General features: G+C 68.0%; 57 protein-coding genes and 1 pseudogene (1 of these 58 cut by a window edge). 25 read left to right on the forward strand and 33 right to left on the reverse strand.

Annotation, left to right across the window (positions count from 1 at the left end; genetic code table 11):
- Positions 1-691, reverse strand: a 691-nt coding sequence (locus AWC02_RS04080) for a glutamine synthetase beta-grasp domain-containing protein (RefSeq protein WP_207567991.1), incomplete at its 3' end; no start/stop codon positions are given.
- Positions 692-953: 262 nt separating this feature from the next.
- Here AWC02_RS04080 and gltB point away from each other — a divergent pair.
- Positions 954-5,558, forward strand: coding sequence for a glutamate synthase large subunit (gene gltB, locus AWC02_RS04085; protein ID WP_085127481.1), 4,605 nt, complete (start codon positions 954-956; stop codon positions 5,556-5,558).
- Positions 5,551-7,002, forward strand: a complete 1,452-nt coding sequence (locus AWC02_RS04090) for a glutamate synthase subunit beta (RefSeq protein WP_085127483.1) — start codon at positions 5,551-5,553, stop codon at positions 7,000-7,002. Before gltB ends, AWC02_RS04090 begins: the two co-directional genes overlap by 8 nt.
- Before the next feature lie 15 nt (positions 7,003-7,017).
- Here AWC02_RS04090 and AWC02_RS04095 read toward each other — a convergent pair whose 3' ends face one another.
- Genes AWC02_RS04095 through AWC02_RS04115 form a run of 5 tightly spaced genes read right to left on the reverse strand, consistent with a single transcriptional unit; the run spans position 7,018 to position 11,297 of the window.
- Entirely contained in the window at positions 7,018-7,839 is an 822-nt protein-coding gene (locus tag AWC02_RS04095; protein ID WP_085127485.1) for an ABC transporter permease, read from the reverse strand.
- Positions 7,836-9,005: an ABC transporter substrate-binding protein gene (locus AWC02_RS04100; RefSeq protein ID WP_109560862.1), complete on the reverse strand. Its 1,170-nt coding sequence runs from the start codon at positions 9,003-9,005 to the stop codon at positions 7,836-7,838. The genes AWC02_RS04095 and AWC02_RS04100 overlap by 4 nt, the downstream gene beginning before the upstream one ends.
- Positions 9,002-9,745, reverse strand: a complete 744-nt coding sequence (locus tag AWC02_RS04105; RefSeq protein ID WP_085127490.1) for an ABC transporter ATP-binding protein — start codon at positions 9,743-9,745, stop codon at positions 9,002-9,004. Before AWC02_RS04105 ends, AWC02_RS04100 begins: the two co-directional genes overlap by 4 nt.
- Entirely contained in the window at positions 9,721-10,767 is a 1,047-nt protein-coding gene (locus AWC02_RS04110) for an acyl-CoA dehydrogenase family protein (protein WP_085127492.1), read from the reverse strand. The genes AWC02_RS04105 and AWC02_RS04110 overlap by 25 nt, the downstream gene beginning before the upstream one ends.
- On the reverse strand, positions 10,764-11,297 hold the full coding sequence (locus AWC02_RS04115) for a DUF4242 domain-containing protein (protein WP_085127494.1): 534 nt from the start codon (positions 11,295-11,297) through the stop codon (positions 10,764-10,766). The genes AWC02_RS04110 and AWC02_RS04115 overlap by 4 nt, the downstream gene beginning before the upstream one ends.
- Positions 11,298-11,382: 85 nt before the next feature.
- Between AWC02_RS04115 and AWC02_RS04120 the strand changes: the two genes are divergently transcribed.
- Entirely contained in the window at positions 11,383-11,973 is a 591-nt protein-coding gene (locus AWC02_RS04120) for a TetR/AcrR family transcriptional regulator (protein WP_109560863.1), read from the forward strand.
- A gap of 369 nt (positions 11,974-12,342) precedes the next feature.
- Here AWC02_RS04120 and AWC02_RS04125 read toward each other — a convergent pair whose 3' ends face one another.
- Entirely contained in the window at positions 12,343-13,200 is an 858-nt protein-coding gene (locus AWC02_RS04125; RefSeq protein ID WP_085127496.1) for an LLM class F420-dependent oxidoreductase, read from the reverse strand.
- Between the two features lie 114 nt (positions 13,201-13,314).
- On the opposite strand from AWC02_RS04125, the gene AWC02_RS04130 reads away from it, so the two are divergent.
- On the forward strand, positions 13,315-13,737 hold the full coding sequence (locus AWC02_RS04130) for a hypothetical protein (protein WP_085127498.1): 423 nt from the start codon (positions 13,315-13,317) through the stop codon (positions 13,735-13,737).
- Between the two features lie 11 nt (positions 13,738-13,748).
- Here the strand turns inward: AWC02_RS04130 and AWC02_RS04135 are convergent, their stop codons facing one another.
- On the reverse strand, positions 13,749-14,381 hold the full coding sequence (locus AWC02_RS04135) for a TetR/AcrR family transcriptional regulator (protein ID WP_085127500.1): 633 nt from the start codon (positions 14,379-14,381) through the stop codon (positions 13,749-13,751).
- Between the two features lie 76 nt (positions 14,382-14,457).
- Here AWC02_RS04135 and AWC02_RS04140 point away from each other — a divergent pair, with 76 nt between their 5' ends.
- The gene (locus tag AWC02_RS04140) at positions 14,458-15,927 is read left to right on the forward strand and encodes a flavin-containing monooxygenase (RefSeq protein ID WP_085127502.1); all 1,470 of its coding nucleotides are present in this window, start codon (positions 14,458-14,460) and stop codon (positions 15,925-15,927) included.
- A 4-nt stretch (positions 15,928-15,931) separates the two neighbouring features.
- On the opposite strand, the gene AWC02_RS04145 is transcribed toward AWC02_RS04140, so the two are convergent.
- The 11 genes from AWC02_RS04145 to AWC02_RS21820 form a co-directional block, all read right to left on the reverse strand.
- Positions 15,932-16,651 carry a YggS family pyridoxal phosphate-dependent enzyme gene (locus AWC02_RS04145; protein WP_085127504.1) on the reverse strand — a complete coding sequence of 240 codons (720 nt, stop codon included), beginning with the start codon at positions 16,649-16,651 and terminating at the stop codon, positions 15,932-15,934.
- Positions 16,652-16,667: 16 nt separating this feature from the next.
- Positions 16,668-17,141, reverse strand: coding sequence for a ribonuclease E activity regulator RraA (gene rraA / locus AWC02_RS04150; protein WP_085127506.1), 474 nt, complete (start codon positions 17,139-17,141; stop codon positions 16,668-16,670).
- 6 nt (positions 17,142-17,147) lie between these two features.
- Positions 17,148-17,633 carry a hypothetical protein gene (locus AWC02_RS04155; protein WP_085127508.1) on the reverse strand — a complete coding sequence of 162 codons (486 nt, stop codon included), beginning with the start codon at positions 17,631-17,633 and terminating at the stop codon, positions 17,148-17,150.
- Positions 17,634-17,722: 89 nt separating this feature from the next.
- On the reverse strand, positions 17,723-18,259 hold the full coding sequence (locus tag AWC02_RS04160; protein ID WP_085127510.1) for a copper resistance CopC family protein: 537 nt from the start codon (positions 18,257-18,259) through the stop codon (positions 17,723-17,725).
- Positions 18,256-18,930, reverse strand: a complete 675-nt coding sequence (locus AWC02_RS04165; protein ID WP_109560864.1) for a YcnI family copper-binding membrane protein — start codon at positions 18,928-18,930, stop codon at positions 18,256-18,258. Before AWC02_RS04165 ends, AWC02_RS04160 begins: the two co-directional genes overlap by 4 nt.
- Entirely contained in the window at positions 18,927-19,586 is a 660-nt protein-coding gene (locus AWC02_RS04170) for a DUF6474 family protein (RefSeq protein WP_085127512.1), read from the reverse strand. The genes AWC02_RS04165 and AWC02_RS04170 overlap by 4 nt, the downstream gene beginning before the upstream one ends.
- A gap of 64 nt (positions 19,587-19,650) precedes the next feature.
- Complete coding sequence (locus AWC02_RS04175) at positions 19,651-20,049, reverse strand: helix-turn-helix transcriptional regulator (protein ID WP_046317286.1); 399 nt, start codon at positions 20,047-20,049, stop codon at positions 19,651-19,653.
- Between the two features lie 338 nt (positions 20,050-20,387).
- A complete protein-coding gene (locus AWC02_RS04180) occupies positions 20,388-21,077 on the reverse strand; it encodes a TMEM165/GDT1 family protein (RefSeq protein WP_085127514.1) in 690 nt (229 codons plus the stop codon).
- Positions 21,078-21,179: 102 nt separating this feature from the next.
- Positions 21,180-21,710: a hypothetical protein gene (locus AWC02_RS04185; RefSeq protein ID WP_046317289.1), complete on the reverse strand. Its 531-nt coding sequence runs from the start codon at positions 21,708-21,710 to the stop codon at positions 21,180-21,182.
- A gap of 208 nt (positions 21,711-21,918) precedes the next feature.
- On the reverse strand, positions 21,919-22,530 hold the full coding sequence (locus tag AWC02_RS04190; RefSeq protein WP_085127516.1) for a superoxide dismutase: 612 nt from the start codon (positions 22,528-22,530) through the stop codon (positions 21,919-21,921).
- A gap of 198 nt (positions 22,531-22,728) precedes the next feature.
- Positions 22,729-22,887 (reverse strand): hypothetical protein, encoded by a 159-nt coding sequence (locus tag AWC02_RS21820; RefSeq protein WP_165757837.1) that lies wholly within the window; start codon positions 22,885-22,887, stop codon positions 22,729-22,731.
- Between the two features lie 397 nt (positions 22,888-23,284).
- Here AWC02_RS21820 and AWC02_RS04195 point away from each other — a divergent pair, with 397 nt between their 5' ends.
- Positions 23,285-24,361: a DUF4328 domain-containing protein gene (locus AWC02_RS04195; protein ID WP_085127518.1), complete on the forward strand. Its 1,077-nt coding sequence runs from the start codon at positions 23,285-23,287 to the stop codon at positions 24,359-24,361.
- Positions 24,362-24,365: 4 nt separating this feature from the next.
- Positions 24,366-25,178, forward strand: coding sequence for a glycerophosphodiester phosphodiesterase (locus tag AWC02_RS04200; RefSeq protein WP_085127520.1), 813 nt, complete (start codon positions 24,366-24,368; stop codon positions 25,176-25,178).
- A 16-nt stretch (positions 25,179-25,194) separates the two neighbouring features.
- Here AWC02_RS04200 and AWC02_RS04205 read toward each other — a convergent pair whose 3' ends face one another.
- The 4 genes from AWC02_RS04205 to AWC02_RS04220 all read right to left on the reverse strand — a co-directional run bounded on the left by AWC02_RS04205 (position 25,195) and on the right by AWC02_RS04220 (position 28,676).
- Positions 25,195-25,731 carry a ferritin gene (locus tag AWC02_RS04205; RefSeq protein WP_085127522.1) on the reverse strand — a complete coding sequence of 179 codons (537 nt, stop codon included), beginning with the start codon at positions 25,729-25,731 and terminating at the stop codon, positions 25,195-25,197.
- 116 nt (positions 25,732-25,847) lie between these two features.
- On the reverse strand, positions 25,848-27,041 hold the full coding sequence (locus tag AWC02_RS04210) for an LCP family protein (RefSeq protein ID WP_085127524.1): 1,194 nt from the start codon (positions 27,039-27,041) through the stop codon (positions 25,848-25,850).
- A 26-nt stretch (positions 27,042-27,067) separates the two neighbouring features.
- Positions 27,068-27,820, reverse strand: a complete 753-nt coding sequence (locus AWC02_RS04215; protein ID WP_085127526.1) for a CPBP family intramembrane glutamic endopeptidase — start codon at positions 27,818-27,820, stop codon at positions 27,068-27,070.
- 16 nt (positions 27,821-27,836) lie between these two features.
- Positions 27,837-28,676 carry a DUF2470 domain-containing protein gene (locus tag AWC02_RS04220; RefSeq protein WP_085127528.1) on the reverse strand — a complete coding sequence of 280 codons (840 nt, stop codon included), beginning with the start codon at positions 28,674-28,676 and terminating at the stop codon, positions 27,837-27,839.
- Between the two features lie 132 nt (positions 28,677-28,808).
- Between AWC02_RS04220 and pheA the strand changes: the two genes are divergently transcribed.
- Both pheA and AWC02_RS04230 read left to right on the forward strand, forming a co-directional pair.
- On the forward strand, positions 28,809-29,675 hold the full coding sequence (gene pheA / locus AWC02_RS04225; RefSeq protein ID WP_085127530.1) for a prephenate dehydratase: 867 nt from the start codon (positions 28,809-28,811) through the stop codon (positions 29,673-29,675).
- Positions 29,672-30,361, forward strand: coding sequence for a histidine phosphatase family protein (locus tag AWC02_RS04230; RefSeq protein ID WP_085127584.1), 690 nt, complete (start codon positions 29,672-29,674; stop codon positions 30,359-30,361). The genes pheA and AWC02_RS04230 overlap by 4 nt, the downstream gene beginning before the upstream one ends.
- Here AWC02_RS04230 and AWC02_RS04235 read toward each other — a convergent pair.
- The 3 genes and pseudogenes from AWC02_RS04235 to AWC02_RS04245 form a co-directional block, all read right to left on the reverse strand.
- The gene (locus tag AWC02_RS04235; RefSeq protein ID WP_085127532.1) at positions 30,358-30,546 is read right to left on the reverse strand and encodes a hypothetical protein; all 189 of its coding nucleotides are present in this window, start codon (positions 30,544-30,546) and stop codon (positions 30,358-30,360) included. The genes AWC02_RS04230 and AWC02_RS04235 overlap by 4 nt on opposite strands.
- 54 nt (positions 30,547-30,600) lie before the next feature.
- Positions 30,601-30,951 carry a metallopeptidase family protein gene (locus AWC02_RS04240; RefSeq protein ID WP_085127534.1) on the reverse strand — a complete coding sequence of 117 codons (351 nt, stop codon included), beginning with the start codon at positions 30,949-30,951 and terminating at the stop codon, positions 30,601-30,603.
- A gap of 17 nt (positions 30,952-30,968) precedes the next feature.
- Positions 30,969-32,066: pseudogene (locus tag AWC02_RS04245) on the reverse strand (septum formation family protein); the annotation flags it as partial.
- A 74-nt stretch (positions 32,067-32,140) separates the two neighbouring features.
- On the opposite strand from AWC02_RS04245, the gene serS reads away from it, so the two are divergent.
- The gene (gene serS / locus AWC02_RS04250; RefSeq protein WP_085127537.1) at positions 32,141-33,403 is read left to right on the forward strand and encodes a serine--tRNA ligase; all 1,263 of its coding nucleotides are present in this window, start codon (positions 32,141-32,143) and stop codon (positions 33,401-33,403) included.
- Here the strand turns inward: serS and AWC02_RS04255 are convergent.
- Positions 33,364-33,972, reverse strand: coding sequence for a TetR/AcrR family transcriptional regulator (locus tag AWC02_RS04255; RefSeq protein WP_085127585.1), 609 nt, complete (start codon positions 33,970-33,972; stop codon positions 33,364-33,366). The two genes, serS and AWC02_RS04255, sit on opposite strands and share 40 nt — an antisense overlap.
- A 149-nt stretch (positions 33,973-34,121) precedes the next feature.
- Between AWC02_RS04255 and AWC02_RS21825 the strand changes: the two genes are divergently transcribed.
- The 5 genes from AWC02_RS21825 to AWC02_RS04275 are packed head-to-tail and all read left to right on the forward strand — an operon-like array spanning position 34,122 to position 38,425.
- Complete coding sequence (locus tag AWC02_RS21825) at positions 34,122-34,292, forward strand: hypothetical protein (RefSeq protein WP_165757838.1); 171 nt, start codon at positions 34,122-34,124, stop codon at positions 34,290-34,292.
- A complete protein-coding gene (locus AWC02_RS04260) occupies positions 34,289-34,714 on the forward strand; it encodes an MmpS family transport accessory protein (protein WP_085127539.1) in 426 nt (141 codons plus the stop codon). The genes AWC02_RS21825 and AWC02_RS04260 overlap by 4 nt, the downstream gene beginning before the upstream one ends.
- Positions 34,711-37,659 (forward strand): MMPL/RND family transporter, encoded by a 2,949-nt coding sequence (locus AWC02_RS04265; protein WP_085127541.1) that lies wholly within the window; start codon positions 34,711-34,713, stop codon positions 37,657-37,659. Before AWC02_RS04260 ends, AWC02_RS04265 begins: the two co-directional genes overlap by 4 nt.
- Complete coding sequence (locus tag AWC02_RS04270; protein ID WP_085127543.1) at positions 37,659-37,988, forward strand: DUF732 domain-containing protein; 330 nt, start codon at positions 37,659-37,661, stop codon at positions 37,986-37,988. Before AWC02_RS04265 ends, AWC02_RS04270 begins: the two co-directional genes overlap by 1 nt.
- Complete coding sequence (locus tag AWC02_RS04275) at positions 37,985-38,425, forward strand: DUF5078 domain-containing protein (protein WP_085127545.1); 441 nt, start codon at positions 37,985-37,987, stop codon at positions 38,423-38,425. The genes AWC02_RS04270 and AWC02_RS04275 overlap by 4 nt, the downstream gene beginning before the upstream one ends.
- Before the next feature lie 4 nt (positions 38,426-38,429).
- On the opposite strand, the gene AWC02_RS04280 is transcribed toward AWC02_RS04275, so the two are convergent.
- Both AWC02_RS04280 and AWC02_RS04285 read right to left on the reverse strand, forming a co-directional pair.
- Entirely contained in the window at positions 38,430-38,990 is a 561-nt protein-coding gene (locus tag AWC02_RS04280; protein ID WP_085127547.1) for a TetR/AcrR family transcriptional regulator, read from the reverse strand.
- A gap of 56 nt (positions 38,991-39,046) precedes the next feature.
- Positions 39,047-39,520 carry a DUF2834 domain-containing protein gene (locus AWC02_RS04285; RefSeq protein WP_085127549.1) on the reverse strand — a complete coding sequence of 158 codons (474 nt, stop codon included), beginning with the start codon at positions 39,518-39,520 and terminating at the stop codon, positions 39,047-39,049.
- 85 nt (positions 39,521-39,605) lie between these two features.
- Here AWC02_RS04285 and AWC02_RS04290 point away from each other — a divergent pair, with 85 nt between their 5' ends.
- Complete coding sequence (locus tag AWC02_RS04290) at positions 39,606-40,238, forward strand: TetR/AcrR family transcriptional regulator (RefSeq protein ID WP_085127551.1); 633 nt, start codon at positions 39,606-39,608, stop codon at positions 40,236-40,238.
- A 65-nt stretch (positions 40,239-40,303) separates the two neighbouring features.
- Positions 40,304-41,866 (forward strand): phytoene desaturase family protein, encoded by a 1,563-nt coding sequence (locus AWC02_RS04295; RefSeq protein WP_085127553.1) that lies wholly within the window; start codon positions 40,304-40,306, stop codon positions 41,864-41,866.
- Between the two features lie 70 nt (positions 41,867-41,936).
- Here AWC02_RS04295 and AWC02_RS04300 read toward each other — a convergent pair whose 3' ends face one another.
- Together AWC02_RS04300 and AWC02_RS04305 are read right to left on the reverse strand one after the other, a co-directional pair.
- Positions 41,937-42,272 carry a hypothetical protein gene (locus AWC02_RS04300; protein ID WP_419179199.1) on the reverse strand — a complete coding sequence of 112 codons (336 nt, stop codon included), beginning with the start codon at positions 42,270-42,272 and terminating at the stop codon, positions 41,937-41,939.
- Positions 42,269-43,828 (reverse strand): MBL fold metallo-hydrolase, encoded by a 1,560-nt coding sequence (locus tag AWC02_RS04305; RefSeq protein WP_085127555.1) that lies wholly within the window; start codon positions 43,826-43,828, stop codon positions 42,269-42,271. Before AWC02_RS04305 ends, AWC02_RS04300 begins: the two co-directional genes overlap by 4 nt.
- Before the next feature lie 83 nt (positions 43,829-43,911).
- On the opposite strand from AWC02_RS04305, the gene AWC02_RS04310 reads away from it, so the two are divergent.
- Genes AWC02_RS04310 through AWC02_RS04320 form a run of 3 tightly spaced genes read left to right on the forward strand, consistent with a single transcriptional unit; the run spans position 43,912 to position 46,346 of the window.
- A complete protein-coding gene (locus tag AWC02_RS04310; RefSeq protein WP_085127557.1) occupies positions 43,912-44,697 on the forward strand; it encodes a lysophospholipid acyltransferase family protein in 786 nt (261 codons plus the stop codon).
- Between the two features lie 8 nt (positions 44,698-44,705).
- Entirely contained in the window at positions 44,706-45,482 is a 777-nt protein-coding gene (locus tag AWC02_RS04315; RefSeq protein WP_085127559.1) for a lysophospholipid acyltransferase family protein, read from the forward strand.
- Positions 45,483-45,515: 33 nt separating this feature from the next.
- Positions 45,516-46,346 (forward strand): Cof-type HAD-IIB family hydrolase, encoded by an 831-nt coding sequence (locus AWC02_RS04320; RefSeq protein WP_085127587.1) that lies wholly within the window; start codon positions 45,516-45,518, stop codon positions 46,344-46,346.
- A gap of 61 nt (positions 46,347-46,407) precedes the next feature.
- Here the strand turns inward: AWC02_RS04320 and AWC02_RS04325 are convergent, their stop codons facing one another.
- Entirely contained in the window at positions 46,408-48,141 is a 1,734-nt protein-coding gene (locus AWC02_RS04325) for an N-acetylmuramoyl-L-alanine amidase (protein ID WP_085127561.1), read from the reverse strand.
- Between the two features lie 165 nt (positions 48,142-48,306).
- Positions 48,307-49,152 carry a hypothetical protein gene (locus AWC02_RS04330; protein ID WP_085127563.1) on the reverse strand — a complete coding sequence of 282 codons (846 nt, stop codon included), beginning with the start codon at positions 49,150-49,152 and terminating at the stop codon, positions 48,307-48,309.
- A 278-nt stretch (positions 49,153-49,430) separates the two neighbouring features.
- Between AWC02_RS04330 and glf the strand changes: the two genes are divergently transcribed.
- The 5 genes in view from glf to aftB are tightly spaced (each overlapping or abutting the next) and all read left to right on the forward strand, a layout consistent with a single transcriptional unit that may run on beyond the window.
- Positions 49,431-50,627: a UDP-galactopyranose mutase gene (gene glf, locus AWC02_RS04335; protein ID WP_085127565.1), complete on the forward strand. Its 1,197-nt coding sequence runs from the start codon at positions 49,431-49,433 to the stop codon at positions 50,625-50,627.
- Entirely contained in the window at positions 50,624-52,519 is a 1,896-nt protein-coding gene (locus AWC02_RS04340) for a glycosyltransferase (protein WP_085127567.1), read from the forward strand. Before glf ends, AWC02_RS04340 begins: the two co-directional genes overlap by 4 nt.
- A complete protein-coding gene (locus AWC02_RS04345; protein ID WP_085127570.1) occupies positions 52,516-53,070 on the forward strand; it encodes a phosphatase PAP2 family protein in 555 nt (184 codons plus the stop codon). The genes AWC02_RS04340 and AWC02_RS04345 overlap by 4 nt, the downstream gene beginning before the upstream one ends.
- Positions 53,067-53,990, forward strand: coding sequence for a decaprenyl-phosphate phosphoribosyltransferase (locus AWC02_RS04350; RefSeq protein WP_085127572.1), 924 nt, complete (start codon positions 53,067-53,069; stop codon positions 53,988-53,990). The genes AWC02_RS04345 and AWC02_RS04350 overlap by 4 nt, the downstream gene beginning before the upstream one ends.
- Positions 53,968-55,957: the 5' portion of a terminal beta-(1->2)-arabinofuranosyltransferase gene (gene aftB / locus AWC02_RS04355; RefSeq protein WP_085127573.1), read on the forward strand. Its footprint extends 26 nt past the window's final position; 1,990 of the gene's 2,016 nt are visible here — the first part of the coding sequence; it begins with the start codon at positions 53,968-53,970; its stop codon lies beyond the right edge, outside the window. The genes AWC02_RS04350 and aftB overlap by 23 nt, the downstream gene beginning before the upstream one ends.

The following is a 55,957-nucleotide window of genomic DNA, read 5'->3' on the forward strand; positions in this document are numbered from 1 at the left end:
GGGTGTTGAACTTGTAGTTGATCTCGGTCTGCCCGCCGGTGCCGACCTCGTGGTGGCCGCGTTCGACGGTGAAGCCGGCGTTTGTGAGGTTGGTCGCCATGGCGTCGCGCAGGTCGACGTACTGGTCGGTGGGGGCGACGGGGAAGTAGCCGCCCTTGGGGCGGACCTTGTAGCCGAGGTTGGGGCTGCCGTCGGCTTCGGTGGTGCGGCCGGTGTTCCACCAGCCGGCGCCCGAGTCCACCTTGTAGAACGAGCCGTTGATCTGGGAGTCGAAGCTGACCGAGTCGAAGATGTAGAACTCGGCTTCGGCGCCGAAGTAGGCGGTGTCGGCGATGCCGGTGCTGGTGAGGTAGTTCTCCGCTTTGCGGGCGATGTTGCGGGGGTCACGCGAGTAGGGCTCGCGGGTGAACGGGTCGTGGACGAAGAAGTTCAGGTTCAGCGTCTTGGCGGCCCGGAAAGGGTCGATGCGGGCGGTCTCCGGGTCGGGCAGCAGCAGCATGTCCGACTCGTGGATGGACTGGAATCCGCGGATCGATGACCCGTCGAAGGCCAGCCCGTCCTCGAAGACGCTCTCATCAAGGGCCGATGCGGGGATCGAAAAGTGCTGCATGACCCCGGGCAGGTCGCAGAATCGAATGTCAACGTACTCAACCGACTCATCGGCGACGAGCTTGAAAATATCGGCGGCCATGTGGGTCTCCTTCGGATGCAGGCAGCCAAACCATAAGCAGCACACATTTCCTGGACATCATCGAGTTATTGCGACGGCGTTACACACCCTTCACGACAGCATCACTGTCCAGCGAACTAGCACGTTTGCTGGGTAGGGGTATATCGTTGCGTTGCCTGTCGAGATTTTTCAGGCAGAACGCCGTTCAACGTCGCACGGATCAATCCCCTTGACCGCTTGTCCTACGGGCGAGCGGGTAAGGCCGTGCGAAGGGTCAGGTGAAATGGCACCCAGTCGGGTGGGGCTCTACAACCCCGCGTTCGAACATGACGCGTGTGGGGTTGCCATGGTGGTGGACATCCATGGCCGGCGCAGTCGTGACATCGTGGACAAGTCGATCACGGCGCTGCTCAACCTGGAGCATCGAGGTGCTGCCGGAGCCGAACCGAACAGTGGTGACGGGGCCGGGATCCTCATCCAGATTCCCGACCGGTTCTTTCGTGCGGTAACCGACTTCGAACTGCCGCCCGAGGGCAGCTACGCAACCGGGATCGCCTTCTTGCCGCAGTCGGCCAAGGAGTCCGCGGCAGCCTGTGTCGGCCTGGAGAAGATCGTCGAGGCCGAGGGCCTACAGGTGCTCGGCTGGCGCGAGGTTCCGGTCGACGACTCGTCGCTGGGCGCCCTGGCCCGTGACGCGATGCCGGGTTTCCGCCAGCTGTTCATCGGCGGAGCGTCCGGGATGGCTCTGGAGCGCCGCGCCTATGTGGTGCGCAAGCGCGCCGAACACGAGTTGGGCACCAAGGGCCCCGGGCAGGACGGTCCGGGAAGGGAATCCGTTTACTTCCCAAGCCTTTCCGGTCGCACGATCGTCTACAAGGGCATGTTGACCACGCCGCAGCTCAAGGCGTTCTATCTCGATCTGGCCGATGAGCGCATGGAAAGCGCCTTGGGCCTCGTGCATTCGCGGTTCTCCACCAACACCTTCCCGTCGTGGCCGCTGGCACATCCGTTCCGCCGTATCGCCCACAACGGCGAGATCAACACCGTGACCGGCAACGAGAACTGGATGCGGGCCCGGGAGGCGCTGATCCGCACCGATGTCTTCGGCGCCGACGGCGGCCAGCGCAGTGCCGACAAACTGTTCCCGATCTGCACCCCGGGGGCCTCCGACACAGCCCGCTTCGACGAGGTACTCGAGCTGCTGCACCTGGGCGGCCGCAGCCTGCCGCACGCGGTGCTGATGATGATCCCGGAGGCCTGGGAACGGCACGAAAGCATGGACGGCCCGACCCGGGCGTTCTACGAGTACCACGACTCGCTGATGGAGCCGTGGGACGGCCCCGCCTCGATGACCTTCACCGATGGAACCGTGGTGGGGGCGGTGTTGGACCGCAACGGCCTGCGGCCGTCCCGGATCTGGGTCACCGATGACGGGCTGGTCGTGATGGCCTCCGAGGCCGGGGTGCTCGATCTGGACCCCGCCACCGTCGTCGAGCGCCAGCGGTTGCAACCCGGCCGGATGTTCCTGGTGGACACCGCCGCCGGGCGGATCATCTCCGACCAGGAGATCAAGTCGACGCTGGCCGCCGAGCGGCCTTACCAGCAGTGGATCGACGAGTGCCTGATCGGCATCGACGAGCTTCCCGCCGGTGACGCGCCCCGGATGGAGCATCACCGGGTTCTGCTGCGCCAGCAGATGTTCGGTTACACCAACGAAGAGCTCAACCTGGTGCTCGCACCGATGGCACGCACCGGAGCGGAGCCGATCGGATCGATGGGCACCGACACCCCGGTGGCCGCGCTGTCGGCTCGTCCGCGCCTGCTGTTCGACTACTTCCAGCAGCTGTTCGCCCAGGTGACCAACCCGCCGTTGGATGCCATCCGCGAAGAGGTGATCACCAGCCTGCAAGGTGCGCTCGGGCCGGAGGGCGACCTGCTCAACACCGGCGAACCCACGTGGCGTCAGGTGGTGCTGTCCCAGCCGATCTTGAGCAACGCCGACCTGGCGAAGCTGTTGAAGCTGCAGCCGGACCAGCGAATCGGCTCTCGGGGGCCGCACGGCCTGTCCACCGCGGTCATCAGGTGCCTGTACCCGCCCGCCGCCGGCGGGGCCGGTCTGCGCACGGCGCTGCGGCAGGTGTGCGAGCGTGCGTCGGCGGCCATCGCCGAAGGCGCCAGCTTCCTGGTGATCTCCGACCGGGAGTCCGACGAGACCCTGGCTCCCATCCCGTCGCTGTTGGCCACCGCCGCGATACACCACCATCTGGTAGCCGAGCGCACCCGTACCAAGGTGGGCCTGGTCGTGGAGGCCGGTGACGCCCGCGAGGTGCATCACATGGCGGCGTTGATCGGGTTCGGCGCTGCCGCCATCAACCCGTACCTGGCGTTCGAGTCCGTCGAGGACATGCTCGACCGGGGCCTCATCGAGGGTCTGGACCGGGAAAAGGCACTGGCCAACTACGCCAAGGCGGCGGCCAAGGGCGTGCTGAAGGTGATGTCCAAGATGGGCATCTCCACGCGGGCCTCCTACACCGGCGCCCAGTTGTTCCAGCCGATCGGTATCTCCCAGGACGTGCTCGACGAGTACTTCACCGGCTTGTACTGCCCGATCGGCGGCATCACGCTCGACGACATCGCCGCCGATGTCGCGGTCCGGCACGAGTTGGCCTACCTCGACCGTCCGGAAGAACGGGCGCACCGGGAGCTGCCGGTGGGCGGCGAATACCAGTGGCGCCGCGAGGGTGAATACCACCTGTTCAACCCCGAGACGGTGTTCAAACTGCAGCACTCCACCCGCACCGGGCAGTACGAGGTGTTCAAGGAATACACCAAGCTGGTCGACGACCAGAGCGAGCGGCTGGCGACCCTGCGCGGCCTGCTGCGCTTCAAGGCCGGCCAGCGTCCGCCTGTTCCGATCGACGAGGTCGAGCCGGCCACCGAGATCGTCAAACGGTTCGCCACGGGCGCGATGAGCTACGGATCGATCTCAGCCGAGGCGCACGAGACACTGGCGATCGCAATGAACCGCATCGGCGGGCGGTCCAACTGTGGCGAGGGCGGCGAGCACTCCGACCGCTTCCTGCCCGACCCGGACGGTTCCTGGCGGCGCAGCGCGATCAAGCAGGTCGCCTCGGGCCGATTCGGCGTGACCAGCGACTACCTGGTCAACTGCACCGATCTTCAGATCAAGATCGCGCAAGGGGCCAAACCCGGTGAGGGCGGCCAGCTTCCGGGCAACAAGGTGTATCCGTGGGTTGCCGAGGTTCGGCATGCCACGCCTGGTGTCGGACTGATCTCGCCACCCCCGCACCACGACATCTACTCCATCGAAGATCTCAAGCAGCTGATCCACGACCTGAAGAACGCCAACCCCGAGGCGCGTATTCACGTGAAGCTGGTCGCCGAGAACGGTGTTGGCACGGTGGCGGCCGGGGTCTCCAAAGCCCACGCAGACGTGGTCTTGATCTCCGGGCACGACGGAGGTACCGGTGCGGCACCGCTCACCTCGCTCAAGCACGCCGGTGCGCCGTGGGAGCTCGGGCTGGCAGAAACCCAGCAGACATTGCTGCTCAACGGCCTTCGGGACCGCATCGTGGTCCAGGTGGACGGCCAGCTCAAGACCGGCCGCGACGTGGTGATCGCCGCGCTGCTGGGTGCCGAGGAATTCGGCTTCGCCACCGCACCTTTGGTGGTGTCGGGCTGCATCATGATGCGGGTCTGCCACCTGGACACCTGCCCCGTCGGGGTGGCAACCCAGAACCCGGAGCTGCGCCGGCGGTTCACCGGCCAGCCCGAGTTCGTCGAGAACTTCTTCTGGTTCATCGCCGAAGAGGTTCGCGAGTATCTGGCGGCGCTGGGATTCCGCAGCATCAACGAGGCCGTCGGCCAGGTGGAGGCGCTGGACACCACTTTGGCTCGGGCGCACTGGAAGGCCCACAAGCTGGACCTCGCACCGGTTCTGTACCAGCCGGACTCGGCGTTCATGAACCAGGACCTGTACTGCACTTCGGCTCAAGACCACGGACTGGACAAGGCCTTGGACCAGCAGCTGATCGCCATGAGCCGCGAGGCTCTCGATTCCGGCACCCGGGTCGAGTTCACCAGCGATATCTCCAACGTCAATCGGACGGTCGGCACCATGCTCGGCTACGAGGTGACGAAGGCCTACGGTGCCCAAGGTCTGCCCTCGGACACCATCAACATCACCTTCACCGGTTCGGCGGGCAACAGCTTCGGCGCGTTCCTTCCGCCTGGTATCACCCTGCGGGTCTTCGGTGACGCCAACGACTATGTCGGCAAGGGTCTGTCCGGCGGCCGGATCGTGGTCCGGCCCCCGCTGGACTCGCCCGAGGGCTACGCCGCGGAGGACAACATCATCGGCGGCAACGTGATTCTGTTCGGTGCCACCTCCGGTGAACTGTTCCTGCGCGGGGTGGTCGGCGAGCGGTTCGCGGTCCGCAACTCCGGTGCGGTGGCGGTGGTCGAGGGTGTCGGAGACCATGGCTGTGAGTACATGACCGGAGGCAAGGTTGTGGTGCTGGGCAAAACCGGCCGCAACTTCGCCGCCGGGATGTCCGGGGGAGTGGCCTATGTCTACGACCCGGACCGCGAACTGGGTGGCCGCCTGAACACCGAGATGGTGGACCTCGACACGTTCGACGATTTCGACGCCGAAGATGTGGAGTGGCTGCGTTCGGTGCTGAACGCGCATGCCACGGCTACCGACTCGGTCCCGGCGCAGACGATCCTGGCCGACTGGGCCAACCGTCGACGGGACTTCGTCAAAGTGATGCCGCGCGACTACCGGCGGGTGCTCGCCGCGGTCGCCGAGGCGAAAGCCAGCGGCACAGATCCAGAGGAGGCGATTATGGCGGCGGCTCATGGCTGACCCGAGAGGATTTCTGAACAACACCCAGCGCATCCTGCCGTTGCGCCGGCCTGTTTCCGAGCGGTTGCAGGACTGGAACGAGGTGTATCAGGACTTCGCCGAAGACACGGTGCGCCAGCAGGCTGGACGCTGCATGGATTGTGGTATTCCGTTCTGCCACAATGGATGCCCGCTGGGTAACTTGATCCCGGAGTGGAACGACCTGGTGCGCACGGGGCGATGGCGGGAGGCCTTCGACAGGCTGCACGCCACCAACAACTTCCCGGATTTCACGGGTCGCCTGTGTCCCGCGCCGTGTGAGCCGGCTTGTGTGCTGGGCATCAACCAGCCGCCGGTGACCATCAAGCAGGTCGAGTACGAGATCATCGAACGCGGCTTCCGGGAAGGCTGGGTGGAGCCGATTCGGCCATCGGTCCGTACCGGAAAGTCGGTTGCGGTGGTGGGCTCCGGGCCGGCGGGTCTGGCCGCGGCCCAGCAACTCACGCGCGGCGGCCACGATGTGACGGTTTTCGAGCGCGACGACCGCATCGGCGGTCTGCTGCGTTACGGCATCCCGGAATTCAAGATGGAGAAGCGCATCCTGGACCGGCGTCTGGAGCAGATGGCCGGCGAGGGAACGACATTCAAGACAGGTGTGAATGTCGGTGTGGACCTGACGGTCGAGCAGCTGCGTGCCGATTTCGACGCCGTGGTGCTGGCCGGCGGCGCCACCGCCTGGCGGGACCTGCCCATCCCGGGCCGGGAGCTCGACGGCGTCCATCAGGCGATGGAATACCTGCCTTGGGCCAACCGCGTTCAGGCCGGTGATCTGACCGAGCCGCCGATCACCGCCGAGGGCAAGAAGGTGATCATCATCGGCGGCGGCGACACCGGAGCCGACTGTCTGGGGACGGCGCACCGCCAGGGCGGGACCTGCGTGCACCAGTTCGAGATCATGCCTCGCCCGCCGGAGATCCGGGATCCCTCCACGCCGTGGCCGACCTACCCGCTGATCATGCGGACCACCTCGGCGCATGAGGAGGGCGGGGAGCGCGTGTTCTCGGTCAACACCGAGGCATTCCTCGGTCGCGACGGTCGCGTGACGGGTTTGCGGGCCCACGAGGTGCGGCGCCGAAACGGCGGGTTCGAGAAGGTGGAGGGCACCGACTTCGAACTCGAAGCCGACCTGGTGCTGCTCGCCATGGGCTTCGTCGGGCCGGAACGCTCTCCGCTGCTGGCCGATCTGGGAGTCGAGTTCACCGAACGCGGCAACGTGGCACGCAATGAGGAGTTCGCCACCGGGGTGCCCGGTGTGTACGTCGCCGGCGACATGGGCCGGGGCCAGTCGCTGATCGTCTGGGCCATCGCCGAAGGACGGGCTGCCGCGGCATCGGTGGACCGCTACCTGATGGGCCGGACGGCGTTGCCGGCCCCCATCACGGCCACCGCGGCGCCGATTCGCTGAATCGGCGCCGCGGCGTCAGCCGGCGGTGGCGCGCCGCGGTGCCAGAAGCAACCGGGCCGCCAGGTCGAGCAGGTAACCCAGAACGCCGATGACGGCGATCACCGCGACCACCGACGCGTAGTCGAGCTGATCACGGGCGTTGAGGATCTGGTAGCCCAGGCCGGACCGCACGCCGAGCATCTCGGCCGGCACCAGCACCACCCAGGCGATGCCCAGGGCCAGGCGCAGACCGTTCTGTACCTGCACGCGGACCCCCGGCAACACCACTGCGGTCAACTGCTCGAAGCGGCTGGCGTGCAGCGACTGCGCGACGTGCAGGTATCCCGGGTCGATGGCGTGTACGCCGGCGACTGTTCCCAACAGCACCGGCCAGACCGCCGCCGCGGCGATCAGGAAGATCACCGGCTGGCTGCCGATGCCGAACACCGCCACGGTGATCGGCGTCCACGACAGGGGAGAGATCATCCGCAGGAACGCCACCAGAGGGCCCGCCGCGCGCTCGGCGGTGCGGCTCAGCCCGATGAGCAGGCCCGCCGGGATACCGACGAGTGCCGCGATCAGCAGACCGATCACCAGCCGGTAGAGGCTCACGGCGGTGTCGGGCACCAGCACACCCCGGCCGAGCAGGTCGCCCAGCGCCGCCAGCACGTGCTGGGGCGCGGTCTGGCGCAGCAGTGACTGCGGGGGGCACAGCGCCGATGTCGCCGCCCACCACAGCGTGATCGCGACGCCCACGCTCGCGACCGGCGGCCAGAACCTAGGCCACCACCGCGATCGTCCGCCGGCGTCGGAGGCCGGCTCCGGGTGGTCGCTGCGCCGCACTGCGATGCTCGTCATGAGGTGGCCACCTGTTCTTCTCGATGCAGTGATTCGGGCAGTCCGAACGCCGACGGACCGCCGTGTCGCGTCAGTGCTTCCCGGACGAACTGGTCGTCGACGAGGTCGTCGTGCACCTGGGCCGGATCCAGTCGATCCAGGAAACGCCGATCGCCGTCGATGATCGTCTCGCCCATGGCTTCCACCAGGCGGTGGGTGAAGCTGGGGAAGGGGAACGGGGTGTAGCCCAGCCGCTGCGGTTGCCAGTCGGGGTGGATCAGCGGATACGGCGGAGTGGGGTAGGTCAGGGCCAGCTGCACCGCCGGCACGGGTTGCGGCAGGTAACGCCCGCCGCCCAGGGCCTTGGCCGCGCCCGGCCGGTCGGAGTTCAGCAGCAGCTGCGCGCCGACGACGGCATCGGTCACCTGCGCAACAGCATTGGGCCGCTGGGCGATTACGTCCTCACGGGTGATCAGCGCGCAGCAGGCGTGATCACGCCAGACGTCGCCGAGAAAGGTGTGGATGCGGCCGATCTTCTTGATCGAGGCGGCCGCGTTGAACGGATCTGCGACCACGTAGCCGCCGATCGAACGGTTGGCCAGTGCGGGCACCATGTCCGACGGGCTCATCACGATCAATTCGACGGTGCGTGCGGCCCGAGAAGCGCTGCGCCGCAACACCGGGCGAAGTCCGTGTGCGCGTAGCAGCTGCTGCACAACGATGTTGTGAATGGACCACCAGAACGGGATGGCCACCTGGGTGCCGGCCAGGTCGGTCAGGTCTTCGATGCCGGGCGCCACGGTCAGCGCCGAGCCGTTCGTGTGATTCCAGCCCAGTACCCGCACGCCGCCGCCCAGGGCGTAGCGCAGTTGCACGGCCATCGGCATCAGCAGGTGGACCACGTCCACCCTGCCGGTGACGAACGCCTCGGCCAGTGCTGCCCAGCTGCGGAACAACACCGGTTTGGCGGAACTGACCACCCCGGTCGGATACAACGCGGCGCTGTGCGCCAGCAGCAAGGGGGCCGCGTCGGTGATCGGCAGGTAACCGATGCGCAGCGGACCACCGGTGTCGGACGCGCGCGCGGCGGTGGCGCTGCGGGCCAGATCCCCGATCCCGAGGACGCCGCCGGCCGCTGCGGCCGAGGCGGCGCCGAGCAGCAGACGACGGCGTGTCAACGCTGTCACGACGGCACTCCACCGGCGACGGTGCTGCGGTCGGCGTCGTAGCGCGCCAGAATCTCCTGGCGCACAACGGCCAGTCGGTCGGGGGTGCCGGTGCCGACCGTCCATTCGTCGCGCAGCTGTCCATCGGCGCCCAGCAGTACGATTCGCTCGGCCAGCCGCAGCGCCTCATCGACATCGTGGGTGACCAGTACCACGGTCACGCGCAGCTCGGCGGCCAGCTGGCCCAGCCAGCCCTGCAGGTCGGTGCGGGTGGTCGGGTCCAGTGCACTGAACGGCTCGTCGAGCAGCAGCAGCCGCGGATTGGTGGCAACCGCGCGCAGGATGGCCACCCGCTGCGCCTGCCCACCGGAGAGCTGATCGGGATAGCGATCGGCCAGCTGGTCGACGCCGAAGCGCGCCATCAACTCCGCGGCGCGCGCCTGGTCGAATTCCGCCCGGTGCGCGGCGAAGCGCCGAGCGTAGGTGACGTTGTCGGCGACGCTCAGCCAGGGCATCAGGAGCGGTCGCTGGAATACGACACCCGTTCGTGGCCGGTTGCCGGCGGAATGCCAGGTGACGGTGCCGCCATCCAGCGTCTCGAGGCCGGCCAGTACCCGCAGCAGCGTCGACTTGCCGCTGCCACTGGCGCCCAGGACAGCGACGAACTCTCCGTCGCCGACCGAGAAGTCGATATTGCGCAGTACTGCGACGGAACCGAATCGCTTGCTGCCCTGGGTTACTCGAACCGACTCAGTTCCCACCGCAGTTGTCCTTCCGATGGCGATTGGATGGGGAGAAAAGCGGCTTCCCGAAAGCGCCGGTTGGCTGCGCTGCGGGTTGCATAGCCCGCGCCACCGGCCACGGTCGATTCCAGCCGGGTGGCGTTGACCGCGGTGGTCGCGGCGTCCAGCCGCAGCCGGATGATGTCGGCCAGGTCCGCGTCGGGCGATCTGCCGGCCAGCGTGTACAGCGTGGCACGCAGCTGGTGGAGCTGCTGGCCGAGCTCAGTGCGTTCGAGGGAGAACAGCTGTGCCAGTTTGCCTCGGCTCTGGTGCGCCCCGTCGAGTGCGGCGCCGGCCACTCCGACGCAGAATGCGCTCTGCAACAACAGAAAAGCTGGTCGAATAGTGCTGACGAAGCCCGCCATGTTCCAGGTCAGGATCTGCTCGGGCCGCACGGCAACGTCGTCGAGGTGCAGGGATGTGGAGGCCGTGGCACCCAAGGCCATCAAGGTGGGTGCCGGGTTGACCGTGATACCGGGAGTATCCGCATCGACGACCGCGACGAGGGTGGCTCCATCGGGCCGACGTGCCGGCAACACGATCACAGAATCGTCGAAGACGTTGGAGGCCCAGTGAATCGGTCCGGAGACTCGCAGGTCGTCGTCGGCACCGTCGGCGATCAGCGGCACCGGGCCCAGTCCGGCGACCTGTTTGAGTCCGGCGGCCATCGCCGTCACTCCCGGTCGGTCGCCGTTGCTCAACTGGACCAGGCGGCCCTCGCGCGCCGGAGCCGGCGCGTGGGCCAAGTAGGTGACCGCCATGGTGTGCGCCCATAACGAGAATCCGACTGCCAGACTCGCGGCCGCGGTGCGTTCGATGGTCGAAATCAACTCGGGCAGACCGTCGTCGCGCAGCGCCGCGGCGAAGAAGCCTGCCGAGCCGAACCGGGCCAAGTCGGCGCGGACGTCGAATTCTCCGGCATCGAGTCCCTCGGCACGGTCTGCCACGGTCGCGGTGAGATCGGCCAGCGCGGTGGGCACATGACGCACCGGTGTGCTCACCGTGGTCCGCCTTCGAGGCGGTGGAGCCGGTCGATGGGGGTGGTCACGGCCTCACGGGCGCGGCGGACGGCGGCCTCGTCGGGGGCGTCGTAGAAGCACAGGCACTTGTCCATGTCTTCGCGCACGTAGGTGCGCAGGAAGGTCACCTCCGGGACATCGGCGTACTTCGGTGCCTTCGCCTTCTTGCGGGCAAGGTAGGTGTCCATGTCCAGCTCGGCGGGCAGATCCCATTCGACGAGGTAACCGGCGGCGGGGCGGATGGCCTTGAGCTGCGCGAGGTCGGCGCCGACCAGCCGTACCGGATGGGGGCCACTGACCTCGGCCGCCGACAACGTCGCCGCGTCGACCGATGGGGCCTGGCAGGTGCCGAATTCGGTGATGGCGAAGATCCGTCCGGCCGCACCGGTCACCTGAACCTCGATCAGCTCACCGCCGTCCTGCTGGACGAGGGTGTCGAGTTCCTTGATCGCGCGGTCGGCATCGGCGCGGTCGTGGCGCAGCGGGGCGATCTCGTAGAGGTACAGAGTCATGGGGTGTCCTTTCGCCGTCGATGGCCACGACGGTGCCAGTGATAGACAGCCCTGTCTATTGAAGATGCTGGGTTAGTCTGCTGCCATGACGGGCATGACCGGATCCCGGCGCGGGGACGCCATCCACGCCGCTCGCGGCACGTCTGCGGCTCAGCGGCTTCTCGATACTGCAACGGAACTCTTTGCCGCACAAGATATTCGGGAAGTCGGCATCGACCGCATCCTGGCGGAGGCGGGGGTGGCGAAAGCCAGTCTCTACAACCTCTACGGCTCGAAGGACGCACTGGTGCTGGCGTATCTCAATGCTTTGGATCAGGCTGATCGCAAGCGATACGACCGCGCTGCGGCGCGGTTGCGCGATCCGGTCGAGCAGATCGTGCTGTTCTTCGATCTGGCTGCGGCAGCTGCCAGAAAGCGCCGCTATCGCGGATGCCTCTACGTCAACGCCGCGGGGGCCTACGCGGGCGTCGACCTCGAGCCGGTGGTGGCCCACCGCCGTTGGATGCGCGAGACGCTGACGGGGTTAATCACCGAAGCCGGGGTCGGGGAGCCGGAGCAGCGGGCCGGTGAGGTGCAGCTGCTCTATGACGGTGCGCTGGTCGGCTCCAAGGTCGAGCGATCGGTTGCGCCGATCATGCGGGCGCGCGAGCTGGCCCTGCAGCTCCTCGGCGACTAGATCCCATGAGTCACTTTTTCAACTTCTGCCCCAACGATCGGCGCGTCGCAAGATGTTTGCCGTGAGGCGGGTGTCTAATGGACAGCTATGTGATCCACGTTAACAAAGTGTTAACATGGTTCGCATTGAATCCAATCTGGTCCGATCCGGGGCGGGGGACAGCGCCGTGTACACAAACCCGATATACCGATACCGGATGGGCCGTATGGCCTGGTCACTGCTGCGGCATCCGCGGCGAAGCCGTGAGTTCCCGGCCAAGCACGAGCGCCTGATCACCGCCGACGAACTCGTCCGCTTCGTCACGTAGGCTGCGCCGCGAACCGGGGGTTCGAGTCGTCTGCGGTCGGCGCAGGGGTTTGCTGAGCGTGATCATTTCGCAACCGAAGCCAACAGTCCGGAGTCGCGGATCGCTTCGGCCAGCGGTTCCAGCACCGCAGGGTCATGGGGTGTCGGCAGGTAGATGATCGCCAGGTCGAGTCCCACCGCGCCCAGGGCGGCGGCCTCGTCGACCGCCCGGCGGTAGTCCAGGTCCGGCTGCAACCGGACGTGCGCCGACAGGAGGTGGTCCGGTTCGCGGCCGATGTCGGCACAGTGGGCGGCCAGCACCTCGCGCTTTCGGGCGAACTCGGCGGGCGTGCCACCGACGAAGTTCCAATGCTGCGCATAGCGCGCCGCGATCTTCAGGGTGCGCCGCTCGCCGTTGCCGCCGATGCAGATCGGTGGATGGGGACGTTGTGGGCCCTTGGGTTCATTGCGGGCGTCGGTGAGTTGGTAGTAGGTGCCGGAAAACGTGGTGGTCGGGGCGCTCAACAAGCCGATGAGAACCTGGCAGGCTTCCTCGAACCGGTCGAAGCGCTCGCCGATACTGCCCAACTCGATCCCGTAGGCGCCGGATTCCTCCTCATTCCAGCCCGCGCCGATACCGAGCTCGAGCCGGCCGGCGGAGATGATGTCGAGGGCGGCGGCCATGTTGGCCAGCACGGCGGGATGGCGGTAGTGCACACCGGTCACCAGGGTTCCCAGGCGCAGCCGTGTGGTCGCCTGCGCCAGGGCCGTCAGGGTGGTCCAGCCCTCCAGGCACGGACCGGTCGGGTCGGAGAAGATCGGGTAGAAGTGATCGAAGGTCCAACCGGACTCGTAGACGTCGATATCGTCCGCGGCTCGCCAGACGGCCAGCATGTCGGCCCAGGTGGTGTGCTGGGGCGAGGTCTTGAACGCAAAGCGCATCTCGCCGAGCCTAGCGGTGTCGCTGGTCTTGGGGGACCGGGCGCGGCCAGCACACGGCGATTCTTCGCCTCGGCGCACAACCGCCGGACGGACAAGTAGGCTCAGCCGGTGGTTATGAGTCTGGACATCGACACCAAGGTGACCTTGTTGTCGGCCGGTCTGATCTTTCTCCTGGCGCTGGGGCTGGGGGTCTGGAAGTACCAGCAGATCGCCGCCTCGGAGGATGGTCAGGCGCACGTATACGTCGACATCGCGCACCGGGCGGCGCTGATGTATTCCTTTGCCGCCTTGTTGGTGGCGGTCTTCGTCGAACTGAGCGGTTGGCCGACCTGGGTCAACATGACCGCGGCGATGGTGATGGTGACCTTCTTTGTCGCCGCCATCGGCAGCTACATGTTGCACGGTGTATTGCGCGACACCACAAATCAATTCAGGTCGGGCAGCTGGCAGCTGCGCCTGGGGATGGTGTTGCTCATCGTTGGTGAGATAGGCGGATTCTCGATGCTGCTGGCCGGTTTCGGCGCGTCCCAGTTCTAAGCGGAGCTCACCTACGCCGGGCCGTAGATGCTGCTGACCCAGATGTGGGTCAGGGTGTCGACCACCTGGTCGTGCGGCACCGACGGATCCTCGGCCAGCAGCGCGGCCATCATGGTGCGTTCGTTCATCTGGTTCAGCGACGTGGCAAGGTCCACGGCGTCGATGGTCGCCGGTGCGGCACCGCGATCACGTTCGGCGGTGATCATCGCGGCGGTCTGCTGGATCCACTTCTGCATGAAGCCGTTCCACATTGCCCGGAACTCAGGGCTGGTTGCCAGCGCCTCGGTGCCGGCGCGGGCGATCGCCCGGTGCGAGCTGAACGCGAGGAAGAAGGCCTTGATGCCGTTGCGCCAGATTCGGCGCGGGTCGCTGGGCAGGCGTTGCACCGCCCCCTCGAACTCCGAGTCGGCGGCGGCGATGAGCGGCTCCAGCAGGGAGAGCAGCACGGCGTCCTTCGACTTGAAATAGAAGTAAAAGGTCGGCCGCGAGATGCCCGCGCCCCTGGCCAGGTCGTCGACGGAGATCTCGCCGAGCGGGCGCTGTTCCAGCAGCCGTTCGGCGGTGGCCAGGATCGCCTGTTCGCGATCGTCTCCGGACGGCCGGGTCCCACGACGTCCGTGACGGGTCGCATTGGGGCTGGCCATGGCGGTTACTTTACACCATGTCGAGTTTATCAACAGAGCGTTGACTCACTCGACACACCGTTGATAACCTGGCGCCATGACTGAACACCTCGATGTTGTGATCGTCGGCGCGGGGATCTCCGGTATCAGCGCTGCCTGGCACCTGCAGGATCGTTGCCCGAACAAGAGCTACGCCATCCTGGAGAGCCGGGACAACCTCGGCGGCACCTGGGATCTGTTCAAGTACCCGGGCATTCGCTCGGATTCGGACATGTTCACCCTGGGCTTCCGGTTCAAGCCCTGGCGCTCGGCGCACAGCATCGCCGACGGCGCCTCCATCTGGAACTACATCAACGAGGCCGCCGCCGAGAACGGCATCGACAAGCACATCCGTTACCGGCACCGGGTGACGGCCGCCGACTGGTCTGACGCCGACAACCAGTGGACGGTCACCGTGGACAACAACGGCAAGCAGGAGCAGATCACCGCATCGTTCGTGTTCGCCTGCAGCGGCTACTACAACTACGAACAGGGTTACTCGCCGGAGTTCCCCGGCGCCGACGACTTCGCCGGAACCATCGTGCACCCGCAGCACTGGCCGGAGGACCTGGACTACGCCGGCAAGAAGATCGTGGTGATCGGCAGCGGCGCCACCGCGGTGACCCTGATCCCCGCGCTCGCCAATTCCGGGGCGGGGCATGTGACCATGCTGCAGCGGTCGCCGACCTACGTCGGCGCGCTCCCGCTGGTCGACCCGATCGCGGAGAAGGCCAACCGCTACCTGCCGGAGAAGGCGGCGCACTTCGTCAACCGATGGAAGGCCATCGGCTTCAGTACCGTGCAGTACCAGCTGGCGCGGACCTTCCCGAAGTACATGCGCAAGACGCTGATGACCATGGCCAAGCACCGCCTGCCGAAGGGTTATGACGTGCAGAAGCACTTCGGCCCGCGGTACAACCCGTGGGACGAGCGGTTGTGCCTCGCCCCCAACGGCGACCTGTTCAAGACCATCCGCGACGGCAAGGCCGACGTCGTCACCGACACGATCGACACCTTCACCAAGACCGGGATCCGGCTGAACTCCGGGCAGGAGCTCGACGCCGACATCATCATCACCGCGACGGGTCTGAACATGCAGCTGCTGGGCGGTGCGACCCTGTCGCGCAACGGTCAGCCGATCGACCTGCCCAAGTCGATGACCTACAAGGGCCTGATGTTCTCCGGGGTTCCCAACGCGGCGGTCACCTTCGGTTACACCAATGCGTCGTGGACCCTCAAGGCCGACCTGGTCTCGGAGTTCGTCTGCCGGGTGCTCAACTACATGGACGAGCACGGCTTTGACCGGGTCGAGCCGCAGCATCCCGGCGACACCGTGGAGGAACGGCCCTTCATGGACTTCAACCCCGGATACTTCCGCCGGTCGATGGACAGCCTGCCCCGGTCCGGGTCGGTGGCACCGTGGCGGCTCAAGCAGAACTATCTGCTGGACCTGCAGCTGATCCGGTACGGCAAGGTCGACGAGAAGTCCCTGCGGTTCAGCAAGCATCGGGCCCCGGTGAACGCCTAGCCTGCTAGCCGTTCTCCGGCCAATAGAAGGAATCCGGGTGGGGTCGGGCGCCGAACAGGGCGGTCCCGATCCGCACCTCGGTGGCGCCCTCGGCGATCGCGAGGGGAAAGTCGCCGCTCATCCCCATCGACAGTCGCGGAAGGTCATGGCCGCGCGCCACGGCGTCGTCACGCAGTTCGCGTAGCCGTCGAAAGCAGCCGCGAACCGCGTCCGGATTGTCGGTGTTGATGGCCAGCGTCATCAGGCCGCGGACCCGCATGCTGGGGTAGCCGGCCAGCTCATCGAGGAAGGGGAGCAGCTGGCCGGGGTCCAGACCGTACTTGCTGGGCTCGTCCGAGGTTTTGACCTGTACCAGCACGTCCATGACACGGCCTTCGGCGCGCAGGTGCCGGTCCAGGGTCGCAGCCAGTCTGGACCGGTCCACCGACTGCACCTCGGCGGCCAGCCGCGCGACCACGCCGGCTTTGTTGGTCTGCAGGTGGCCGATCATCACCCAGTCGATCCCGCAGTCGGCCAGCGGCTCGAACTTGTCCTTGATCTCCTGGACCTTGTTCTCGCCGAATCGGCGCAGGCCCAGATCGACGGCTTGCCGAATCAGGTCGGGACCGAAGGTCTTGCTCACGGGCAGCACCTCGACGTCCCCGGGCGAACGGCCCGCGGCGCGGCATGCGTCGTCGACTCGTTCCCGCAGCAGCTCCCAGCGTGCCCGCAACGTGGCTTCCATCGGTGCGCCGGGCCCCTCAGACGACGACGATGCCGTCGTCGTCGCTGTGCGCCGTCGCGCCGGGCACGAACGCGACACCGCCGAAATCGACCACGACGTCGCGCTCGCCGGCACCCGTTTTGCCGCTCTTGCGTGGATTGGTGCCCAGCGCCTTGATCCCCAGGTCGAGGGTGCGCAAGGTCGCCGCGTCGCGCACCGCGCCGTGCACGATCAGTCCCGCCCAGCCGTTGCCGCGGGCCAACTCGGCGATGACGTCACCCACCAGCGCGGTATGCAGGGAGCCGCCGCCGTCGATCACCAGCACCCCGCCCTCACCCGGTTCTGAGAGCACCGATTTGAGCAGCGCGTTGGCTTGAAAGCAGCGCACCGTGCTGATTCGCCCGGCGAACTCCCTGCGGCCGCCGAGCTGGCGGAATTGGACATCGCAACTGCGTACGTCGGGACCGATCTCATCGACCAAGTCGGCGGTGGGCCGGAAGCGAGCACTCACCGCGGGTCAGCCTCGGCGCGCGCGGCGCCGCCGGCGGAGCAACAGCAAAGCGAGCACGCCGAGCACTCCGGCAGCCAACAGCGGGCTCGGAGGCCGTGGTGACCGTGGCACCGGCGGGCTCAGCGGGTTTCGGGCGGTGTCCACCGTGGTCTTGGCCTGGGCGGCCGTTTCCTTGGCGCCATTGGACGGTTGCGCCGCGCCGTTGGTGGCCACGGCCGCCGCGGCCGGGGCTGCGGGCGCGGGGGCAGGCGCCGCGGGTGCGCTCTTGGTGGGCGCCTTCTTCGCAGGCGCCTTCTTCGCGGCTTTGGCCGGAGCCTTCTTGGCGACGGCTTTTTTAGCCGGGGCCTTCTTGGCGGGCGCCTTCGGTGGCGCCGGCGCCGGCGGATCTGCGGGCTTGTCTGCGCCAGCGGGGGCCACCGACTCGGGAGACTCGGGAGACTCGGGAGACGAGGCGGTGGAATCGGGATCGGGCTGGCCTTGCGATTCGGTCATACGGCAGCTCCTCTGCGGGTTCTGGTCGCGGAAACCGGCAACGTTCCCATCATGCCAGCATCTGCCCTCGGTGACCGCCGGCCGAACAATCAGGAGCGGGAGCGGCTGAACCACAGACCGGCCGCGACGAGTGCCACCGCGCCGGCGACGAAAGGCCAAATGGGCATGTCAGAGGGTGCGTCGGCGTCGCGGTGCCCAACGGAGGGTGCGGCGTCCGAGCGGTCGCCGACCGCCGGTCCCGGCTCCCCGGTGCCGGCTACCGTCAGCTGGAACGGCCACGATCCGGACACCACGTGCCCGTCTGCGGAGGTGACCCGAAAGTGGACGGTGTAGGTGCCGGCCGGTCCCAGCGGGCGCACCGCGACGCTGGCGACCGCGCCGGTCACCTGGGTTTCCCCGGTGGACCACAGGTGACCGTCGGGCCCCACGACGGTCATGGCGGCGAAGTCGGCCTGCAGTTGCTCGTTGAAGGTGGCGCTGACCCGGTCGGGTCCGCTCGACAGCTCCGCATCGCGCGGCGGGTCGGTCGAGACCAGCACGGCGTGCGCCGCGGCGACCCCGACGCTTGCCGACAGCATGCCCAGCGCAAACACCGCCGCCAGCACGGCGCGCAGCACCCGCCTCATGCCCGCCGCCTGGCCAAGGCGATCGCGGCGGCCAGTGCGGCGACCAGCAGGGCTGCCCCGCCGAGCAGGCGGGCCGGATTGTCGGCGGAATGCGGCGTGGCCTCGGGGCCGGCACCGGGCGCCGGGCCGGCCGACACCGCGGGCTCCGGGTGTTGGGCGTGGTGTTCAGAGCTGGGTGTCGGTCCGGAACCCAGCGCCAGGGTGGGCACCGGGTGCTCTGCCTGGCCGCCACCGGCCGGGGGAGGCTGATCCCAGCGCACCTCGGTGCCGTCGGCGTATCGCTGCGCCGACGGGAAGTTCACCGTGTCGGCGTCCGGCAGCCGCATCGCTATCCGGAACAGCCCGAACTGGTCGACTCCGATGCCGCCGTCGGTGGCCGTCCAGGTCACCGAACGCACCGCCCCCGATTTCGGGTCGCGGTCCAGGCGCGCCGTCCAGCCCGGTTTGGTTTCGGTGCGAGCTGAGGCGACGTCGGGCAGCGTGACGGTGAGTTCCGTTGTGGCCGAACCGTTCGGAGACTCATTGGGCACCTCGAACGTCACCATTGCGACCCCGCCCCGCACCGCGCCGGGACTGCTGGCGTGCACATGTGCCCAGGCGGAACCGGCGCCGGCGAACGAACCCGCGGCGATCGCGACGGCCAGCGCCAGAGCGCGCATCCCGCCGGTCATACCGGCAGCCCCAGCCGGGCCATCAGATCGGCATCGATGCCATCGAGCTGGTCGCCGATGGCTGCGGCGGCGACACGGCGCCGATCGACCGGCATGGTCTCCGCAGCGGTCACCGCCGTCGACAGGTCCGACAGCCGTTCGGTGATCGCCGCGACGAACTGCTTGGTCTCGGGGTCCTTGGGTTTGCGGTCCTGCACCAGCCGCAGGGTCTTCTCCGCGCCCGCGATCCGTGCCGAGAGCTGCGCCAGGTTGCCGGAGAACTCGCCGATGCGGGCCAGCGGCACCCCGAGCCCGGCGGCCCGCTGCTCGTCGATCAGTCCGCGTACCGCCATCGCGGCTCGGTAGACCAGCGGTACGACCACGGGAGCCAGCATCCTGGCGACCACCAGGGTCCGGCGGATTCGGGCCGGGGACAGCAGCCGGCCGTCGCGGGCGGCTTTGAGTTGACTCTCGGCCGCTTTGAGCGCGGTGCGGTCGCGGTTGCGGTCCGACTTGATCTGCGCTTTGAGGGCGCGGTCCTGGGCGCGCTGGGCAGCCTTGAAGCGTTTCGCCTCGCCCTTGGCTGCGAGCCGAGCCTCGAGCCTGGCGCCGGCTTTCAGCGCACGGGCCTCGGCCCGCCGGGTCGCGCGGCTCTTGCGTTTTCTGAACAGGCCCATCCCGGCCGCCTCCCCGGTGTCTCGCTGAAACCGATCAAGTCACCCTAATCGCGCCACCGGCACCTCAGGCGCTGAGGTGCTCCTTGCGGCGCAGTTCGTCGATGTGGGCCAAAACGTCTTCCTGGGCCTCGGGGGAGAGGCCGACGGCGTGGGTCGCGATGCGGCGCACCCCGGCATCGCGGATGCTGTCCAGCCAGGACAGCTCCGCGTCGAGCTTGGCGTAGTACTCGTCGTCGGTGAAGAACGCAGGCTTGATCCGGAAGAAGTTGGCCAATGCCGCCATGGTGGCGGTGGACGGGTTGGTCCGGTTACCCGAGCGGAGCTGAGACAGGTAAGGGGCCGACATCGTTACGCCCTCCGCTTTGAGCGCCGCGATCACCTCCGCGGACGTGTGCGGTCCGCGTCCGGGTGGATACACCACATCGAAAAGGCGGTTCAAGCGGACGGCGAACGACACGCTCATCGATAGGACCTCCATGGGGTAGGCAGGCGGTCGAGGCGCTCTGCGCGGGCGGAGCAGAAACGCCTGATGATTTGCTGATCATCGTAGCGATAGTTACCGACACAACCAAGAGTGTTCGCGTAGCGAATCCGATCTTGATGTACGAGAAAGGGTTTGGCGCAGTTCAATCGTTGGTCTTAGCGATCCCTGTAGTCCAATTCTTGTGTATTACCAAGCACAATTGCGGCCTCGTTGGCGAACGAAGCGCAACGGCAAGCTTAGTCGGCGGGTCCGCGTCGTCGGAAGGCGCTCCGGCCAAGCGCAAGCTGCCCCGCCGATTAGGCCGTCAGGGGGATTTGCTACCGGGCGGTGGAATCGTCTCCGGTGGCCGATGCGGAACGGCGGCGCGACGCCCGCCACAGCGCTGACGCCGACGCCACGGCCGCCAGCGCGGCGACCGCGGCGACCGCCACCGGCCGCCGGCCGAGGGCCTCGTCGAACAGAATCCACAACCCGCACGCCAGGAACAGCAGGCTCGCCGCGGCATGCAGGGAGTGCTCGGGCAACCGGCGGTGCAGCACCGCTCCGGCGGCGATCGCCACCGCGTCGGCCAGCACCATCCCCACCGTCGCGCCCAGCCACACGCCCAGCCAGTCACGGTCGCTGGCCAGCGCGACCGTGGCCAGCATCGTCTTATCGCCCAGCTCGGCCAACAGCACCGAGGACACGACCGCCAGCAGCGCGAAGCGCGGCTCACCGACGGAGGCCTGCCCGGAGCCGGGGCGGGCACCGTCGCGCCACGTCCAGGCCGCGAAACCGATGAAGGCCACACCGGCGATGGCTGCGATCGGGCGAGCCGGCAACGTCAGGCCGAGGAAGTGCCCGACCGTCACCGAGATTCCGTGGACGGCGAAGGCGGCAATGGCCACCCCGCTGAGCACCACCCACCACCGGTGGCGCAGGGCGTAGGTCAAGGTGATCAGTTGCGACTTGTCGCCGAGCTCAGCGGCGAACACCACGGCCAGGCTGATCAGAGCGGCGGCGAGCATGCGCGACGACCTTTCGTCAGCTGCCGAGGCTAGTGACGCTGGGGGCCGGTTCGCCAGCCGCCGGGAGATTTCGGCAAGCCGAAATCTCGCGTGCAAAATCCCTTATGCGGCAAGCAGCATGGCCAGTATCGCGGTATCGGGATGGCTCACCGGGTCGACACCGACGCGGCTCACCAGCGAGGTGACGGTGCCGTCGGCGTCGGCTTCGACCCAGGCAGCCCGATGCTGCAGACCCAGGTGAGGCAGGCCCGGTAGCAGCACGCATCCTGAGGCCGCCCCGCGGCACTCCGGCAGCGAGGGAATGGTTTCCGACGGCGGATGCAGCATCAGCAACGCGGACGGCTGGCGGCCGGCGAAACATCCCGGGGGGATCGCCGACTCGCCCGTGACGGTGCCCTCAGCCAGCAGTAACCCGACTGCGCCAGGGTTATCCGGGAAATCTTCGTGGGTACCGAAAATCGTTGTGGTAGTGAGTAATCCAGGCATCGATGCTACCCGGACCGCGACACTGAGCAGTTGAGCCCATTCCTTGGTCGAATCCGGCCACCGGCCGAACACCACGAATCCGTGAAGCTCGCCCCCGGAATGGAAAGGGGCAACCTCGATCGCCCGTCCGGGTCCTGTTGTCTCCATCGCGCACCCTCCGCGACATTGTGGCTTGTTGGCTTGACGCGCCTGCTCGCATTTCAGCGGGTGGGTTGTCTGCCAGCATGCGGCACCGATGAGGGCGATTCAAGCGGACACGGCGGACGAGCGGGAATTGAGACGGTATAGAAACCAGGCGGGGCGCCGCGCCAATCGCGCGACGCCCCAGCCGGGCCGGTGCTACCGACTTAGAAGATCAGACCAGGGTCTTCGAGGTGGCAGCCTCGAAGCGAGACTGCACGTCGGCCCAGTTGACCACGTTCCAGAACGCCTTGACGTAGTCGGCCTTGACGTTCTTGTACTGCAGGTAGAAGGCGTGCTCCCACATGTCGACCTGCAACAGCGGGATGATGCCCAGCGGCACGTTAGCCTGCTGGTCGTAGAGCTGGAAGGTCAGCAGCTTCTTGCCGAGGGTGTCGTAGCCCAGTACCGCCCAGCCCGAACCCTGCAGGCCGTTGGCGGCTGCGGTGAACTGCGCACGGAACTTGTCGAACGAACCGAACGCATCATCGAGTGCCGCGGCCAGTTCGCCGGTCGGCTTGTCGCCGCCGTTGGGGGACAGGTTCTTCCACCAGATCGAGTGGTTGACGTGCCCGCCGAGGTGGAAGGCCAGGTTCTTCTCGTTCAAGAAGATGGCGGCGTGGTCGTCGTTGGCGCGAGCCTCTTCGAGCTTCGCCAGCGCGCTGTTGACGCCGGCCACGTAGGCGGCGTGGTGCTTGCTGTGGTGCAGTTCGTTGATCTGACCCGAGATATGCGGCTCAAGGGCTCCGTAATCCCAGTCCAAGTCCGGCAAGGTGTAGTCGGCCACGGGGTTCCTTCCTTCGGTCAGTGCTGATCCGGTGTCAATCACCGTTGATCATTGTCGACAGGTGCTGATGGTCTGGCGCCACCCCACCAGACCAGGGTCAGGGGTGTGGTGAGCCACCTCGTCCAACACTGCTCTAACAGCGGAAGTACCGCAACAACCGGTTACACCGGCCGGGGGCCCCGTGCCTGGCAGCGGGGTTCAGGTCAGGACGAGCGCAAGCAGGAATGACAGCAGTACCAAAGCGATCAGTCCGGCGCGCAGCGACGCCAACAGATAGGCGCGCTTGTAGGTCGACGATCCCGAATGCCAGGCCGACCCCGTCACCACGGATCCGGATCCGATCGGGCGTGCCGTCATGCTTCCAGCCCCCTACTTCGCCGCGCGCCCACCCGCGTGAGGCGCATCACACCGTTACTGTGACGGCGATCATAGCGCTTTGTGCGCCCCGTGGAAAAATTCACTGCGATAACCCCACTTACCTGCGCCGATGTGTTTGCGGCCGGTCGGGGACGGTTAGCCGATCAAGCGATTTCGCTCGGTGCTGTTAGTCGCTGCCCTCGTTAGGCGGCGCGTTATCCACAATCGATGCGCCGCGCCGTATATAACGGGCACATCACGACGCCTGCGACCCGTGCCGGGGGTGTGGATAACCCTGTGGAAACTGTGGATAGCCAGAGGTAGCTGACCGGGTGCCGAGCAGGCCGGTGGTCGGGCAAACCCGGACTGACACGTTGGCACCCATTAGGCTGGTGCGGTGATCCAGGTGTGTTCCCGCTGCAACACGCGGTGGAACGTGCGCGACCGTCAACGGGCCTGGTGCCCGCGCTGCAACGGCGCCCTGTGGGCGCCGCTGACACCCGAGCAGGAAGCCCAGTTGCAGTGGACCCCGCCGGGGCCACCCGCACCGCCCGCCGCGCCCGCGCCGGGGGCACCGAAGCCGGGGCTGCGGTACCGCTGGATCGCGGTGCGGCCCGGCCCGCCGCCTCCGCTGCCTGCGCAGCGCCGCCCCCTCGGACCCACGCCGCGTTATGAGGTGATGCCGCGCTGGACGCTGATGGGCGCGCCGGTTCGCGCTGCGGCACAGGGGCACTCGGGAGAGCGGCCGGCGCCCACGGCACGTTCGCTGGAGCGGGCGCTCGGCGCAGCCGTTGCCGCTCTGGGTGTGGCGGCCCTGGTTCACGCGCTGATCTATGTCTTGATGATCGTCAATCGCACCAGGCTGCTCAATCCCCTGCTCGCCGGCGGGGCGGTGTGGCTGGGACGGTTGGCCGGGCTCGCCGCGATCGCGGCGGTGGTCGGCTGCGCCGTGGTGCTGACCCGCTGGCTGCTGGCCCGCCGATCGGCGACCTTCGCTCGGCTGCATCGGCCGGAGACGCGCCCCGCCTGGGCGCTGTGGGCCGGATGCCTGGTGCCGGTGGTCAACCTGGCCTGGGCTCCGGTGTTCGTTCTGGAATTGGCCGAGCGGGAAGGCCGGCTGGCCCGACTGCGCAAGCCCATTGTGGTGTGGTGGGCCGTGTGGGCGGCCAGCACCGCCGTCGCGATCTTCGCCACGGCCACCAGCTGGGCCGACGGCGCCCAGGGCATTGCCAACAACATCGTGGCCACGGTGCTCGCCTATCTGCTCGGTCTGGCGGCGGTGGTGACCGCCGCCCGTGTGGTCGAGGGATTCGAGCGGCGCTCCATCGGCCGGCCCTCGCACCATTGGGTGGTGGTGGGAGACGGGGCCGCCCCCGAGCTCGCAGCGGGGCGGCGGGCGGCGCCGCAACCAGCGCAGAAAACTCCGGCTCCGGGGCCGGCTCTTGAGCCCGACGGGCGGGAACCGGCAGCATAGGCCCATGACCCCGGCCGCCGATGTCGTCTCGGAGCACCCGTTCGTGGTCGCGCACCGGGGTGCCTCTGCCGATCGGCCGGAACACACGCTGGCCGCCTACGACTTGGCGTTGCGGGAGGGCGCGGACGGCGTCGAGTGCGATGTGCGGCTGACCAGTGACGGCCACCTGGTCTGTGTGCACGATCGGCGGGTGGACCGGACCTCCAGCGGTGCCGGCGTGGTCAGCGAGATGACGCTGTCGCAGCTGCAGAGCCTCGATTTCGGCGCTTGGCACCCCGGCGGGCAAGCCGGTTCGTCCGAGCCTGTCAACGGCGATACCGGCCTGCTCACGCTCGACGCGCTGGTGGCGCTGGTTCTGGACTGGCACCGGCCGGTGAAGATCTTCATCGAAACCAAGCATCCGGTGCGGTACGGCTCGATGGTCGAGCGTGAGGTGCTCGCGCTGCTGCAGCGTTTTGGGCTCGCCGCGCCGGCATCGGCCTCGCGGTCGCGGGCGGTGGTCATGTCGTTCTCGGCGGCGGCGGTGTGGCGGATTCGTCGCGCCGCGCCCCTGCTGCCGACCGTGCTGCTCGGGTCCGGTGCCCGGTATTTGGGCGGCGGGGCGGCGACGACGGTGGGAGCGACGGCGATCGGTCCCTCGATCGAGACGCTGCGGGAACACCCCGAGCTGGTGGATCAGGCCGCCGCGCGGGGCCGCGCGCTGTACTGCTGGACCGTGGACCGCGCAGAGGACGTCGACTTCTGTCGCGACGTCGGCGTCGCCTGGATCGCGACCAATCAGCCCGCCCGAACCAAGGCGCGGTTGCGGGCGGGCTGACGGATCAGCGCGGGGATCAGGCGCCGGCGATACGCGGCGCGCCGGCCTCCTGGCTCACGGTGATCTCGCGGGCGATGAAGTTCTCCAGCTCGAACAGGTTGTGCCCGGCGCGGTCGGCGACCCGGAGTAAGCGGGTCATCAGGGCCACCTCTTCGACCTGCTCGCGCAGGAACCACTGCATGAACTGCTCGCCGAGGTGATCACCCTCATCGCGGGCGGCGCTGGTGAGCCGGCTGATCTGCTCGGTGACACTGCGCTCCTGCTCGAGCGTCAGCGCCAGCGCATCCCGCGGGCCATCGAAGTTGTTACGCACCGCGTCGACGCCGGGAATCTCGACACGGATGTCGCGGTCGAGCAGGTACTGCACCAGCATCATCGCGTGGTTACGTTCCTCGACGGCCTGGGCGTAAAAGAACTTCGCCAATTGTGGCAAATCCTCGCCGTCGAAATATACCGCGACCGCAACGTATTGCTGCGCCGCGGTGAATTCGTGGTAGATCTGCTCTTGAAGCAGCGCGTGGAATTTCGTCGTGTGAAGGTCGGTCTCGATCATGATCGCGATGCTACCCCTGGTCAAGTGGGGTGCGCACCGAAGGCGAGGCTTACTCAGGTCAGCTTTCCCTAAGTAAAGATAGGGTTGCATAATGCTTCCGAAGAATTAGGTAGTGCTTAATTCTCCGGCCCCGCCGAAGGCGGCATATCCCGGCGTAATGCATCGAATAGCATCGCGGCCTCGGCGCGGTCCCAGACGACCGCGTCCCCGGCGGCGGTCTGGACGAACGCCCCGATCGGCACGGTGAGGGTGACGGCGGTGCCGCGCAGCGCCCAGCCCAGGGCCGTCAGGTCCATGACGCCCGAACCGTCGTCGAGGCGGACCGCGTGTGCGGCGGCGCGGGGCACGGTGTACCAGCGCAGTGGATCGAGCCACACGGCCGGATCGGCGAGGCGGGCCGACAGCGCCGAAAGAAACAGCCGCTGGTGGTCCATCCGGTCCAGGTCGGCGCGCGGGGTGGCCCGGCTCCGCACAAACCCCAAGGCAGCCGCGCCGTCAAGGGTCTGGCAACCGGCGGGCAGCTCGAGGCCGGCCAGCGCGTCGTCGATCGGTTCCGGTGTGCACATCGTGACGCCGCCGAGTGCGTCGACGAGCGCGGCGAAGCCGCCGAAACCGATCTCGAGATAGTGGTCCAGTCGCATCCCAGTGGCTTGCTCCACCGTCCGGGTCAGCAGCGGAGCGCCGCCGAGGGGATATGCGGCGTTGATCTTGTCCTGGCCGTAGCCCGGAATCGTGACGTAGGAGTCACGGGGCAGCGACACCACGGTGGCCGGGGAGCCCGACCCCGGGCTGGGCAGATGGACGACCAGCAACGTGTCGGTCCGTCCGTCGCCGATGTCGCCACCGGTACTGAGGTCCTGCTGCTCGCGCAGGCTCAGATCGGCACGGCTGTCCGAGCCCGCGAGCAGCCAGGTCGTCCCGCGGCCCGGTGCCGGGCGGTCGTCATAGGCGGAGAACGCCACGGTCCGCTGCAGCGTGGTGTCGAGCCACGCCGCGGCGCTCAGCACGGCCGCCGCCCCGAGCAGTACCACCAGCAGCGCGAGCACCGCCAGGCGGCGCGGCCAGGATCGGCGCCGGCGCGCGGTGTGCGGGCGTGCGGCCGGAGTTCGCGCGCCCGCAGGTCGCGCCGCCGGCCGGGGCGGCGGCGTGGCCGGGCGCGGCACGCGCCCAGGCGCCGCGGGTTGGCGGCCCGCTGCCGGCTGTCCCGGCGAGCCCGGGCGGGGGGCGGCGTCGCGATACAGCAGCGGCGGCGGCTCCCGGCGCGGCGGTGCGGAGTGCCAGGGCCCGCCCTGCCTGCGATCGCCGTTCACCTGCCTAATCTACGTACCGTGGGCCATCAGCGCAGCCAGCCCAGCTTCCCGGCGAACAGCGCATACCCGACGAACGCCACGGTGTCGATCAGGCCGTGGGCGAGGATCAGCGGCCACAGCCGGCCGCTGCGTTGCCAGGTGTAGCCGAACACCAGCCCCATGGCGATGTTGCCCAGTCCGGCCCCGAAGCCCTGGTAGAGGTGGTAGGTGCCCCGCAGCAGGGCCGAGCAGGTCACGGCCACCCATGGCGAGACCCGCAGCTGGCGTAACCGGGTCAGCAGGTAACCGACGACGATCACTTCCTCGGCGAACCCGTTGGCGAACGCGATCACGGTCAGCATCGGGGCGCGCCACCACGTGTCGTTGAGTGCCGCGGGGACGACGTCTGCATTGAGGCCCAGAGTTCGTGCCAGCAGGTACAGCCCCAGCCCGGGCAGACCGATCAGGGCGGCCAGCCCGAGCCCGCCGGCCAGGTCGACGCGGCGCGGCCATCCGTTCAGCCCGATGCGGCCCGGCCCGAATCCGCTTCGCCACAGCATGTACAGTGCCAGCGCTCCCCAGGCGATCAGTTGCAGTGCCCACGCGGCGTTGAGGCCCAGGTCGACCCAGTCGAAATAGGACCGGCGCGGGTTCAGCGGGATCCGCTGCGCGCTGAGGTCTCGCAGCACCGCGTCAGCGAGCTGCAGAACTGCGGTCAGGGCGCTCAGTCCGTAGGTGACCGCCAGGACGAGGACGATTTCCAGGCGCAGGGCGCGTCGCGGGGTCGCCGGCTCGGTCACCTCGCCACGGTAGCCGCTACCGCGGTGGGCGGCGGGGGGGAAGCCCGTTGAGAAACGGGCAGCCCAGCAGCGCGCGCACCGCGCGGTTCAGGCTCGACACATCGGCGACCGGCCGCGGGAAGGCCAGCCGGACGTCGCGGTCTTCGTCGTGGGCCTCCACCCGCAGCCATATGCCATAGCGGTCGACGGCCAGCGGGCGCACCTGTCCGCGTCGCAGCTGTGGCGGGAGTTTGGCGGCGGCGAGCCGCGCGACCATCTCCGGGTGCGCCGAGTCCAGGTGCTGCAGCCAGTGCGCCTCGATTGCGCAGAACGGGTCCGGGCGGGCGGCCAGCAGGTCGCGTACGTCGACCGCCTCGGCGCCCGTGGAGTCGGCCAGCACGGCCGACTCCGGGCTCAGCCGCAACAGGGTGTAGGTGATCTCCGAATCGTGACCGTCCGGTCCGCTCGTGTCGCGGAACTGGCCTGCCGAACGCGGCGAGACCACCTGCAGCAGCGCCGGATCCGGGGCGACCGCGGCGATCCGGTCGAGCACCGCGGGAATCTCGTGGCTGGGCACCGGGCGCAGCAGGCCCCGGATCCAGGCCAGGGCGCGGACCCGCTCGCGTAGCCGCAACGGTGCATGGTCGGTCAGTTCGAGCATCGCCGGTACGCCGGAGCCGGCGGCCGCGTCGGTGACGGGGTCCCCGACCGGAACGGCGACCACCACGTTCCCGTCGCTCATCAGGTGGCAGACCGGCGCCGTGACGGGCGCGGTGTCGGCGCGATCGGCGATCGCCAGGAGTGCTTGACCTCGGATGCAGGCGCTGCGAATCCGCTCGGCGGAGGTCGGGACGGTTGCTACGGCGGTGGTGCGCATCGATCCCCTTTCAAGTGAGGTAAGCCTAACTTAATTAATGACCCGGGTGGCCGCAACCGGAAAAGCGAAGCCGGTGCCAAGTGCACCCGCACGTTGACGGCGTTGGCGTGCTGTGGCCGATAGGGTTGTCCGGTGACCCGCATCAGCTATCTCGGCCCGGCGGGGACCTTCACCGAAGCGGCGCTGCTCGCGTTGACCGGCGCCGGAAGGGTTCCCGGCGCCGACCCTGTTCCCCTGCCGGTCGAGAGCACCCCGGCTGCCCTCGACGCGGTGCGTACCGGACTCGCCGACTATGCGTGCGTGCCGATCGAGAACTCGATCGAGGGCGGCGTGACACCCACCCTCGATGGGCTCGCTTCCGGGCCGCCGTTGCAGATCTTCGCCGAAACAGCCTTGGGCGTAGCGTTTTCCATCGTTGTCGCGCCCGGACGCAAGACCGGTGATATCCGCACGGTGGCCGCTCACCCGGTGGCCGCCGCGCAGGTTCGGCACTGGCTGGCCGAGCATCTTCCGCTGGCCCAGGTGGTGCCGGCCAATTCCAATGCGGCGGCCGCGCAACAGGTCTGTGAGGGCGAGGCGGACGCCGGGGTGAGTACCGCGCTGGCCGCCGAGCAGCGCGGGTTGGCCGCCCTGGCCCAGGGCGTCATCGACGAACCCAACGCCCGCACGCGCTTCGTGTTGGTGGGCGTCCCGGCGGCGCCTCCGCCGCGCACCGGCGCCGACCGGACGTCGGTGGTGCTGCGCCTGGAGAACGCGCCCGGAGCTTTGGCGGCCGCCCTGACAGAGTTCGGAAGCCGCGGAATCGACCTGACCCGAATCGAGTCCCGGCCGACGCGCACCGAGCTGGGCACCTACCTGTTCTTCCTGGACTGCGTGGGCCACATCGAGGACGCGGCCGTCGCGCAGGCCCTGCAGGCGCTGCGCCAGAGCTGCGCCGAGGTCCGCTACCTGGGATCGTGGCCTGTCGGATCGGCGAATCGATGCGGGGCGCGGGCATGAGCGGGCGATTGGTGCTGTTACGGCACGGCCAGTCCTATGGCAACGTGGACCGCCGCCTCGACACCCGCCCGCCCGGTTCGGAGCTCACTCCGCTGGGCCGTGACCAGGCCAGGGGGTTCGCGGCTCAAGGTGTGCACCGCCCGATGCTGGTGGCCCATTCGGTGGCGACCCGGGCGGTGCAGACCGCCGCGGAGATCAGCGGCCGGCTGGGCGTGACGGCCCGCGTCGTCGAAGGCATCCACGAGGTTCAGGCCGGTGCCCTGGAGAACCGCAGTGACGACGAGGCGATCGCTGAGTTCAACGCGATCTACCAGCGCTGGCACTCCGGTGAGCCGGACATCGCGTTGCCCGGTGGCGAGTCGGCCGAGCAGTTGCTCGACCGCTACCTCCCGGTGGTGACCGACCTGCGCAGGCGCTACCTCGACGATGACGACTGGACCGGCGACATCGTGGTGGTCAGCCACGGCGCGGCGATCCGGCTGGCCGCGGCCACGCTCGCGGGTGTGGACGGTTCCTTCGCCCTGGATCATCACCTGGTCAACGCCACCGCCGTGGTGCTGGCACCGATCACCGACGGCCGCTGGAGCTGCGTGCAGTGGGGATCGCTCACGCCGCCGTTCTACCCCGAGCCCGGCGCGGACCCGGTGGGCGACGCGTTGCGGTCCGACACCGATCCGATGGGTTAGACCGCCAGCGCGTACACCTGCGCGCAGCGGCATCCGACCGCCTCGCAGTCCAGGGCGAACGCGTGGGGCAGCACCTCACCCGGGCACCCGTCCTCGGTGCACTCCGCCGCCTGGTGCAGATGGTGGATGAGTGAGCCGTGGCAGTGCTCCAGCCCTGCCCGGCAGTCTCGGCAGTGGTCATCCATGGATCGTTCTTAGCACTGGGCGCCGACAACACCGAACCGGCGCGCCGAGCGGCGTCAGCTCCAGCCGAGCTGGTGCAGCCGGTCGTCGTCGATGCCGAAGTGATGGGCGATCTCGTGGATCACCGTGATCCGGACTTCGTCGACGACCTCCTGTTCGGATTCGCACATCTCCAACAGCGCGTCGCGGTAGATGGTGATGGTGTCGGGCAGCGAGCCGGCGTAGCTCGAATCCCGCTCGGTCAGCGCGATCCCCTCGTAGAGCCCCAGCAGGTCGGGCTCCTCGGGATTGCGGTCCTCCACCAGGATCACGACGTTGTCGAAGGCCTTGGCCAGTGGCGCCGGGATCAGGTCCAGCGCGTCGGCGACCAGATCGTCGAACCGGCGCGGGTCCATCTGCACACTCACCGCGGCTGGCTACCCGCGGGCAGTTGGTTCAGTCGCTCCGCGGGGATCGACGGCGGCGGGACCGGCGGCTGACCGTTGATCAGCAGCGGGCCGCGGGCACTGTTGATCAGCGCGGCCCAGCCCCCGTTGCCCAACGTGGCCCCGAGGCTGCAGGCCACCTCACGGCTGCCCGCCGCCCAGCTGGGCAGCGAGACGGTGGCATAAGTCAGGGTCAGCGTCGTGTCGCGCAGCTGGACCGGGTCCAGGTAGGCATCGGTGAGCCGGGTGCAGGCCTCTTTGATGAACGCATCCTGCTCGGGCTCGGACGGCAGGGCGTCGGGGAACCGTTCGGCCAGGTTGACCGTGCCGGTGACCTCCTTGGTATGCGGCGCCGCGCAGTCGACGGGGACGTCGTTGGGCTGGTTGGTGGCCGGATCGATACCCAGGCAGGTGCCCGGCGGCCACACCTTCGACTGGTTGATGTCGGCCACCTTGCCGACGAACGCGGTCTGCCGCCCACCCACGCCGGGCAGCTGCAGGCCGCACAGCATGCGCCGTTCACCGTGCTGCCGCCAGGCCCGCTCGCCGGCCCACAGCATGCTGGCGACGAACTTGCTGTGCGGGTCGAACTTGACGCCCAGGTACCGGCGCACCGAGGACTCGCATTGTTCCTGGGTGATCTGCTCGATGCGGGCCATCGACGGCGGTGGTGCTTCCGGGCCGTACTCCGAGCCCGGGAACATCTTCATGTCCACGGGACCGGCGACCTCGAACTTGTGCTCCTCGGCGCAGCTGACGATCGTCGCCGCGTCCAGGTCGTCCTCCGGCCAGTTCAGGCAGTCGCCGGCAACTGCGCGATCGATCGCCTCGTTGCCCTTGACCGTGCCCAGGCCCAGGGCGGGGCCGGTCCCCTTGCCGCCCGTTCCGGGGGTCGGCTGCGCAGTCAGACGGCCCAGCAGCCCGCCGCTGCCCTCGCCCAACACCGGGACAACGGTGACGAAACCGGCGATCAGCAGCCCGCCCAGGGCGGTCAACAGCAGGGCGCGCCGGGTCGCGGCGGCCGGAAGCACGCGTCGCCAAGGCCCCCGCTTGGCGGGGGGACTCTCCTGGTCGACTGCCTGTGACATCGCGTCCATTCTGACAGGCAGCCGCAGCGGCGTGACAAATGATGCGAAAGTGATGCCACCAGCTGTGGTTGTAGGGTTTTGCCGTGATCGACCTGAAGCTGCTGCGTGAAGACCCCGACCGTGTCCGCCGCTCTCAGGTGGCTCGCGGCGAGGACCCGGCCCTGGTGGACGCCCTGCTGGCCGCCGACTCCGCACGACGCGCCGCCATCGCGTCGGCCGATGCGTTGCGTGCCGAACAGAAGACGGCCAGCCGCTCCGTGGGGGCCGCGTCCGCCGAGGAACGCCCCGCCCTGCTGGCCCGGGCCAAGGAACTCGCTGAGCAGGTCAAGGCGGCCGAAGCAGCCCAAAGCGAAGCCGAAGCGGCCCTCACCGCCGCGCACATGGCGATCGCCAACGTCGTGATCGACGGCGTGCCCCCGGGCGGTGAGGACGACTTCGCGGTGCTCGACACCGTCGGCGAGCCGCCGGCCATCGAGCACCCGCGCGACCACCTGGAGCTGGGCGAGGCGCTGGGCCTGATCGACATGGGGCGCGGGGCCAAGGTCTCCGGCTCGCGCTTCTACTTCCTCACCGGCCGCGGCGCCCTGCTTCAGCTGGGCCTGTTGCAGCTGGCCGTGCGCGTGGCGGTCGACAACGGCTTCACCCCGATGATCACTCCGTCGCTGGTCCGCCCGGAGGTCATGTCGGGCACCGGCTTCCTGGGTGCCCACGCCGACGAGGTGTATCGGCTGGAGGCCGACGACCTCTATCTGGTGGGCACCTCCGAGGTGCCGCTGGCCGGCTATCACTCCGACGAGATCCTGGATCTGTCCGGCGGGCCGTTGCGCTACGCCGGGTGGTCGTCGTGTTTCCGGCGGGAAGCCGGCAGTTACGGCAAGGACACCCGGGGGATCATTCGGGTGCACCAGTTCGACAAGGTGGAGGGCTTCGTCTACTGCCGTCCCGAAGACGCCGAAGCCGAGCATGAACGGCTGCTCGGCTGGCAGCGCGAGATGCTGGCCCGCATCGAAGTGCCTTACCGGGTGATCGATGTGGCCGCAGGCGATCTGGGCTCCTCGGCCGCCCGCAAGTTCGACTGTGAGGCGTGGGTGCCGTCGCAGGGCACCTACCGGGAGCTGACGTCCACCTCGAACTGCACCACCTTCCAGGCCCGCAGGCTGGCAACCCGCTACCGCGACGAGAACGGCAAGCCGCAGACCGCCGCCACGCTCAACGGCACGCTGGCCACCACCCGGTGGCTGGTGGCGATTCTGGAGAACCACCAGCAGCCCGACGGCAGCGTGCGGGTCCCGCAGGCGCTGGTGCCCTACGTCGGGGTGGACGTGCTGGAGCCGCCGGCTTCCTGATCCGTGTCGGCCTCAGGGGCGAAGAGCCGGCGTGAGCAGTCCAGCAGCATTCGGTGCAGGTCCTCGTTGGGAATGTCTGAAATTGTGGGATCGGCTGCTGCGCCTAGGATTCCGGGCACCAGAACGGCGATCGCGATGAGGGTGGCCGAGTCGGGCTGTGGCCCTGCAAGGATGGCCTGCAACCGGCGCGAGGCGTCTCGGAAGTCCCCGATGGCCTCGACGATCCCCACAACGGCGGGGTCGGTGTGGACCAGGGTGGTGGTGCGGCGGTGCCTCACGGCCAGTTCGATGATGCCGCTGATGGTGGCCTCACGCTGAATGTCGCGCGATCCGATCGCCTCGGCGATACTGACCACCCGCGCGATGTCCTCGAACACCGGACGGAACACCGCGACCACGATGTCCTCTTTGCAGTGGAACTGGTAATACACCGCCGACTTGTTGACGCCCAGTCGCTCGGCGATCATCTGTAGCGACGTGCCGCTCACACCGTGCTCGCTGAACAGTTCTTGCGCGGCCGCCAACACGCGCTCCCGCGCGAAACCCCGCGGCGTGATCGTCTTCGCCACTTGCATGCCTCCCTGTTGCGGTCGACCGCTCACGGAGTGAGCCACACCGCACAGTTTTACTGACTGATCGCTTGATTCTACTTTACCAACCGTATAACTTAGCTATCCGTCACGCTTAACCGCAGATCCGGGCAGAAGGGGTGCCACTGATGTTGAACCCGCAGGTGCACAGGCTTTCCCGGCCCGAACCGGCCACTCCGGGCGCGAGCCAGGTGGCCCCGGGCGTCACCGCCGATGTGGTCGATGCGCCGGAGATCGGGGCCGACGACCACGTCCTGGTGGTCAGCAAAGCCAGCGGCACGGCGCGGTCTGATCGATGAAGGGCCTGAAGCGGGCGTGGATGCCACTGCTGATCGTGGTGGTGGTGGTGCTCGGCACGCTGACGGTGCTGCGGTTGCGCACCTACTTCGGCGGCGAGAATTCCAACCTCATCAGCACCAAGGTCAACGACACCAAGCCGTACAACCCGAAGGTCGTAACCTACGAGGTCTTCGGTGAACCCGGCGCGACCGCCGACATCAGCTACCTCGACCTCGACAGCAGACCCCAACGCGTCGACGCCGCGACACTGCCCTGGTCGGTGACCTTGAGCACCACCTTGTCCGCGATCTCTCCCAACCTCTACGCGCAGGGCAAAGGCTCCACCCTGGGCTGCCGCATCAGCATCGACAACGAGCTCAAAGACGAGAGAATTGCCACCGGCGCCAGCGCCCTGACCTTCTGCTTGGTGAAATCCGCATGAGCAGCGCCACGGAAAACCTCCCCCTTGACGCCCCGACCGCGGCCATCTCCGCGGTTGCCGCCGGCCACGCCAAGCCCGGCCGGATTGCCAAATGGATTCGGCGGCTGGCCGTTCCGATCATGCTGGGCTGGATCGGGATCATCGTCCTGGCGAACGTGACCGTTCCCCAGCTGGAGAAGGTCGCCGAAATGGCCGCGATCCAGATGACGCCGGACGACGCGCCGTCGATGATCGCGGTCAAACGCCAGGGCGAGGTTTTCAAGGAGTTCACCTCCAACAGCTCGGTCATGCTGGTCCTCGAGGGCGAGGAGCCGCTGGGCGCTGATGCCCACCACTACTACGACCAGATCATCGACAAACTCAAGGCCGACACCACCCACGTCGAGCACGTCCAGGACTTCTGGGGCGATCGTCTGACCGCCGCTGGAGCCCAGAGCCCGGACGGCAAAGCCGCGTACGTGCAGATCTACACCGCGGGTAACCAGGGCGAGGCGCTGGCCAACGAATCGGTCAAAGCGGTCAACGAGGCGGTCGACAGCGTTACCGCACCACAGGGAGTGAAGGCGTATGTGACCGGCGGCGCGGCGCTGGCCGCCGATCAGGACAAAGCCGGCACCCGCAGCATGCACGTCATCGAGTCGCTGACCTTCGTGGTCATCATCACCATGATGCTGACGGTCTACCGTTCGATCACCACGGTGCTGCTGGCGCTGGCGATGGTGGTGACCGGGCTGGCATCGGCTCGGGGCATCGTGGCGTTCCTGGGCTATCACGGTCTGATCGGGCTCTCGCCCTTCGCCACCAGCCTGTTGGTGACACTGGCCATCGCGGCAGCCACCGACTACGCGATTTTCCTGATCGGCCGATATCAGGAAGCGCGCAGTGCTGGTGAGGACCGGGAGCAGGCGTACTACACCATGTTTCGCAGCACCGCCCATGTGGTGCTCGGGTCGGGCATGACGATCGCGGGTGCCACGCTGTGCCTGCACTTCACCCGATTGCCCTACTTCCAGTCATTGGGGATTCCGCTCGGGATCGGCATGACCATCGTCGTCATCACCTCGTTGACGATGGGGTCCGCCGTCATCGCGGTGGCCGGCCGGTTCGGCACCCTGCTGGAACCCAAGCGGGCCAATCGAGGCCGCGGCTGGCGGAAGATCGGCGCGGCCGTAAGCCGTTGGCCCGGACCGATTCTGATCGCCGCCACCGCAGCAGCCCTGGTCGGCATCCTCGCCCTGCCCGGATACAAGCCCGGCTACAACGACCGCGCCTACATGCCCGCGGATCTCCCCGCCAACCAGGGGTTCCTGGCCTCGGACCGGCATTTCCCCTCAGCGCGGATGAACCCCGAGATGCTCATGATCGAAACAGACCACGACATACGAAACTCCGCAGACTTTCTGGTGATCGAGCGAATCGCCAAACGGGTCACGGGGGTGGAGGGCGTGTCCCGGGTCATGTCCATCACCCGGCCGCAGGGCATTCCGATGGAGCACTCCACCTTCGGCTACATACTCGGCATGCAGGCCGTCGGCCAGGACATGACCCGCAAGTTCAACGATGACCGCACAACGGAGATGTTGGCTCAAGCAGAGGAGATGCAGGTCAACATCGACACCATGACCAAGATGATCGAGCTCATGGAGGAGATGAACGCCACCATGGGACGCATGGTGGGCAAGATGCACCTGATGGTCGACGAGATCGAAGAACTGCGCGACAAGATCGCCGATTTCGACGACTTCTTCCGGCCGATGCGCAGCTATTTCTACTGGGAGCCACACTGTTTCGACATTCCTATCTGCCACGCGCTGCGATCGGTCTTTGATGCGATGGACGGCGTGGACACCATGACGGACAGTTTCCAGCAGATCGTTCCGGACATGGATGCAATGGCCGCGCAACTGCCGCAGATGCTCACGCTGATGCCGCCGATGATCCAGATGATGAAGAACACCAAGGCCATGATGCTGACCACTTACGCCACCCAGAGCGGACTGGCCAAGCAGGCGCAGGAGGCCCAAGGGGATCCCGCCGCAATGGGGGAGGCCTTTGACAAGGCCCGCAACGACGACTCGTTCTATCTGCCGCCGGAGATCTTCGACAACGCCGAGTTCCAGCGCGGCATGAAGAGTTTCGTGTCTCCAGACGGGCGTGCCGTGCGGTTCATCGTCAACCACGAGGGTGATCCACTGAGCGCAGAAGGCATCAAGCACATCGACGCGATCAAGCTCGCCGCCAAGGAAGCCATCAAGACCACCCCGTGGGAGGGCTCGAAGATCTACGTCGGTGGTACTGCCGCGATGTTCAAAGACATGCAGGAGGGCTCCAACTACGACCTGATGATCGCCGGCGTCGCGGCGTTGTGCCTGATCTTCATCATCATGCTGGTGATCACTCGCGCCGTGGTGGCCGCGCTGGTGATCGTGGGCACCGTGGTGGTGTCACTCGGCAGTGCCTTCGGGCTGTCGGTGTTGCTCTGGCAGAACATCATCGGTCTGCAGGTGCACTGGATGGTGATGGCGATGGCGGTGATCATCCTGTTGGCGGTGGGGGCCGACTACAACCTGCTGCTGGTCTCCCGCTTGCGGGAGGAGATCCACGCCGGCCTGCACACCGGCATGATCCGGGCGATGGGCGGCAGCGGGTCGGTGGTGACCGCCGCGGGACTGGTTTTCGCCTTCACCATGATGACGATGGCGATCAGCGAACTGCGCGTGATCGGTCAGGTCGGTACCACGATCGGCCTGGGCCTGCTTCTGGACACCCTGATCATCCGCTCGTTCATGACGCCGTCGATCGCGACGCTGCTCGGCAAATGGTTCTGGTGGCCGCAGGTGCCCAGGCTGCGTCCCAAGCCCGCACCCTGGCCTGCGCCGTTGCAGCGCGGCCCGCGTGACGAGCTTGTGGGGTCCGGCGGCGCAGCGCAGCGGGGAGGTTGGTGATGAAGGCGGCCATATGGGCGCTGGCAGGTGTGCCGGCGGCAATTCTTCTCGCGGTGCCCGCGCACGCCGACGTCGACACCGACTTCGCCGGCCGGTTGCACGGTTACGGGATCTACGGGGCGCGTGACTACAACGCCTGGATCGGCAAGCTCACCTGCAAGCGGCTGATCAACGGCATCGACCACGACGCGTTCCAGTCGGCCGCCTTCGTCGGCAAGAACCTCAAAGGCGCCGACTCCCAGCAGACCTGGCAATTCCTGGGTGCGGCGCTGAGCACTTACTGCCCGGACAAGCTGATCGTGGTGGAACAGGCTGGAGGTCTTCGATGAACCGCAAGAGCTGGGCTCTGGTGGTGGGGCTGCTGACCGGTATGGCCGCGGCGGGGACCGCGTCGGCGGATGCGACGGAGAACTTTCCGATTCCCAACCGGATGCTGCACACCAGTTGTAGTGCCGAACAGATCATGGCGGCCGCCCGCGATGTCACGCCGGTCTACTACCAGCGCTACATGATCGACTACAACAACAAGTCCCCGCAGCTGCATCAGGCGGTGCAGGACCGGATCCACTGGTTCTACTCCATGGACTACTCGGGCCGGCGTGCCTATTCGGAGAACCTGGCCACCGATATCTACTACGAGAAGCTCGCCTTCGCCTGGCCGAACTGGTCCAAGCTGTTCTTCAACAACCACGGGGTCGCGGCCCGGACCACCGACGTCTGCGAGCAGTATCCCGCCCAGGACATGGGGGTGTGGAGTTGGACCTGACCCCTCAGGTCAGTGGCTCCACAACCCGCCGTGCGATGGTCAGCAGGATCTCATGCAGTTCCTCGTCGGCGATATCTGCAAGCTCCGGATCGGCTGCCGCGGTGAAGGTTCCCGCCATCAGCGCGGTCGTGATCACGCGGGCCGTCGCGTCGGGTTCGGGGCCGCGGACGATGGCCGCCACATCATCGCTGACGGCCATGAAGTCTTCGCGGGATCGCACCGCATGCTCGACGGCGCGGTCATAGAACAGGAACGTGAGCCGGCGATAGCGTACGGCGAGTTCGACGACGCCGCTCACCGTCACGTCCCGCTTGCCCTGCTGGGTGGGCATGGCCTGGGCGATCTTGATGACCCGCACGATGTCATCGAACATCGGCTCCACCAGTGCGACGACGATGTCATCGCGGGACCGGAATTGGTAGTAGACGGCCGGCTTACTCACGCCCAGCCGGTCGGCGATCATCTGCATGGACGTCCCGCCCACGCTGTGCTCGACGAACAGGTCCAGCGCAGCCTGCAGCACCCGCTCACGCGCCGATCCGCGCGGCGCCACCGGCTTGGCCACGACATTCCTCCCGTCGTCGCGGCCAGCCTATCGCGCGAGGTAAGCGTGGCCGGCGGCTACGCCGCGGCCTTGACGTGCCGGCGCTGGCGCTCCATGGTGGCGAAGTAGAAGGCGTAGGCGAACGCGCAACTGGTGAACAGGCTCGACACGAAGTAGAGCCACGGCTGGCGCAGCCCGCGGCGGTAGCCGTCGACAATGGTGAACAGCGGCAGCAGGACGACATTGATGATCGTGTAGTCCTGGCTTGCCGAGCCGGCCGCCGGATTGGTGTACATCAGCTGGATGTAGTGCGTCCAACTGCCCGGTCCCCAGATCGGATTGTGGTTGGGCCCGTGCGCGTATTCGTTGACGAACCGGATGTTGAAGTACCAGCCCAGCACGATCGAACCGATTCCGACCGCGTAGAACACCATCTCCAGCGGCGAGAAGAGTGCGCCGCCAGACGGTTTCGCAAAAACGGCCCGGTTGGAAGACACGATCCACCAGATGGTCGCCAGGCCGAGTACCGCATGCACGATGAGCGAGATCATGCGGGCAGTCTCTCACCGCCTGGCTTCAGTTTTGTCAAAATTGCCGTCATCGGTCGCCCTGGCGCGCTGCGGTACGTTTACCCGCATGCCCCGAGCGCCCCAGACTGCGCGCAGCGAACGCACCCGCGAAGCGTTGCGCCAGGCCGCACTCGTGCGCTTTCTGGCTCAGGGCGTCGAGGACACCTCCGCTGAGCAGATCGCCGCCGACGCCGGCGTATCGCTGCGAACGTTTTATCGGCACTTCACCTCCAAGCACGACCTGCTGTTCGCCGACTACGACGCCGGGCTGCAGTGGTTTCGCAGTGCCCTGGCCGCGCGCCCGCCGGGTGAGCCGATGATCGAGTCGGTCCAGGCGGCGATTTTCGCGTTTCCCTACGACGTCGAAGCGGTGACGCGCATCGCCGCGCTGCGCGCCGAGGAGCTCGATCCGGAACGCATCGTGCGCCACATGAGGCAGGTGGAGACCGACTTCGCAGACGCCGTGGCCGAACGGCTGCGGGCCACCGCACCCGGCGGCGCGGCGCGGACCGGCGACGGCGAGGCGCAGCCCGGACCGGCGCAACAAGCAGGCGATGCGCTGCCGGTGGCGGTGACCGCGCGCTGCATCGCGGCGGCCGTGTTCGCCGCGATGGAGGTCTGGATGCTCGGGCAGGACCGCTCGCTGGCGGAGCTGGCCCGGATGTGCCGCGAGGCCCTCAATTCGCTGCGCAACCTCTAGTTACGGCAATATTGACAAAACTAGGCCCGCGTGCCAGCGTTCCCGGAAAGCGGGAAGGCGGATCGATGACCGATTACGACGCGATCGTCATAGGGTCCGGGCATAACGGCCTGGCCGCGGCGGTCATCCTGCAGCGCGCCGGACTGCGCACGCTGTGCCTGGAGGCCGGGCGCTATGCCGGGGGGATGGCGTCGACGGTGGAGTTGTTCGACGGCTACCGGTTCGAGATCGCGGGCTCGGTGCAGTTCCCGACGTCGGCCGCGGTCAGTGCGGAGCTGGGCCTGGACGGTCTGGACACCGTCGACCTCGAGGTCATGTCGGTGGCCATGCGCGGCATCGGTGACGCGCCCCTGATCCAATACGCCGATCCGATGAAGATGTTCACCCACCTCAGTGAGGTGCACGGCGCCGAGGCGGTCAACGGCATGGCCGGCCTGCTGGCCTGGAGCCAAGCCCCCACCCGGGCGCTGGGCCGTTTCGAGGCGGGCCGCCCGCCGAAGTCGCTCGACGAAATGTATGCCTGCGCCACAAACGAATTCGAACGCTCCGCCATCGACGACATGCTGTTCGGCTCGGTCACCGACGTGCTGGACCGGTATCTGCCTGACCGGGAGAAGCATGCGGCGTTACGCGGCTCCTTCACGGTGCTGGCGGTCAACACCCTCTACCGCGGACCGGCCACCCCCGGCAGTGCCGCCGCCCTGGCCTTCGGCCTGGGGGTGCCCGACGAGAACACCGTCCTGATGAAGAAGCTGCGCGGGGGGATCGGGGCACTTACCGGACACCTCTGCGAGGAGTTCACCGCACTGGGCGGGCAGCTGCGGCTGCGCACCGTGGTGGCCGAAATTCTGGTCGACCGAGCCGGACCCCGGGTCAGCGGCGTGCGCACCGACGGCGGCGACACCGTGAGCGCACCGGTGGTGGTATCGGCCGTCGCCCCCGACGTCACCGTCACCCGGCTGCTCGACGCGGCTTCGGTGCCTGAGGACATCCGCGCCCGCTACGCCGGAATCGACCACCGGGGCAGTTATCTGCAGATGCATTTCGCCCTGGACGAGGCGCCGGAGTTCGCCGCTCCCTACGAGATGCTCAACGAGCCCGCGATGCAGGCGTCGCTGGGCATCTTCTGCACGCCCGAGGAGGTGCAGAAGCAGTGGGAGCAGGCCCGTCGCGGCGTCGTTCCGGCCGACCCGACGGTGGTGTTGCAGATCCCGTCACTGCACGACCCGGAACTGGCGCCGCCCGGCAAGCACGCCGCGTCGGCCTTCGCCCTGTGGTTCCCCATCGAGGGCAACGGGAACTACGGCCAGATGAAAGTGGAGATGGGCCAACGGGTGATCGACAAGATCACCCGGCTGGCACCGAATTTCGAGCGCAGCATCACCCGGCACACCACCTTCACGCCGCGCCACATGGGCACCATGTTCGGTGCCCCCGGCGGCGATTACTGCCACGGCCTGCTCAACCCCGACCAGATCGGCCCGAACCGTCCCGGCCCCACCGGGTTCTTGGGACAGCCGTTACCCGTGCAGGGCCTGTATCTGGGCAGCGCGGGCTGTCACGGCGGTCCCGGGATCACCTTCATACCGGGCTATAACGCCGCCCATCAGGTGCTGGCAGACCGCTGACCAGGACGCCGAGCGTGTAACCAGCACGAAAAATCCCACCGGAATTCGGTCTGAGTGCACGTTGGGCGAGTCAGCGGTCGGCCAGCAGCTCGTCGAGCAGCGCCAGGAACTTCTCCGGGTGGGCCGGGGTGAAGGCCGGCCGGGGCCACGGGTCGCCCTGCAGATCCAGGGTGACCAGCGTGGACCGCACCGGCCGCCGGACGTCCAGCGGCAGCCAGCGCCGCAGATCCGAACTGCCCCAGATCCGGAAGCGGTGGGTGAACGTGCCCAGCGGCTCGCTGCGATAGCGACGGATCGCCGACAGCGGGATCACCTTGGAGGTGCCGGAAGGGAAGTGGTAGCGGCGCAACGTGATTGCCCGTCGATCCAGCGCCACCAGGCCGTCGTCGTAGGAGTCGCCGCTCACAGTTTCTCGCAGCGCAGTTCGTGGCCCTTGGCGGTCAGGCAGCGCCCCGATTTGAGGTCCCACTCCCAGCCGTGCTGATTGCAGGTCAAGATGTCGCCCTCCACCACGCCGACCTTCGACAGGTCGGCCTTCATGTGCGGGCAGCGGCGCTGAATCTGCCAGTCGCCCAAGGTGATGGTCGCCGAGTCGTCATGGCTTTCACCGAACCAGCCTTCGGCGTAGACGATGCGGTCCTCGGTGAGGCACTTGAAGAACGTGTAGAGGTACTCGTTGTAGCCGCCGACCCGCCATGCGGAGAACCGCGTGGACAAGAAGATGGTGTTGACCCAGTCCGGTTCGCCGTCGCGCAGCACGGTGCGCACCAGCTCGGGTGGAATGCCGAAGCCGTACCGGAACTTCTCACCCGGAATCGGCTCGCGCACCATCCGTTTGGGGAAGTCCAGCACCACCGTCTCGGTGTGCCCGGGGCCGTCGAGCACCAGTTCGACCGGATAGCCGATGCCGTCGCAGATCTCGTTGCTGCGCGCCATGATCGGCTCGAACAGGTCTCGTAGCGGTTCGAGCATCGCCGGGCCGGCAGCCGGCGCCCAGGAGGCCTTCTCGGCGGCCAGCACCGGCGCCATCCGCTGCGCGTAGTCGGCGATGTAGTCCGCCTTGCCGGTGGTGAAGATCGCCTCGACGTCTGCCTGCGGCAGCGGGTGGGTCAGCGAGTCCAACTGCGAACCGGTGAAGCTGGCGGTACTGCCGGGAATCATCAGCAACCCGCCGTCGTGGCCGTTGCGTCGCAACTGATCGAGGAACACCATCTCGTCGGGAAAGATGTTCGCCGGATCGCCGTGGTCGTCGTTGAGATAGCGCAGCTCGGGGTCCAGGAAGCACGGCGGACCCGCCGAGGGCACCACCCAGGTGGCTCCCACATGGGCGACGTACTGGCGGGCGCGGTCCATCTGCCGCTGCCGCTTCTGGATGCCGAACGCCTCCTTGGCCCGGGCCGGCATGTCGTAGACCATCGGGTACCAGATCGCCCCGGAGTACTGCAGCAGGTGCACGTCGACGGTGCCGAAGGCCTGGAGCACGTCCAGGTCGATCGGGCGGGAATCGTTCATGTTGAACACGGTGGTCACCCCGTCGGAGACCACCAGCCCCGAGTCGCCGATCGGGCCGTCGGCGGGGGCCCGCAGCGCGATGATCATCACGTCGAGGTCGCCCTTGGGGCCGTGCACCGTGTGCCGCTGTGAATCGGCCGTCTCGAAGAAGCGGTGAAAACCCAGAGCTTCGAGCTCCCGGCGCAGGTCGGGCACCGGGTAATCGGGCAACAGCACCACCGCGTCCTTGTTGACGTGGGCCGCCAGGTGGCGCGGATCGAAGTGATCGCGGTGCAGATGCGAGATATAGAGGTAGTCGCAGTCGCCGAGGCTGTCCCAGTCGAGCGACGAGTTGTCCGGGAAGGGGAACCAGGAGCCGAAGTAGGCCGGATTCACCCAGGGGTCGCACAAGATGCTGCCTGCAGCGGTCTCGATCCGGAAGCCGGCGTGCCCGACGCTGGTGACCTGCACGTGATTCTTCTCCCGACGCTCAAAGAGATCCCATCCGAGCTTACCGGCGGCGCGGCCGGTCCCATCGCCTAGGCTTTGGTGCTGTGGAGCCTTGGTATGGGACTGTCGCGTTCGCCGCGCACACGTTGTGGCGTTATGAGGGCTTGAAAATCACCGTCACCGGCAGAGAGCACCTGCCTGCAACCGGTGGCGCGGTGATCGCCATCAACCACACCGGATACCTCGACTTCCTCTTTGCCGGGGTGGCCTCCTATGACGCCAAGCCGCGGCGGCGGGTGCGCTTCATGGCCAAGAAAGAGACCTTCGACAACCGGTACAGCGGCCCGATCATGCGCGGCTGTCGCCACATTGCGGTGGATCGCAGCCAGGGGGCGGAGTCCTATGCCACCGCCGTGGAGTACCTCAAGGCCGGCGAACTGGTGGGGGTCTACCCGGAGGCGACGATCAGCCGCAGTTTCGAGCTCAAGGAGTTCAAGAGCGGCGCCGCGCGGATGGCGATCGAGGCGCAGGTGCCGATCATCCCGCACATCGTGTGGGGCGCCCAGCGGATCTGGACCAAGGATCACCCGAAGCGGCTCGGTCGCAGCAAGGTGCCCATCACGGTGATGATCGGCGAGCCGATCCCTCCGACCCCGCCGGTCGAAGAGCTGCGCGCCCTCCTGCAGACCCGCATGCAACACCTGCTGGAGCAGGCCCAGGCCTCCTATCCCGAGCACCCCGCCGGCGCCTTCTGGTTGCCGGCCCGGCTGGGCGGCAGCGCCCCCACCCCGGCCGAAGCCCTCGAACTCGACGCCGCCGAAGCCGCCCGCAAGGCCGAGCAGCGGGCCGCTCGCCAGCAGCCGCCGAGCCCGACGGGCGCCGCCGACTAACGCCTGCCATGGAGCCCGTCTTCCGAGCGTTGGAGCTCACGGCGTTGAGCGCGGTGAAGATCGCCGGCGCTCGGATCGACTATCTCGGATTGGAAAACATCCCGGCCCGGGGCGGCGCGGTGGTCGCGATCAACCACACCGGTTACGTGGACTTCCTGCCGGCCGGGCTGGCGGCGTACTACCGGGACCGCCGGATGCGGTTCATGATCAAGGCCGAGATGCAGCAGGTGCCGGTGGTGAACTACCTGATCCGCCACACCCGCACCATCCCGGTGGACCGGTCGGACGGCGCCGACGCCTACCGGCACGCGGTCGCCGCATTGCGCTCGGGGGAGTTGGTGGGCGTGTACCCCGAGGCCACCATCAGCCGCAGCTTCGAGCTCAAGAGGTTCAAATCCGGGGCAGCCCGGATGGCCCTGGAGGCGCAGGTGCCGATCATCCCGCTGATCGTGTGGGGTGCTCACCGGCTCTGGACCAAGGATCACCCGCGGGCGCGGCTGGTGGCCAGCAAGGTACCGGTCACCGTGCGGGTGGGGGAGCCGCTGGCCCCCTCCGGGGACGCCGCGACGCTCACCGCCCGGCTGAGTCAGCGCATGGCGCCGATGCTGGCTGCGGTGCAGCAGGCCTACCCGCATCCGGCCGGTGAATTCTGGGTGCCCCGACGACTCGGCGGAGCAGCACCCACCCCGGAGGAGGCTAGGATTTTGGAAGAGCAGGAACTGGCGGAACGGAAACGCAAGAGTGCAGGTGGCCATCGGGCCGACCCTCCCGGCACGGAGCAGTAGGGCAGTGCGCCCACCGTGGCCGAGGCCGTGCCGATGACGCACCCCAACGGTCCCCCCGCGCTGATCGCCAGCGATGTCGACGGCACCCTGCTCGACAACAACGAAGCCATCACCGCCCGGACCCGGGCCGCGGTGCACGCTGCCGTGGACTCCGGCGCGCATTTCGTGCTGGCGACCGGCCGCCCGCCGCGGTGGATCGCGCCGGTGGTCGATGCGCTCGGTTTCGCGCCGATGGCGGTGTGCGCCAACGGGGCGGTGATCTACGACCCGGCCACCGACCGGGTGGTGTCGGCGCGGACGCTGTCGGCCGACAACCTGGTCAAGCTGGCCGAAGTCGTCGGCCGTGCGCTGCCGGGAGCGGGCCTGGCGGTGGAGCGTATCGGCGAGCGCGCGCATGACGCGGCAACCCCGCAGTTCGTCAGCTCGCCCGGCTATGAGCACGCCTGGCTGAACCCCGACAACACCGAGGTGTCCCTGGAGGACCTACTGTCCCAGCCCGCGATCAAGCTGCTGGTCCGCAAGGCGGGGGCATCCAGCGCCGACATGGCGGCGCAGCTTGCGGCGCACATCGGAACGGCAGCCGAAATCACCTACTCCACCAACAACGGACTGCTCGAAGTGGTGCCGGCAGGTATCACCAAGGCCAGCGGGCTCGAGGAGCTGATCACTCCGCTGGGGATCGACGTCGAGCAGGTGGTGGCGTTCGGGGACATGCCCAACGACCTGCCGATGCTGATTCGTGCAGGCCATGGTGTGGCGATGGGCAACGCCCACCCCGACGTCCTGGCGGCCGCGGCCGAGATCACCGCCCCCAACAGCGACGACGGCCTGGCGCGGGTGCTGGAACGGATTTACCTTCGCTGACTCTGCGTCCACCAGGCAGCGCACTCGAACTTCTTCCTGGTACGCGCAGAGTCAACGACGGCTACTCGCCGGCGAAGGGATCGATCACCCGAGAGAACCGCTCAAGCTGCACCGGCGGTCCCTCCGGCGGCGGTGGTGGCAGCTCTTCGGCGACACCGTCGACGACGCGGATCACCGCTCCGCTGGCCCAGTTGTAGTTCAGCGTGCCGTGCTGAAAATTCTGCCCCACCCACTCCGGTTCGGGGATCTCGGCGCTGGTCGGTAGGCCGAGCACGCCGCGCTCATAGCCCAGCGACGCCCAGGCGTCGTAGATCGCCCCGGTGATGGGCTGTGCGCCGGTCTCCGGCGACCAGTACACCGCGCCGTGTTCGAACGTGGCGTACTTGGTGGAGCCCTCGCCGATCGCCTCCGGCGAGGTGGGCGCGCCGAGCATGCCCTCCGCGCCGCCCATTTCCAGCCAGCGGGTGTGGATGGCGCCGCCCTCCATCACCCGGGCGAGGTCTTCCGGCCCGGGCGGCTCGTTGAATCGGGCGGCGATCTCGCGGATCGCGTTGAGCGCTATGTATCCCTGGTTGCCGGGACACTCGGTGGCGTCGAGGTCGCGGTGGCCGATGATCGAGGGCAACGTCAGGGATGCACCCCGCGGAACGTTGGTGAAAGAACCACCGGCGGAGGTCAGTTGGGCCATGCCGCGCGGGTCGGTGCGGTCCAGTCCCAGCCGCCAGCCCAGCAGTCGGCCAACGGACTCGAGTTGGATCGGCGGGGGAGGTGCGTCGTCGAAGGTGCCGATCATGGTCACCCCCCAGGTGTTGCTGTTGAACCCTCCTGCGTGGCTGCCCATGATGCCGCGGTTGAGGCCACCGGCCCGGCCCTCGAAAACCTGGCCGTACTTGTCCACCAGTGCGTTGTAGCCGATGTCGCACCAGCCCAGGGTGCGGGTGTGGTAGGCGTAGATCGCCCGGATGATCTCCGCGGAGTCTTCGGGGGCGTAGTCGTTGGAACCTGCGGTGTGGTGCACGACGGCCGCGTGCACCGGCCCGCTCTCCACCGGTTTGCCGCACCGGCCATAGGCCCCGGCGCCCCAGTGACTGCGCGGAATGATGTTCGGCGGCTGGCCCGGCGCCAGTACGGCCCGCGGCGGTTGCCACTGGGCGTCGGCGGGGGTCTTCGGGGGCGTGATCAGCACCGCGGAGATGTTCTGGGCAAGCGGCTGCGCGGCGGTGGCCGGCACGTAGCCGAGATCGGCCGGCGCGGATTTCTTCGCAGGCGGGTGTGCCTTGGCCGCCTCGCTCGGGGCGGTCGGACCGGTGCCGTGGGGTTTGGTCGTCGACCCGGGGCCGGGCGCGGTCGGAGCGGTCCGGGTCACCGCGATCTGCACGGCGGTGGTTCGGCCGACGAACACCGGTTCGGTGCCCTCCGGGCCGGGGGCGGGCGCGTCGGGCCGGCGAGGCCCCGGTGCCTCGTGTTTGCTCTCGTGCGCGGTCGCATACCAGGGACCCCAGCTCCCGTCGGGGCGCTTGGCACGGATGCGGGCCGACGTCCCGCTGAGGTCCGCGCCGGTGAGGGCCACCATGGTGAACGGTTCGTCCTGGGTGATCTCTCGGACGGTGACGCCCGGCTCCAGTTCGTCCAGGGGTTGTTGGCTCAGCTTGGTCGCGGCGGCGCTCGGGGCGGCCTCCGAAGCTCGCGGCACCTTCGAAGCCGCCCCGGAGTTCAGTGTCCACGGCAGGATCAGCACGGTCGCGAGAGTCGCGGTCAGCTTGATCGTCGGCGGAGGACGACGACGGGTTGGCACGTACCGATGTTACGTATGTGTCACGTGTTGTAGATGATGCGACACGCGACGGGCGTCGGCCGGCACCCGCAAAGGGTTAACGGCACCGCAGAGTCTTCCGGTGCCCGCCAGGTGCGGGCTGACTCTGCGGTGCCGTCGGGCGGAACAGCTCCGCTGTATGTCCGGTTAGGGCAACGGTGCCGGGGGTGGGGCGGCAACCGCCGGCCCAGCGCCCTGCGCTGCCTGCGCGATCGAGGGAATCACCACACCCTTGATCAAGTCGATGGCCTGACCGGCGCCCAGCTGGTTGGCCGCGCTCATCAGATCGCTGACCAACCCACCGCTGGCGGGCTCCGGCATCCCCAGCGACGGGTCGCCGAGGATCGGGTACGTGCCATCCAGGCCGGGGTCCAGGCCCACCGGCGAGGTGAGCGGCAGACCGTCGGACCCGAGCAGGCCGGTGTCCGGAGTGGTCAGGCCCGGGCTGGTCAATCCGGGGCTGGTGAGACCTGGGCTGGTCAATCCGGGGCTGGTGAGGCCCGGGCTGGTCAGCGACGAATCGGTCAACAGCGGCGGCGTGGTCAGGCCGGGGGTGGTCAGGCCGGAGGTGGTCGACACTCCCGGCGTACCCAGCGGCGGCGTCGACAGCGACGGGGTGGTCAGCGACGGGTCGGTGAGCCCCGGTGTGCCCAGGCCCGGCGAGGTGAGCCCCGGCGTGCCCAGGCCCGGCGACGTCAGGCCGGGATAGGTCCCGGTCGCGCTCGGGTAGAGCCCGGTCGAGGCGGCGCCGTTGGTGAAGCCCGGCACCGGCGGGAGGTTCACCCCGAACTGGGACAGGCCCTGCGAGAGGGCGGTGATCAGCTCACCGGGCAAGTCGGCCACGGACGAGGCCGCGACGAAGTCGTGGTGTTGAGGGGCGCTGTTGTGAGCGACCAGCTCGGATACAGCGACAACTGCGAACGGACTCGCGACCGCCAGGGCGGCGACTGCGCTCATGGTTGTCGAGAGCCTGCGTCGACGTCGGTTCGGCACGGAAGTCTCCTCAATGTGTTTTGCCCGTCAACTCGCGGGTTCTGCCGCGGCCGTCGTGGCGCTTACTGCACTTGTATCTGCCCTACGTGACTGACGGTACGCGTGTGACTTGTGTGAAAAGAGTGACGAGATCGAATCGTGAGGAAACTGCGATCAACCCTTCCCCGGCGCCCCCCGGGCCGCAGAGCACCTGAATCGGCGGGCGAAGTCGAGCTGCGAGCAGGGGCGGCGGGGCGCCGACGATGCGGGCGGGCGCTGGTCGGCTACCCTTGGCGCCGATGACCGCTCGTTTTGACCTCTTTGTCGTGGGTTCCGGCTTCTTCGGCCTGGCCATCGCCGAGCGCGTTGCCACGCAGCTCGGCAAGCGTGTTCTCGTCGTCGAGAGGCGTCCGCACATCGGCGGCAACGCCTACTCCGAGGCGGAGCCGCAAACCGGCATCGAAGTCCACAAGTACGGTGCGCACCTTTTCCATACCTCTAATAAGCGGGTCTGGGACTACGTGCGGCAGTTCACCGAGTTCACCGGCTACCAGCATCGGGTCTTCGCCATGCACAACGGCCAGGCCTACCAGTTCCCAATGGGGCTGGGCCTGGTGTCGCAGTTCTTCGGCCGCTATTTCTCCCCCGACGAGGCCCGGGCACTGATCGCCGAGCAGTCCGCGGAGATCGACACCGCCGAGGCGCAGAACCTCGAGGAGAAGGCGATCAGCCTGATCGGCCGCCCGCTGTACGAGGCGTTCGTCAAGGACTACACCGCCAAGCAGTGGCAGACCGACCCCAAGGAACTGCCGGCGTCCAACATCACCCGGCTGCCGGTGCGCTACACCTTCGACAACCGCTACTTCAACGACACCTACGAGGGATTGCCGGTCGACGGCTACACCGCGTGGCTGGAGAACATGGCGGCCGACGAGCGCATCGAGGTGCGCCTGGACACCGACTGGTTCGACGTCCGCGACGAACTCCGCGCAGCCAACCCGGATGCCCCGGTCGTCTACACCGGACCGCTGGACCGCTACTTCGACTACGCCGAAGGCAAGCTGGGCTGGCGCACCCTGGATTTCGAGCTCGAAGTTCTCGACACCGGAGATTTCCAGGGCACCCCGGTGATGAACTACAACGACGGCGACGTGCCGTTCACCCGCATCCACGAGTTCCGGCACTTCCACCCGGAGCGGGACTACTACCCCGCGGACAAGACGGTGATCATGCGGGAGTACTCGCGGTTCGCCGACGACGCCGACGAGCCCTACTACCCGATCAACACCGAGGCGGACCGGGCGGTGCTGACGGCCTACCGGGCGCGCGCCAAGGCGGAGATGGACTCGGCGAAGGTGCTCTTCGGTGGGCGGCTGGGCACCTACCAATATCTGGACATGCACATGGCCATCGCCAGTGCGCTGAACATGTACGACAACATCCTGGCGCCGCACCTGCTCGACGGGGTGCCGCTGGGGGAGGGCAGTAAGGCATGACCGACAGTTCACGCGCGGTGAGCCGCCTTTCGCGGATCATCCTGCCGCGCCAGGGTGAGCCGCTGGATGTGCGCAAGCTCTACATCGAGGAATCCGAGACCAACAGCCGGCGGGCCCACCCGCTGACCCGCACCAGCCTGGAGATCGGCGAGGAGTCGGAAGTCTCGTTCGCCACCTACTTCAACGCCTTCCCGGCTTCCTACTGGCGTCGCTGGTCGATCCTCGGCTCGGTGGTGCTGCGCCTGGAGCTGACCGGATCGGGGAGGGTCGACGTCTACCGCTCCAAGGCGACCGGTGCGCGTATCGCGGTGGACGGCAAGCCTTTCGGCTCTGCCGAGAACCATGACACCCCGTCGGTCGTGGAGTTCGAGGTAGGTCTGCAGCCGTTCGAAGACGGTGGCTGGATCTGGTTCGACATCACCACCGACAGCCCGGTGACGCTGGACCGCGGCGGCTGGTACGCCCCGATCGAGGCCCCCGGCCGGGCGGACATCGCCATCGGCATCCCGACCTTCAATCGGCCCGACGACTGCGTCAACGCGCTGCGGGCACTGACCTCCGACGCCGAGGTCGACGAGGTCATCAGCGCGGTCATCGTTCCTGACCAGGGCACGAACAAGGTGCGCGACCATCCCGGCTTCCCGGAAGCCGCCGCCGCGCTGGGCGACCGACTGTCGATGCACGACCAGCCCAACCTCGGCGGGTCCGGCGGCTACAGCCGGGTCATGTATGAGGCGCTGAAGAACACCGGCTGTGAGCAGATCCTGTTCATGGACGACGACATCCGCATCGAGCCGGACTCGATTCTGCGCGCCCTGGCACTGAACCGATTCGCCAAGACGCCCACCCTGATCGGCGGGCACATGCTCAACCTGCAGGAGCCCTCCCACCTGCACATCATGGGCGAGGTCGTCGATGCGGGCGTGTTCATGTGGACCAACGCCCCGCACACCGAGTACGACCACAACTTCGCCACCGACTCGCTGGCCGAGTCGCCGGACCTGCATCGGCGCATCGACGTCGACTTCAACGGCTGGTGGATGTGCATGATCCCGCGCGCCGTCGCCGAGGAGATCGGCCAGCCGGTGCCGTCGTTCATCAAGTGGGACGACGCCGAATACGGGCTGCGCGCCGGTAAACACGGCTACCCGACCGTCACGCTGCCCGGCGCGGCGATCTGGCACATGGCCTGGAGCGACAAAGACGACGCGATCGACTGGCAGGCCTACTTCCACCTGCGCAACCGGTTGATGGTCGCGGCCCTGCACTGGGACGGCAACATCTCCGGGCTGATTCGCAGCCACCTCAAGGCAACCCTGAAACACCTTGCCTGCCTTGAATACTCGACAGTGGCCGTGCAGAACAAGGCGTTGGACGACTTCATGGCCGGACCCGAGCACATCTTCTCGATCCTGGAGTCGGCGCTGCCGGAGATCCACGCGCTGCGCAAGACCTACCCCGACGCGGTGGTCCTGCCGGCCGCCAGCGAGCTTCCCGCCCCGTCGCAGCGGCGCAGGCCGATGCGGCCGCCGGTGCAGCCGCTGACCATCGGCTATCGGCTCGCGCGCGGAATCCTGCACAACCTCAAGGCCACCGAGCCGGAGCATCACCAGCGCCCGCAGCTCAACGTGCCCACCCAGGACGCGCGCTGGTTCCTGTTGTGCACCCAGGACGGTGTCACCGTCACCACCGCCGACGGTCGCGGAGTGGTCTACCGCCAGCGCGACCGCGAGAAGATGTTGTCGCTGCTGCGCGAATCGCTGCGGCGCCAGTACCAGCTGGCCCGCCGGTTCGACGCTCTGCGCCAGACCTACCGCCGGGCGCTGCCCACACTGGCCAGCAAACAGCAGTGGGAGACGGTGCTGCTTCCCAACGGTGGCACGTCGGCATGACCGAACACGCCCCGGACCCGGACGCGGTTCCCCCGCACGGCGAGGACGCCGTGCTGGTCGCCGTGCAGTCGGCGCTGGCCGGGCGGACCGGCGTGCTGCCGGCGGCGCGGGCGTTGTCACACTTCGGCGAACACAGCCTGGGCTGGCTGGCGGTAGCGGCGCTCGGCGCGCTGGCGCAGCCGCAGCGGCGCCGGTCGTGGCTGCTGGCCGGCGCCGGCGCCCTGGCCGCGCACGCCGCCGCGGTGATCATCAAGCGCATCGTGCGCCGTACGCGGCCGAACCATCCGGCGATCGCCATCAACGTCGGAACCCCCAGTGCGTTGAGCTTCCCCTCGGCGCACGCCACCTCCACCGCTGCGGCGGCCATCCTGCTGGGCCGGGCGGCCGGGCTCCCGGCGCGGGCCCTGCCGGCCCTGGTGGTGCCGCCGATGGCGCTGTCCCGCATGGTGCTCGGCGTGCATTACCCCAGTGACGTCGCCACCGGCGCGCTGGTGGGTGCCGCGGTCGCCGCGGCCGCAATCCGCCTGGACGACTCTGGAGATTCGCGATGAGCGCAGACACGCAAGACCGAACCTCGGAGCTCGGCCCGCCGGCCAACCTGCTCTCCGGCATCATCAAGGCGATCCGGCCCCGCCAGTGGGTCAAGAACGTATTGGTGGTCGCGGCCCCGCTGGCCGCGCTCGGGGGCGGCGTCCACTACGACTACGCCGACCTGGCGCGCAAGTCGCTGATCGCCTTCGTGGTGTTCTCCCTGGCAGCCTCCGCGGTGTATCTGGTCAACGACGCCCAAGACGTCGAGGCCGATCGGGCGCATCCCACCAAGCGGTTCCGGCCCATCGCCGCCGGAGTGGTTCCAGTGGGGCTGGCCTACGTCCTGGCGGTGGCCCTGGGCGCGGTCTCGCTGGGCATCTCCTGGTGGCTGACCCCGAACCTGGCGCTGGTGATGGCTATCTACCTGGCCATCCAGCTGGCCTACTGCTTCGGTCTCAAACACCAAGCGGTGCTGGACATCTGCATCGTCTCCTCGGGATTCCTGATTCGGGCCATCGCCGGAGGCGTGGCCGCCAGCATCCCGCTGTCGCAATGGTTCCTGCTGGTGATGGCATTCGGGTCGCTGTTCATGGCGGCCGGCAAGCGCTACGCCGAACTGCAGATCGCCGAGCAGACCGGTGCCAAGATCCGCAAATCGCTGGAGAGCTACACCGGCACCTACCTGCGCTTCGTATGGACGGCGTCGGCCACTGCCATGTTGGTCTGCTACAGCCTCTTCGCCTTCGAACGCGACAGCGGTTCGGGCTCCTGGTACGCGGTGTCGATCATTCCGATCACTATCGGCATCCTGCGATACGCCGTCGACGTCGACGGCGGCATGGCCGGCGAGCCCGAAGACATCCTGCGTCGTGACCGGGTGATGCAGCTGATGGCGCTGGCCTGGATCGGAACCATCGGTGTTGCCGTCGCCTTCGGCTAGCCGACTCCCACCAGGAGCGACACCGGACCGCAGGGTCCGGCCACTGGGCTGGCCGGCGGTCGCCTACAGCCCGTCGGTGCGGCTGAGCTCCTGGGCCGGACTGGCGGTGGTGCTGGTGATGTTCGCCGTCGGAGCCTGGCGGCGCCGCTGGATCTCCGACGACGGGCTGATCGTGCTGCGCACCGTGCGCAACCTGCTGGCCGGCAACGGGCCGGTGTTCAACGCCGGAGAGCGGGTGGAGGCCAACACCTCCACGGCCTGGACGTACCTGATGTATCTGGGCAGTTGGCTGGGCGGGCCGTTGCGGATGGAATACGTGGCACTGGCCTTCGCGCTGGCGCTGAGCCTGGCCGGTGTCGCGATGCTGATGCTGGGCGCCGCCCGGCTGTATGCGCCCGGCCTGCAGGGCCGCCGCGCATTGCTGTTGCCGGCCGGGGCGCTGGTCTACATCGCCCTGCCCCCCGCGCGGGACTTCGCCACCTCCGGTCTGGAGACCGGTCTGGTGCTCGCCTACCTGGGCCTGCTGTGGTGGATGTTGGTCTGCTGGGCGCAGGCGTTGCGCATGCCGCGCTCGCGCGCCCGGGGCGCGTGGTTCACCGCCTGCCTGGCGTTCGTGGCCGGCTTCAGTGTGCTGGTGCGTCCCGAGTTGGCGCTGATCGGCGGCGGTGCCCTGGTCATGCTGCTGATCGCCGCGCCCGACTGGCGCCGCCGGCTGCAGATCCTGGTGGCCGGCGGGGCGCTGCCGGTGGCGTACCAGATCTTCCGGATGGGCTACTACGGCCTCCTGGTGCCGGGAACAGCCCTGGCCAAGGATGCCGCCGGGGACAAGTGGTCGCAGGGCATGATCTACCTGGCGAACTTCAACGCTCCCTACGCACTGTGGGTGCCCACCGTGCTGCTCGCCGCGCTGGGTGCGGCGCTGTGGGTCGGTTCCGCGGTCCGTCATCGGCCCCGCCGTCCGGTTCCCCCCGGTGTCGGCCCGTGGGCCCGGCTGGTGCAAAGTCCCGGGGCGGTGGTCTGTTTCTTCGTGGCCAGCGGGCTGCTCCAGGCCCTCTACTGGGTGCGCCAGGGCGGGGACTTCATGCACGGCCGGGTGCTGCTGGCGCCGCTGTTCTGCATGCTCGCCCCGGTGGCAGTCATTCCCGTGCTGCTGCCCGACGGTGCCCGCTACCACCGGGAGGCCGGCTACCCGCTCAGCGGCGCCGTCGGCCTGCTGTGGCTGGCGGTGGCCGGATGGGCGCTGTGGGCGGCCAATTCGCCGGGCATGGGTTATGACGCCACCCGCGTCACCTACTCCGGAATCGTCGACGAGCGCCGGTTCTACTCCCAGGCGACCGGCCAGGCCCACCCGCTGACCGGTGCGGACTACCTCGGCTATCCCCGCATGCGCGCCGTTCTGACCACCATCGCCGCCACCCCCGACGGCGCCCTGCTACTGCCGTCGGGCAATTACGACCAATGGGACGTGGTGCCCGTGATTTTGCCGGTGCCCCCCGGTATCGGCGTTGCGACCGATCCGGGTCCGGGCGCAACCGGACCCCACACCGTCTTCTTCACCAACTTGGGCATGCTGGGCATGAACACCGGCCTCGACGTGCGGTTGCTGGACCAGATCGGGTTGGCCAACCCGATCGCGGCGCACACCGGACGGTTGGAGCACGGCCGCATCGGCCATGACAAGGACCTGTTCCGGGACTGGGTGGTGGCCGACGGGCCGTGGGTCAAGTGGTATCCGTTCATCCCGGGCTACTTGGACCAGGACTGGATCGCCCAGGCGGAGGCTGCCTTGCGCTGCCCGGACACCGCGGCGGTGCTGGGCTCGGTGCGTGCACCCATGGGGCCGCGCCGGTTCCTGTCCAATCTGTTGCACTCGCCGAGCTACACCCGATACCGGATCGAGCGAGTCCCGCGCGACGAACTGATCCGCTGCGGGCTGGCCGTGCCGGAACCGACGCGTCCGCAGTACA

The organism is Mycolicibacter engbaekii (genome assembly GCF_002101585.1).
In the GTDB taxonomy this organism is placed as follows: domain Bacteria; phylum Actinomycetota; class Actinomycetes; order Mycobacteriales; family Mycobacteriaceae; genus Mycobacterium; species Mycobacterium engbaekii.

Excerpts from the sequence above, each read along its gene's own strand:
- AWC02_RS04115 (WP_085127494.1), bottom strand. The coding sequence starts at position 11,297 with ATGACTCTGTACCTCTACGAGATCGCCCCGCTGCGCCACGACCGCGCC.
- AWC02_RS04155 (WP_085127508.1), bottom strand. The coding sequence starts at position 17,633 with ATGACCGAATCGCAAGGCCAGCCCGATCCCGATTCCACCGCCTCGTCT.
- glf (WP_085127565.1), top strand. The coding sequence starts at position 49,431 with ATGACCGCTCGTTTTGACCTCTTTGTCGTGGGTTCCGGCTTCTTCGGC.
- AWC02_RS04175 (WP_046317286.1), bottom strand. The coding sequence starts at position 20,049 with ATGAGCGTGTCGTTCGCCGTCCGCTTGAACCGCCTTTTCGATGTGGTG.
- AWC02_RS04145 (WP_085127504.1), bottom strand. The coding sequence starts at position 16,651 with ATGGAAGCCACGTTGCGGGCACGCTGGGAGCTGCTGCGGGAACGAGTC.
- AWC02_RS04120 (WP_109560863.1), top strand. The coding sequence starts at position 11,383 with ATGACGGGCATGACCGGATCCCGGCGCGGGGACGCCATCCACGCCGCT.
- AWC02_RS04320 (WP_085127587.1), top strand. The coding sequence starts at position 45,516 with ATGACGCACCCCAACGGTCCCCCCGCGCTGATCGCCAGCGATGTCGAC.
- AWC02_RS04340 (WP_085127567.1), top strand. The coding sequence starts at position 50,624 with ATGACCGACAGTTCACGCGCGGTGAGCCGCCTTTCGCGGATCATCCTG.
- AWC02_RS04295 (WP_085127553.1), top strand. The coding sequence starts at position 40,304 with ATGACCGATTACGACGCGATCGTCATAGGGTCCGGGCATAACGGCCTG.
- gltB (WP_085127481.1), top strand. The coding sequence starts at position 954 with ATGGCACCCAGTCGGGTGGGGCTCTACAACCCCGCGTTCGAACATGAC.
- AWC02_RS04265 (WP_085127541.1), top strand. The coding sequence starts at position 34,711 with ATGAGCAGCGCCACGGAAAACCTCCCCCTTGACGCCCCGACCGCGGCC.
- AWC02_RS04130 (WP_085127498.1), top strand. The coding sequence starts at position 13,315 with ATGAGTCTGGACATCGACACCAAGGTGACCTTGTTGTCGGCCGGTCTG.
- AWC02_RS04205 (WP_085127522.1), bottom strand. The coding sequence starts at position 25,731 with ATGATCGAGACCGACCTTCACACGACGAAATTCCACGCGCTGCTTCAA.
- AWC02_RS04135 (WP_085127500.1), bottom strand. The coding sequence starts at position 14,381 with ATGGCCAGCCCCAATGCGACCCGTCACGGACGTCGTGGGACCCGGCCG.
- AWC02_RS04230 (WP_085127584.1), top strand. The coding sequence starts at position 29,672 with ATGAGCGGGCGATTGGTGCTGTTACGGCACGGCCAGTCCTATGGCAAC.
- AWC02_RS04170 (WP_085127512.1), bottom strand. The coding sequence starts at position 19,586 with ATGGGCCTGTTCAGAAAACGCAAGAGCCGCGCGACCCGGCGGGCCGAG.
- AWC02_RS04200 (WP_085127520.1), top strand. The coding sequence starts at position 24,366 with ATGACCCCGGCCGCCGATGTCGTCTCGGAGCACCCGTTCGTGGTCGCG.
- AWC02_RS04345 (WP_085127570.1), top strand. The coding sequence starts at position 52,516 with ATGACCGAACACGCCCCGGACCCGGACGCGGTTCCCCCGCACGGCGAG.
- AWC02_RS04095 (WP_085127485.1), bottom strand. The coding sequence starts at position 7,839 with ATGACGAGCATCGCAGTGCGGCGCAGCGACCACCCGGAGCCGGCCTCC.
- AWC02_RS04180 (WP_085127514.1), bottom strand. The coding sequence starts at position 21,077 with ATGCTCGCCGCCGCTCTGATCAGCCTGGCCGTGGTGTTCGCCGCTGAG.
- AWC02_RS04270 (WP_085127543.1), top strand. The coding sequence starts at position 37,659 with ATGAAGGCGGCCATATGGGCGCTGGCAGGTGTGCCGGCGGCAATTCTT.
- AWC02_RS21820 (WP_165757837.1), bottom strand. The coding sequence starts at position 22,887 with ATGACGGCACGCCCGATCGGATCCGGATCCGTGGTGACGGGGTCGGCC.
- AWC02_RS04260 (WP_085127539.1), top strand. The coding sequence starts at position 34,289 with ATGAAGGGCCTGAAGCGGGCGTGGATGCCACTGCTGATCGTGGTGGTG.
- AWC02_RS04165 (WP_109560864.1), bottom strand. The coding sequence starts at position 18,930 with ATGACCGGCGGGATGCGCGCTCTGGCGCTGGCCGTCGCGATCGCCGCG.
- AWC02_RS04290 (WP_085127551.1), top strand. The coding sequence starts at position 39,606 with ATGCCCCGAGCGCCCCAGACTGCGCGCAGCGAACGCACCCGCGAAGCG.
- AWC02_RS04275 (WP_085127545.1), top strand. The coding sequence starts at position 37,985 with ATGAACCGCAAGAGCTGGGCTCTGGTGGTGGGGCTGCTGACCGGTATG.
- AWC02_RS04140 (WP_085127502.1), top strand. The coding sequence starts at position 14,458 with ATGACTGAACACCTCGATGTTGTGATCGTCGGCGCGGGGATCTCCGGT.
- AWC02_RS04125 (WP_085127496.1), bottom strand. The coding sequence starts at position 13,200 with ATGCGCTTTGCGTTCAAGACCTCGCCCCAGCACACCACCTGGGCCGAC.
- AWC02_RS04090 (WP_085127483.1), top strand. The coding sequence starts at position 5,551 with ATGGCTGACCCGAGAGGATTTCTGAACAACACCCAGCGCATCCTGCCG.
- AWC02_RS21825 (WP_165757838.1), top strand. The coding sequence starts at position 34,122 with ATGTTGAACCCGCAGGTGCACAGGCTTTCCCGGCCCGAACCGGCCACT.
- AWC02_RS04285 (WP_085127549.1), bottom strand. The coding sequence starts at position 39,520 with ATGATCTCGCTCATCGTGCATGCGGTACTCGGCCTGGCGACCATCTGG.
- AWC02_RS04315 (WP_085127559.1), top strand. The coding sequence starts at position 44,706 with ATGGAGCCCGTCTTCCGAGCGTTGGAGCTCACGGCGTTGAGCGCGGTG.
- AWC02_RS04220 (WP_085127528.1), bottom strand. The coding sequence starts at position 28,676 with ATGCGCACCACCGCCGTAGCAACCGTCCCGACCTCCGCCGAGCGGATT.
- AWC02_RS04235 (WP_085127532.1), bottom strand. The coding sequence starts at position 30,546 with ATGGATGACCACTGCCGAGACTGCCGGGCAGGGCTGGAGCACTGCCAC.
- AWC02_RS04160 (WP_085127510.1), bottom strand. The coding sequence starts at position 18,259 with ATGAGGCGGGTGCTGCGCGCCGTGCTGGCGGCGGTGTTTGCGCTGGGC.
- AWC02_RS04185 (WP_046317289.1), bottom strand. The coding sequence starts at position 21,710 with ATGGAGACAACAGGACCCGGACGGGCGATCGAGGTTGCCCCTTTCCAT.
- AWC02_RS04350 (WP_085127572.1), top strand. The coding sequence starts at position 53,067 with ATGAGCGCAGACACGCAAGACCGAACCTCGGAGCTCGGCCCGCCGGCC.